The organism is Sphingobium sp. Ant17 (assembly GCF_000588875.1).
Taxonomy (GTDB): Bacteria; Pseudomonadota; Alphaproteobacteria; order Sphingomonadales; family Sphingomonadaceae; genus Sphingobium.
Map to the genome: position 1 here is coordinate 1 of NZ_JEMV01000017.1, position 56387 is coordinate 56387.

General features: G+C 64.4%; 53 protein-coding genes and 7 pseudogenes. 35 read left to right on the plus strand and 25 right to left on the minus strand.

Annotated features, from left to right (window positions below; all coding sequences use genetic code 11):
- From BF95_RS09545 to recN, 9 genes and pseudogenes are all read left to right on the plus strand, one after another.
- Positions 1 to 380 (plus strand): annotated as a pseudogene (locus BF95_RS09545) (P-type conjugative transfer protein TrbL); the annotation flags it as partial.
- A gap of 17 nt (positions 381 to 397) precedes the next feature.
- Positions 398 to 1102, plus strand: a complete 705-nt coding sequence (trbF, locus tag BF95_RS09550) for a conjugal transfer protein TrbF (RefSeq protein ID WP_004350797.1) — start codon at positions 398 to 400, stop codon at positions 1100 to 1102.
- Positions 1099 to 2103 carry a P-type conjugative transfer protein TrbG gene (trbG, locus tag BF95_RS09555; RefSeq protein WP_004350796.1) on the plus strand — a complete coding sequence of 335 codons (1005 nt, stop codon included), beginning with the start codon at positions 1099 to 1101 and terminating at the stop codon, positions 2101 to 2103. The genes trbF and trbG overlap by 4 nt, the downstream gene beginning before the upstream one ends.
- 2 nt (positions 2104 to 2105) lie before the next feature.
- Positions 2106 to 3383 carry a TrbI/VirB10 family protein gene (locus tag BF95_RS09560; RefSeq protein ID WP_004350795.1) on the plus strand — a complete coding sequence of 426 codons (1278 nt, stop codon included), beginning with the start codon at positions 2106 to 2108 and terminating at the stop codon, positions 3381 to 3383.
- Positions 3380 to 3625: a DUF2274 domain-containing protein gene (locus tag BF95_RS09565; protein ID WP_004350794.1), complete on the plus strand. Its 246-nt coding sequence runs from the start codon at positions 3380 to 3382 to the stop codon at positions 3623 to 3625. The genes BF95_RS09560 and BF95_RS09565 overlap by 4 nt, the downstream gene beginning before the upstream one ends.
- Before the next feature lie 93 nt (positions 3626 to 3718).
- Entirely contained in the window at positions 3719 to 3964 is a 246-nt protein-coding gene (locus BF95_RS27305) for a hypothetical protein (protein WP_152542633.1), read from the plus strand.
- A gap of 39 nt (positions 3965 to 4003) precedes the next feature.
- Complete coding sequence (locus BF95_RS09570) at positions 4004 to 5023, plus strand: sensor histidine kinase (protein WP_043151134.1); 1020 nt, start codon at positions 4004 to 4006, stop codon at positions 5021 to 5023.
- Positions 5024 to 5079: 56 nt separating this feature from the next.
- Positions 5080 to 5867, plus strand: a pseudogene (locus BF95_RS09575) (outer membrane protein assembly factor BamD).
- 141 nt (positions 5868 to 6008) lie between these two features.
- On the plus strand, positions 6009 to 7673 hold the full coding sequence (gene recN / locus BF95_RS09580) for a DNA repair protein RecN (protein WP_043151136.1): 1665 nt from the start codon (positions 6009 to 6011) through the stop codon (positions 7671 to 7673).
- A 7-nt stretch (positions 7674 to 7680) separates the two neighbouring features.
- On the opposite strand, the gene BF95_RS09585 is transcribed toward recN, so the two are convergent.
- The 4 genes from BF95_RS09585 to BF95_RS09595 form a co-directional block, all read right to left on the minus strand.
- Positions 7681 to 8361, minus strand: coding sequence for an esterase/lipase family protein (locus BF95_RS09585; protein ID WP_043151138.1), 681 nt, complete (start codon positions 8359 to 8361; stop codon positions 7681 to 7683).
- A gap of 106 nt (positions 8362 to 8467) precedes the next feature.
- Positions 8468 to 10786, minus strand: a complete 2319-nt coding sequence (gene clpA, locus BF95_RS09590; RefSeq protein WP_043151139.1) for an ATP-dependent Clp protease ATP-binding subunit ClpA — start codon at positions 10784 to 10786, stop codon at positions 8468 to 8470.
- Positions 10787 to 10793: 7 nt separating this feature from the next.
- Complete coding sequence (locus BF95_RS27860) at positions 10794 to 10946, minus strand: hypothetical protein (protein WP_161774263.1); 153 nt, start codon at positions 10944 to 10946, stop codon at positions 10794 to 10796.
- The gene (locus BF95_RS09595) at positions 10943 to 11140 is read right to left on the minus strand and encodes a DUF1192 domain-containing protein (protein WP_043151140.1); all 198 of its coding nucleotides are present in this window, start codon (positions 11138 to 11140) and stop codon (positions 10943 to 10945) included. Before BF95_RS09595 ends, BF95_RS27860 begins: the two co-directional genes overlap by 4 nt.
- A 101-nt stretch (positions 11141 to 11241) precedes the next feature.
- On the opposite strand from BF95_RS09595, the gene BF95_RS09600 reads away from it, so the two are divergent.
- The 8 genes from BF95_RS09600 to BF95_RS09630 all read left to right on the plus strand — a co-directional run bounded on the left by BF95_RS09600 (position 11242) and on the right by BF95_RS09630 (position 18585).
- The gene (locus BF95_RS09600) at positions 11242 to 12261 is read left to right on the plus strand and encodes an NAD(P)H-quinone oxidoreductase (RefSeq protein ID WP_043151141.1); all 1020 of its coding nucleotides are present in this window, start codon (positions 11242 to 11244) and stop codon (positions 12259 to 12261) included.
- Positions 12262 to 12272: 11 nt separating this feature from the next.
- Complete coding sequence (locus BF95_RS27310) at positions 12273 to 13007, plus strand: hypothetical protein (RefSeq protein WP_152542635.1); 735 nt, start codon at positions 12273 to 12275, stop codon at positions 13005 to 13007.
- 85 nt (positions 13008 to 13092) lie between these two features.
- Entirely contained in the window at positions 13093 to 13968 is an 876-nt protein-coding gene (locus BF95_RS09605) for a UDP-2,3-diacylglucosamine diphosphatase (RefSeq protein WP_043151143.1), read from the plus strand.
- Between the two features lie 12 nt (positions 13969 to 13980).
- Positions 13981 to 15009 carry a glycosyltransferase family 4 protein gene (locus tag BF95_RS09610; RefSeq protein ID WP_043151145.1) on the plus strand — a complete coding sequence of 343 codons (1029 nt, stop codon included), beginning with the start codon at positions 13981 to 13983 and terminating at the stop codon, positions 15007 to 15009.
- Positions 15010 to 15124: 115 nt separating this feature from the next.
- Positions 15125 to 15808, plus strand: a complete 684-nt coding sequence (locus BF95_RS09615; protein WP_043151147.1) for a DUF1013 domain-containing protein — start codon at positions 15125 to 15127, stop codon at positions 15806 to 15808.
- A 137-nt stretch (positions 15809 to 15945) separates the two neighbouring features.
- Positions 15946 to 17646: a long-chain-fatty-acid--CoA ligase gene (locus BF95_RS09620; RefSeq protein ID WP_043151149.1), complete on the plus strand. Its 1701-nt coding sequence runs from the start codon at positions 15946 to 15948 to the stop codon at positions 17644 to 17646.
- 41 nt (positions 17647 to 17687) lie between these two features.
- Positions 17688 to 18221 carry a peptide-methionine (S)-S-oxide reductase MsrA gene (msrA, locus tag BF95_RS09625; RefSeq protein ID WP_043151215.1) on the plus strand — a complete coding sequence of 178 codons (534 nt, stop codon included), beginning with the start codon at positions 17688 to 17690 and terminating at the stop codon, positions 18219 to 18221.
- A 97-nt stretch (positions 18222 to 18318) separates the two neighbouring features.
- Positions 18319 to 18585: a hypothetical protein gene (locus tag BF95_RS09630; protein ID WP_043151151.1), complete on the plus strand. Its 267-nt coding sequence runs from the start codon at positions 18319 to 18321 to the stop codon at positions 18583 to 18585.
- 20 nt (positions 18586 to 18605) lie between these two features.
- On the opposite strand, the gene BF95_RS09635 is transcribed toward BF95_RS09630, so the two are convergent.
- A complete protein-coding gene (locus BF95_RS09635; protein WP_043151218.1) occupies positions 18606 to 19562 on the minus strand; it encodes an L-threonylcarbamoyladenylate synthase in 957 nt (318 codons plus the stop codon).
- A 110-nt stretch (positions 19563 to 19672) separates the two neighbouring features.
- On the opposite strand from BF95_RS09635, the pseudogene BF95_RS09640 reads away from it, so the two are divergent.
- Positions 19673 to 20487, plus strand: a pseudogene (locus BF95_RS09640) (ATP-binding protein).
- Between the two features lie 5 nt (positions 20488 to 20492).
- On the opposite strand, the gene BF95_RS09645 reads toward BF95_RS09640, so the two are convergent.
- Together BF95_RS09645 and BF95_RS28235 are read right to left on the minus strand one after the other, a co-directional pair.
- The gene (locus tag BF95_RS09645) at positions 20493 to 21818 is read right to left on the minus strand and encodes a PQQ-dependent sugar dehydrogenase (RefSeq protein WP_043151152.1); all 1326 of its coding nucleotides are present in this window, start codon (positions 21816 to 21818) and stop codon (positions 20493 to 20495) included.
- Positions 21819 to 21869: 51 nt separating this feature from the next.
- Positions 21870 to 22043 (minus strand): hypothetical protein, encoded by a 174-nt coding sequence (locus BF95_RS28235; protein ID WP_200866931.1) that lies wholly within the window; start codon positions 22041 to 22043, stop codon positions 21870 to 21872.
- 229 nt (positions 22044 to 22272) lie between these two features.
- Here BF95_RS28235 and BF95_RS09650 point away from each other — a divergent pair, with 229 nt between their 5' ends.
- Positions 22273 to 22482 carry a hypothetical protein gene (locus BF95_RS09650; RefSeq protein ID WP_043151153.1) on the plus strand — a complete coding sequence of 70 codons (210 nt, stop codon included), beginning with the start codon at positions 22273 to 22275 and terminating at the stop codon, positions 22480 to 22482.
- A gap of 9 nt (positions 22483 to 22491) precedes the next feature.
- On the opposite strand, the gene argC is transcribed toward BF95_RS09650, so the two are convergent.
- From argC to BF95_RS09670, 4 genes and pseudogenes are all read right to left on the minus strand, one after another.
- Complete coding sequence (gene argC / locus BF95_RS09655) at positions 22492 to 23436, minus strand: N-acetyl-gamma-glutamyl-phosphate reductase (RefSeq protein WP_043151155.1); 945 nt, start codon at positions 23434 to 23436, stop codon at positions 22492 to 22494.
- Complete coding sequence (locus BF95_RS09660; RefSeq protein WP_043151156.1) at positions 23433 to 24341, minus strand: C40 family peptidase; 909 nt, start codon at positions 24339 to 24341, stop codon at positions 23433 to 23435. Before BF95_RS09660 ends, argC begins: the two co-directional genes overlap by 4 nt.
- The gene (locus tag BF95_RS09665; protein ID WP_043151157.1) at positions 24301 to 24708 is read right to left on the minus strand and encodes a MarR family transcriptional regulator; all 408 of its coding nucleotides are present in this window, start codon (positions 24706 to 24708) and stop codon (positions 24301 to 24303) included. Before BF95_RS09665 ends, BF95_RS09660 begins: the two co-directional genes overlap by 41 nt.
- Before the next feature lie 59 nt (positions 24709 to 24767).
- Positions 24768 to 26164: pseudogene (locus BF95_RS09670) on the minus strand (leucyl aminopeptidase family protein).
- A 144-nt stretch (positions 26165 to 26308) separates the two neighbouring features.
- Between BF95_RS09670 and BF95_RS09675 the strand changes: the two are divergent.
- Complete coding sequence (locus BF95_RS09675; protein WP_043151158.1) at positions 26309 to 26509, plus strand: hypothetical protein; 201 nt, start codon at positions 26309 to 26311, stop codon at positions 26507 to 26509.
- Positions 26485 to 27336 (plus strand): DUF4163 domain-containing protein, encoded by an 852-nt coding sequence (locus tag BF95_RS09680; protein WP_235209669.1) that lies wholly within the window; start codon positions 26485 to 26487, stop codon positions 27334 to 27336. Before BF95_RS09675 ends, BF95_RS09680 begins: the two co-directional genes overlap by 25 nt.
- 101 nt (positions 27337 to 27437) lie before the next feature.
- On the opposite strand, the pseudogene rimO reads toward BF95_RS09680, so the two are convergent.
- The 5 genes and pseudogenes from rimO to serS all read right to left on the minus strand — a co-directional run bounded on the left by rimO (position 27438) and on the right by serS (position 33125).
- Positions 27438 to 28819 (minus strand): annotated as a pseudogene (gene rimO / locus BF95_RS09685) (30S ribosomal protein S12 methylthiotransferase RimO).
- Between the two features lie 46 nt (positions 28820 to 28865).
- Positions 28866 to 29912 carry a potassium channel family protein gene (locus BF95_RS09690; protein WP_043151161.1) on the minus strand — a complete coding sequence of 349 codons (1047 nt, stop codon included), beginning with the start codon at positions 29910 to 29912 and terminating at the stop codon, positions 28866 to 28868.
- The gene (locus tag BF95_RS09695; RefSeq protein ID WP_043151162.1) at positions 29909 to 30952 is read right to left on the minus strand and encodes a M23 family metallopeptidase; all 1044 of its coding nucleotides are present in this window, start codon (positions 30950 to 30952) and stop codon (positions 29909 to 29911) included. The genes BF95_RS09690 and BF95_RS09695 overlap by 4 nt, the downstream gene beginning before the upstream one ends.
- 47 nt (positions 30953 to 30999) lie before the next feature.
- A pseudogene (surE, locus tag BF95_RS09700) lies at positions 31000 to 31754 on the minus strand (5'/3'-nucleotidase SurE).
- 93 nt (positions 31755 to 31847) lie between these two features.
- Positions 31848 to 33125 carry a serine--tRNA ligase gene (gene serS / locus BF95_RS09705; RefSeq protein WP_043151163.1) on the minus strand — a complete coding sequence of 426 codons (1278 nt, stop codon included), beginning with the start codon at positions 33123 to 33125 and terminating at the stop codon, positions 31848 to 31850.
- Between the two features lie 95 nt (positions 33126 to 33220).
- Here serS and BF95_RS09710 point away from each other — a divergent pair, with 95 nt between their 5' ends.
- The 4 genes from BF95_RS09710 (at position 33221) to BF95_RS09725 (ending at position 36094) form a co-directional block, all read left to right on the plus strand.
- Positions 33221 to 33661: a host attachment family protein gene (locus tag BF95_RS09710; RefSeq protein ID WP_043151165.1), complete on the plus strand. Its 441-nt coding sequence runs from the start codon at positions 33221 to 33223 to the stop codon at positions 33659 to 33661.
- Positions 33662 to 33729: 68 nt separating this feature from the next.
- Positions 33730 to 34644: a hypothetical protein gene (locus BF95_RS09715; RefSeq protein WP_235209670.1), complete on the plus strand. Its 915-nt coding sequence runs from the start codon at positions 33730 to 33732 to the stop codon at positions 34642 to 34644.
- Positions 34645 to 35197: 553 nt separating this feature from the next.
- Entirely contained in the window at positions 35198 to 35662 is a 465-nt protein-coding gene (dksA, locus tag BF95_RS09720; protein ID WP_043151166.1) for an RNA polymerase-binding protein DksA, read from the plus strand.
- Positions 35663 to 35728: 66 nt separating this feature from the next.
- Complete coding sequence (locus BF95_RS09725; protein WP_043151222.1) at positions 35729 to 36094, plus strand: PilZ domain-containing protein; 366 nt, start codon at positions 35729 to 35731, stop codon at positions 36092 to 36094.
- 160 nt (positions 36095 to 36254) lie between these two features.
- Here BF95_RS09725 and BF95_RS26300 read toward each other — a convergent pair whose 3' ends face one another.
- Positions 36255 to 36413: a YdcH family protein gene (locus BF95_RS26300; protein ID WP_069064823.1), complete on the minus strand. Its 159-nt coding sequence runs from the start codon at positions 36411 to 36413 to the stop codon at positions 36255 to 36257.
- 186 nt (positions 36414 to 36599) lie between these two features.
- Here BF95_RS26300 and BF95_RS09735 point away from each other — a divergent pair, with 186 nt between their 5' ends.
- From BF95_RS09735 to BF95_RS09770, 8 genes are all read left to right on the plus strand, one after another.
- On the plus strand, positions 36600 to 36779 hold the full coding sequence (locus tag BF95_RS09735; protein WP_043151224.1) for a YdcH family protein: 180 nt from the start codon (positions 36600 to 36602) through the stop codon (positions 36777 to 36779).
- A gap of 110 nt (positions 36780 to 36889) precedes the next feature.
- On the plus strand, positions 36890 to 37495 hold the full coding sequence (locus BF95_RS09740; protein ID WP_235209671.1) for a DUF1465 family protein: 606 nt from the start codon (positions 36890 to 36892) through the stop codon (positions 37493 to 37495).
- Positions 37492 to 39558: an autotransporter assembly complex protein TamA gene (locus BF95_RS09745; protein WP_081764117.1), complete on the plus strand. Its 2067-nt coding sequence runs from the start codon at positions 37492 to 37494 to the stop codon at positions 39556 to 39558. Before BF95_RS09740 ends, BF95_RS09745 begins: the two co-directional genes overlap by 4 nt.
- Complete coding sequence (locus tag BF95_RS09750) at positions 39558 to 43733, plus strand: translocation/assembly module TamB domain-containing protein (protein ID WP_043151172.1); 4176 nt, start codon at positions 39558 to 39560, stop codon at positions 43731 to 43733. The genes BF95_RS09745 and BF95_RS09750 overlap by 1 nt, the downstream gene beginning before the upstream one ends.
- 3 nt (positions 43734 to 43736) lie before the next feature.
- Positions 43737 to 45128 (plus strand): L-serine ammonia-lyase, encoded by a 1392-nt coding sequence (locus BF95_RS09755; protein WP_043151173.1) that lies wholly within the window; start codon positions 43737 to 43739, stop codon positions 45126 to 45128.
- 170 nt (positions 45129 to 45298) lie between these two features.
- Complete coding sequence (locus BF95_RS09760) at positions 45299 to 45952, plus strand: outer membrane protein (protein WP_043151175.1); 654 nt, start codon at positions 45299 to 45301, stop codon at positions 45950 to 45952.
- A gap of 148 nt (positions 45953 to 46100) precedes the next feature.
- Positions 46101 to 46517, plus strand: coding sequence for an acyl-CoA thioesterase (locus BF95_RS09765; RefSeq protein WP_037480927.1), 417 nt, complete (start codon positions 46101 to 46103; stop codon positions 46515 to 46517).
- A 394-nt stretch (positions 46518 to 46911) separates the two neighbouring features.
- Positions 46912 to 47400, plus strand: coding sequence for a hypothetical protein (locus BF95_RS09770; protein WP_043151177.1), 489 nt, complete (start codon positions 46912 to 46914; stop codon positions 47398 to 47400).
- A 166-nt stretch (positions 47401 to 47566) separates the two neighbouring features.
- Here the strand turns inward: BF95_RS09770 and pyrF are convergent.
- From pyrF to BF95_RS09805, 7 genes and pseudogenes are all read right to left on the minus strand, one after another.
- Positions 47567 to 48240 (minus strand): annotated as a pseudogene (gene pyrF, locus BF95_RS09775) (orotidine-5'-phosphate decarboxylase).
- Complete coding sequence (locus tag BF95_RS09780; protein ID WP_043151179.1) at positions 48237 to 48629, minus strand: lipopolysaccharide assembly protein LapA domain-containing protein; 393 nt, start codon at positions 48627 to 48629, stop codon at positions 48237 to 48239. Before BF95_RS09780 ends, pyrF begins: the two are co-directional and overlap by 4 nt.
- A gap of 33 nt (positions 48630 to 48662) precedes the next feature.
- Positions 48663 to 49535: an aldose 1-epimerase gene (locus BF95_RS09785; protein WP_043151181.1), complete on the minus strand. Its 873-nt coding sequence runs from the start codon at positions 49533 to 49535 to the stop codon at positions 48663 to 48665.
- A 17-nt stretch (positions 49536 to 49552) separates the two neighbouring features.
- Complete coding sequence (locus tag BF95_RS09790) at positions 49553 to 50965, minus strand: sugar porter family MFS transporter (RefSeq protein WP_043151182.1); 1413 nt, start codon at positions 50963 to 50965, stop codon at positions 49553 to 49555.
- 18 nt (positions 50966 to 50983) lie between these two features.
- Positions 50984 to 51856 carry an SMP-30/gluconolactonase/LRE family protein gene (locus BF95_RS09795; RefSeq protein WP_043151226.1) on the minus strand — a complete coding sequence of 291 codons (873 nt, stop codon included), beginning with the start codon at positions 51854 to 51856 and terminating at the stop codon, positions 50984 to 50986.
- 4 nt (positions 51857 to 51860) lie between these two features.
- Positions 51861 to 52619, minus strand: coding sequence for an SDR family NAD(P)-dependent oxidoreductase (locus BF95_RS09800; RefSeq protein ID WP_043151183.1), 759 nt, complete (start codon positions 52617 to 52619; stop codon positions 51861 to 51863).
- Positions 52616 to 53761 (minus strand): fumarylacetoacetate hydrolase family protein, encoded by a 1146-nt coding sequence (locus tag BF95_RS09805; RefSeq protein WP_043151227.1) that lies wholly within the window; start codon positions 53759 to 53761, stop codon positions 52616 to 52618. Before BF95_RS09805 ends, BF95_RS09800 begins: the two co-directional genes overlap by 4 nt.
- 223 nt (positions 53762 to 53984) lie before the next feature.
- Here BF95_RS09805 and BF95_RS09810 point away from each other — a divergent pair, with 223 nt between their 5' ends.
- Positions 53985 to 54173, plus strand: a complete 189-nt coding sequence (locus BF95_RS09810; RefSeq protein WP_152542637.1) for a hypothetical protein — start codon at positions 53985 to 53987, stop codon at positions 54171 to 54173.
- A 119-nt stretch (positions 54174 to 54292) separates the two neighbouring features.
- Here the strand turns inward: BF95_RS09810 and BF95_RS09815 are convergent, their stop codons facing one another.
- A complete protein-coding gene (locus tag BF95_RS09815; RefSeq protein ID WP_043151188.1) occupies positions 54293 to 54709 on the minus strand; it encodes an EF-hand domain-containing protein in 417 nt (138 codons plus the stop codon).
- A gap of 285 nt (positions 54710 to 54994) precedes the next feature.
- Here BF95_RS09815 and purB point away from each other — a divergent pair, with 285 nt between their 5' ends.
- A complete protein-coding gene (purB, locus tag BF95_RS09820) occupies positions 54995 to 56311 on the plus strand; it encodes an adenylosuccinate lyase (protein WP_043151228.1) in 1317 nt (438 codons plus the stop codon).
- Positions 56312 to 56387: the final 76 nt, after the last annotated feature.

A 56387-nucleotide genomic window follows, 5' to 3' on the forward strand; every position in this document is an offset into this window, starting at 1 on the left:
CTGCGGGCGGCGGAGCCAAAGGCGCGATGGCTGGACTGGGCAGTGTCGCCAAGGGCGGCGCACAGGCCGCTGGCCAGCGCGCCGGTGCAGGCATCAAAGCGGCGGCAGCCAAGGCGGCCGCGCCATTCAAAGCAGGCTGGCAAGGCTCCGGCACCGATGGTGGTTCAGGCGGTGGCGCTGCCAGTTCCGGGCAGGCCACCGCAGGCGATGCCGCTGGCGACACGGCCAACGCGCAGAAGCAGGAAAAACCGGGCTGGGCCAAGCGCCTGCAACGCCGCCAACGACTCACCCAGGCCACCACCACGGCCGCGCACACGCTGCGCGGTGGCGACGGCGGCGGTTCGGGCCAAGGCCCGAGTCTGCGAGATTCCGATAGCTGACTTTCAAGGAGAACGCCATGCGATTCAAACGACCGCAGGTGCGCTATGCCGATACGCCGCAGCCTGCCACCCCGTATCAAGCCGCTGCCCAGGTGTGGGACGAGCGCATCGGCTCGGCCCGCGTGCAGGCCAAGAACTGGCGATTGATGGCCTTCGGCTGCCTGGTGCTCGCGCTGCTGATGGCCGGTGGCCTGGTGTGGCGCTCGGCCCAATCCATCGTCACGCCCTATGTCATCGAAGTCGATCAGTCCGGCCAGGTGCGCACCGTGGGCGAAGCGGCCACGCCGTACCGGCCCACCGATGCGCAGACGGCACACCATATCGCGCGGTTCGTGACGCTGGTGCGCTCACTGTCCATCGACCCCATCGTCGTGCGCCAGAACTGGCTCGATGCCTACGACTACACCACCGACCGAGGCGCGGCGGTGCTTAACGACTATGCGCGGGTGAATGACCCGTTCGCCCGCATCGGCAAAGAGTCGGTAACGGTACAGATCACCAGCGTGGTTCGCGCCAGCGATGCGTCGTTCAACGTGCGCTGGATGGAACGCCGCTACGTCAATGGCGCGGCGGCCGGGCTGGAGCGATGGACGGCGGTGGTGTCCATCGTGCAGCAGACCCCGCGCACCGAAGAACGCCTGCGCCGCAACCCGCTGGGCATCTACGTCAATGGCCTGTCGTGGAGCCGTGAACTGGATTCTTCTGACGGAGCCAAGCCATGAATGCACGTTTCCGTAAAAACGCATTGCCGCTGATCCTGCTGGCATCGACTGTTCTGTTTGCGGGCTGCGCCACGCAGGGCAAACCGCCGCCGGTCATTTCGCTCGATGAGCCGGTGCAGGCGCAGCCATTGCCCGAGCCGCCCAAGCCCATCGAAGTCGTGGCTGTGCCCGAGCCGTTGGCATTGCCAGCGCAGTTGAAGCCGCTGCCGGACGTTGATGTGGCCCCGGCGGCACCAGAGCCTGCCGACGAGAAGGTGCGCGTCTCCCGCGCCAACGCGGAGGCGCGCATCGCACCGACCCGCGAGGGCTACGTCAATGCGATCCAGGTCTGGCCCTTCACCGACGGCGCGCTGTACCAGGTCTATGCGTCGGTGGGCCGCGTGACGGTGATCGCGCTCCAGCCCGGCGAAGAACTGGTGACGGTCGCTGCGGGCGATACCGTGCGCTGGATCGTGGGCGACACCTCCAGCGGCAGCGGGGCCGATCTGCGCGTCAATGTGCTGGTCAAACCTATCCGTTCCAGCTTGAAGACCAATCTGGTCATCACCACCAGCCGCAGGACGTACTTGCTGGAACTGACTTCGACCGACAAGGCATGGATGGCGTCGGTGTCCTGGGACTACCCTAAGGATCGGATGCTGGCCTTGCAGCGTCAGGCACATGCTGCCAGCGCTGCCGCGCCGGTCGATGCAGGCTTGTCGCTGGAGAACATCCGCTTTCGCTATGCAATCAGCGGCAGCAATCCGCCGTGGAAGCCGCTGCGTGCCTTCGATGATGGCGAGAAGGTTTATATCCAGTTCCCGGCAGGCATCGCCCAGGGCGAGCTGCCGCCGCTGTTCGTCATCGGCACTCAGGGCGACGGGCAACTGGTGAACTATCGCTTCCGCTCGCCGTACTACATCGTGGATCGCCTGTTCGGTGCGGCAGAACTGCGCCTGGGGGCCGACAAGGGCGATGTGGTGCGCATCGAGCGCACGGATGGCATCGCCGGGAGGAACTGAGCATGAGCCAGGACGACATTCCCGACCTTGCCACGCAGCAGGCGGACAAGGTGGCACCCGAGGCGGTGGCGCTGCGCGCTCAACCGCGCCCGGTCACGCGCCTGAACCGGCGCACGCTGGCGATCCTCGCCGGCGGCCTGTCGGTTGGCGTGATGGGCGCGCTGATCTGGTCACTGCAACCGCAGCAACGCGGCGCGGGCGAATCCACGGAGCTGTACAACGTGGATCGCGTCTCGCGCTCCGGAGGACTGGATGCGTTGCCAACGGATTATTCCAAGCTGCCAGCGCTGCCGCCCGACGTGCCGGAGCTGGGGCCTCCTTTACCCGGCGACCTGGGGCCAGCCATCGTCAATTCGCAGCAGCCGGTCGCCGCCACCTATGCCGCGTCGGGCTACGACCCCAACGATGCGCTGCGCAAGGAGGCAGAAGCGGCTGCGGCTTCATCGGTGTTCTTCCGCACTGGTTCCCCGCAAGCAGCGCCTGTGGCGCAGTCGCAGGTCGCTGCCGCACCAGGCTTCGCTGCCAATGCCGCTTTCGACCCGCTGGCCGCTGGCCCGGCCTCGACGGCGGCCCAGCCTGCTGATCCGACTGCCGTGCAGAACCGGCAAGACCAGAAAGAGACGTTCCTAAAAGGTGGTTCCACGGAAACCCGTAATTCCGGCAATCTGACCCTGCCGGCTTCGCAGTATCAGGTCATGGCCGGAACGGTGGTCGCTGGGGCGCTGGTGACGGGCATCAAGTCGGACTTGCCGGGCGACGTGATCGCCACGGTGACGGAGCCGATCTACGACACGGCCACCGGCAAGTTCCTGCTGATCCCACAGGGTTCGCGCATCCTGGGCAAGTACAACAGCCAAGTCAGCTACGGCCAGAGTCGCGTGCAGGTGGTGTGGAACCGCATCATCCTGCCGGACACGTCTTCGCTCACGCTCGACAACCTGATCGGCACCGACCCGGCAGGCTATGCCGGTCTGGAGGACGACGTGGACTGGCATTGGGATCGGATCTTTGCAGGTGCCGTGCTGACCACGCTGCTGGGTGTCGGTGCCGAACTGGCTGCACCTGAGAACCGCCAGGACGGCGATCGCGTCATCATCGCCGGGCGCGACAGCCTGCAGGACACCGTGAACCAGGTCGGCCAGGAAGTGACCCGGCGCAATCTCAACATCCAACCCACGCTGACCAGCCGCCCCGGCTTGCCGGTGCGCATCATCGTCAACCGCGATCTGGTGCTACGGCCTTATCAGCCGCTGTTCTTCAACAAGGGGACTTCTCGATGAGCACGACCAAGAAACTGCGGCTGGGGCCGCTACCCAAGACCGAAAGCGTCAAGCTGACCTTCGCTTGCCCGGCCAGCTTGAAAGCCGATCTCGACCGCTATGCCGCGCTGCATGCGCAGGCGTATGGCGAGGCGGTCGATGCCTCGATGCTGATCCCGCACATGCTGGAGGCGTTCATGGCGGGGGATCGGGGATTCAGGAAAGGAAACGGCAGCAAGGCCGTGCCACCGAAGCCAAGCTGAAGATGCACTGGAACCAGACTGACCATCCCTCGAACGCGCAGCCCAACGCTGCGCGTTCTTCGTTCTGGATAGGCTGCGAGGGAATCGGCTAAGATGACTGAACAAGCCTGCCAGCCATTGGCAATCTCCATCGCTGCAACGCGACTCGACTCTCTTTCTCCAGGCTCTTATGTGGCTCCCAGCCCACAATGCCGCATCCTCTGCGAACGGCATGAAACAGAGCTAACCTATTGCCCCGTATATGGTTTCAAGCTTCGCGTGATTTCAACACAATGCTTGACGCCAGCCATTTTTTATGTCGGCACCCGCCAACTGATTTCGATCAATGCACCGGCATGAAGTTCTGCTAGTGTAACGATATGGATATCGGAAAATGGCATGCAGCGTAGCAACGCGCGGTTCGTCGAACGGCTACCGCTCGTTCTTAACCGACCGGTCTATGCTTATGCATTGACGCTGTCTTTCTGTGGACTGGCGCTGCTGTTGCGCTTCGCGTCCGAACCGCTGTTGCCCGTTGGCTATCCGTTCGTGACATTCTTTCCCGCCGTCATCCTCGCCTCTTTCCTGTTCGGGGTCCGGCCGGGGTTTTTCGCCGCCATCCTTTGCGCCGCCGCATCCTGGTATTTCTTCATCGCCCCCCGCAACAGTTTCGTCCTCAATCCGGGCGTGGCGGCAGCGATGATCTTTTACACAGGCGTCGTGGTTGTCGATATCGTGCTGATCCATTTCATGCAGCGCGCCAATTTCCATTTGGCGATCGAGCGCGAACGCAGCGCCGCGCTGGCGGACAATCGCGAATTGCTGTTCCACGAATTGCAGCATCGCGTGTCCAACAATCTGCAGGTCGTGGCCGCGATGCTCGCGCTTCAGCGCCGCCACGTCGATCATGATATCGCGCGCCGCGCACTGGATGACGCGTCCGAACGTCTGGCGCTGATCGGCCGCATCAGCCGCGCGCTCTATGATCCGTCGGGCGCGGGGCAGGGGGTGCGTGCCTTCCTCACGACGCTGACCGCCGACGTGATCGAAGCGAGCGGTCGCACCGACATCGCCGCCAGCGTCGACGCGCCGGAGGGATTGCAACTCGACCCCGCCATCACCGTGCCGCTGGCGCTGGTGGTCGCCGAAGCGGTCAGCAACGCCATCGAACATGGTTTGCCCGACCGCGCGGGCCAGATCATCGTGGTGCTGGACCAGGGCGCAGGTGGCCTGTGCCTACGGGTGTCCGATGACGGCGGCGGCGTCTCGCCCGATTTCACCCTGGATCAGAGCAAATCCCTTGGCCTGCGCATCGCCAACACGCTGGCGGCGCAGATGGGCGGGTGTTTCACCCTGTCGCCCGGCCCGCAAGGTGGCGCCATGGCGCAACTTATCCTCCCACCACGGGCAGCCTGTTGATCGTAAGGCAATTCTGCCGCTTGGCGGCAGCGATCCGCTCGGCTATGACCCGCTCCATGCTGACGAAAACCCTGACGCGCATCGGCGCGGCCACCACCCCGGTCCTGCTCGCTGCCGTTCTGCTTACGGGCTGCTCGACATCGAAGAACAAGGCCGACACGCAATATGTCGCCCGCGACGTATCGACGCTGTACAATAGCGGCAAGGACCGGCTCGATCGCGGCCAGTATAAGCTCGCCGCCGCGTTGTTCGATGAGGTCGAGCGCCAGCATCCCTATTCCCCCTGGGCGCGCCGGGCGCAGCTCATGTCGCGTTCAGCTATTATATGAACACCGATTATGCCGAATCCATCTCCGCTTCGCAGCGCTTCCTGGCGATCCACACCGGCAATAAAGACGCCCCTTACGCTTATTATCTGATCGCGCTTTGCTATTATGAGCAGATTGCCGACGTCACCCGCGACCAGAAGATCACGCAGCAGGCGTTGGCGTCGCTCGGCGAACTGATCCGCCGCTATCCCGACACCCGCTACGCCGCCGATGCGCGGTTGAAGGTCGATCTGGTGAACGACCATCTGGCGGGCAAGGAAATGGAAGTCGGCCGCTTCTATCAGCGCCGTGGCCAATGGATCGCCGCCACGCTGCGCTTCCGCACCGTGGTCGACAAATATCAGACCACCACGCACACGCCCGAAGCGCTGGAGCGGCTGGTCGAATCCTATCTCTCGCTGGGCGTCCCCGCCGAAGCGCAAAAGGCCGCCGCCGTGCTGGGTGCCAACTATCCCGGTTCCGAATGGTATGAACGGTCCTACAAGCTGATGCGGGAACATGGCGGCAAGGCGTAAGAATTAAGCCCCTCCCTTCCAAGGGAGGGTTGGGGTGGGTCGCGACCCGCAGGGGCGCGTCGAACCTCGCCGTTGCAGGCGCCGCTGGCGCGGCGCACCCACCCCTGACCCCTCCCTTGAAAGGAGGGGGGAGTAATCGCGCTGCTAACCGCCCTATCCATTCGCAATGTCGTGCTGATCGAAGCGCTGGACCTGGAGTTCGGCGCTGGCCTGTCCGTGCTGACCGGCGAAACCGGTGCGGGCAAATCGATCCTGCTCGATTCGCTGGGGCTGGCGCTGGGCGCGCGCGCCGATAGCGGCCTTGTCCGCAATGGCGAAGCGCAGGCCAGCGTCATCGCGACCTTCGATCCGCCGACCGGCGACCATCGCGCCGCCGCGCTGCTGGTCGACAATGGCGTGGAGATGGAACCGGGCGAACCGCTCATCATCCGCCGCATGGTCAAGGCCGATGGCGGCAGCCGCGCTTTCGTCAACGACCAGCCCTGCTCGGCGGCGTTGCTGCGCGAACTGGGCGGATCGCTGGTCGAAATTCACGGCCAGCATGATGATCGCGGCTTGCTCAACGCGCGCGGCCATCGCGCCTTGCTCGACGCCTATGGCCGCTGCGATACCGGCGCGGTCGGCACGGCGCACAGCGCTTGGCGCAAGGCCGCTGCGGCGCTTGCCGAGGCCCGTGCCACGGTCGACACCGCCGCGCGCGACCGCGACTATCTGACCCATGCCGTCGAAGAATTGCGCAACTTCGCCCCCGAACCCGGCGAGGAGGCGACGCTCGCCGAAGAACGCGCGACGATGCAGAAGGGCGCGCGCCTGACCGACGATCTGTCCACCATCAGCGATTGCCTGACCGGCTCCGACGGCGGCCTCGCGCAATTGCGCCAAGCCGCCCGGCGGCTCGACCGGATCGCGGGCGAGGAACCGCTGCTGACCGCCGTACTCGAAGCGCTCGACCGCGCCGTGGTGGAAGCGGGCGAGGCGGAGGATCGCTTAGCCGAAGCCGCCGAAGCGCTCAGCTTCGATCCGGCCCGGCTCGACAGCATCGAAACCCGCCTGTTCGACCTGCGCGGCCTCGCCCGCAAGCATCAGGTGCAGCCCGATGACCTGGCCGGCCTATGCGAAGAAATGGCGGCAAGGCTGGCCGCGATCGAAGGCGGCGAAGAGCATATCGCGGCGCTGGAAGCGGAAGTCGCGACCAAGGCCGCTGCCTATCGGGCGTCAGCGCAGGCACTGTCGGGCGAGCGCCAACTGGCTGCCGGTCGCCTTGATGCAGCGGTGGCAGGCGAACTTGCGCCGTTGAAACTTGACGCCGCCCGCTTCCGCACCGTGGTCGCGCCACTGGACGAAGGGCAATGGACCGCGCAGGGCATGGACCGGGTCGAGTTCGAGATTTCGACCAACCCCGGCGCGCCCTTCGCCCCGCTGACCAAGATCGCCTCGGGTGGCGAACTCTCCCGTTTCATCCTCGCGCTCAAGGTCGCTCTGGCGGAGCAGGGCGGGGCGGATACGCTGATCTTCGACGAAATCGACCGGGGCGTCGGCGGCGCGGTGGCATCGGCGATCGGCGAACGGCTCGCGCGTCTGGCGCACAGCAACCAGATCCTGGTCGTCACCCACAGCCCGCAGGTCGCGGCGCGCGGGGCGGATCATATGCTGATCGCCAAATCCAGCGACGGCACCGTCACCCGCACCGGTGTCCACGCGCTGGACGACCAGGAACGCCGCGAAGAAATCGCCCGGATGCTCTCCGGCGCAGAAATCACCGCCGAAGCCCGCGCCCAGGCGGATAGGCTGCTCGAAACGCTGTAGGAGCAGATTAAAGCCGCGCGCCCCGATGGAAATGGCCGTCACGCAGGAAATGCACGACTTGATCAACCACCGGACGGGTGTAGATCATCGCCGTATGCGCGACGGGCAAGATCAAGTGATCAGCCTGTCCAGCCAGATGGGTGGCGGCGACGCTGACCTTGCCATCATTGGCTGCGCGGAACACAAGGCCGGGAAGCCAGGCCTGCATCGGCCTGTCACCGGCAATGATACCCAAAGGATAATCGACCGTGCCAAAGGCCTGTTCGACGGCGGCCTGCCGCCGGGTGCGCAGCGCCTCTCCTGCGCGGTGGAGGATCGGACCATGAAGGCGCAGGCGATAGAGGAGATCGGCCATTTCGCTGCCGCCATTGGGTGTCCCTAACATCACGACGCGACCAAGATTGGGCGGGCGATGGCGCGCCAGATAAGCGCGTAGGACAAGGCCGCCCATCGAGTGGCCGACGCAATGGATCGGGCCAGCTTGCGCCTTGGCGAAGGGCGCAATCCTCGCATGGATATGCTCAACGATGCGATCGATCGGCCAACGCCACGAGGGATAGCCGATATTGCACACGACAAAACCAGCGCCACGGAGACGACGTGCCAGCAGTGCAGTCTGGACCGGATGGCCACCAAAGCCGTGCAGCAATATGATCGCTTCAGGCGGGGACGCGGCAGGCTGATTCATAGGAGGCCGATCATGATGGTGAAACCCGGCTATTGCCGGTGGCGGACGGCGTAAGAAAAAGGGCGACCCTCGCAGGCCGCCCTTTCCGTCGCACAGCTAAGCGCCGTTATTTCGTGCCTTCGGCCGCCTTGGCCTTGCCACCCTTCTTGCCCTTTTTGGGGGCCGCCGGGGTGATCTCGAAGGCAAGCACCTCGTCCTTCATATGGACATGCACTTCGCCGCCATGGACGAGCTTGCCGAACAACAGTTCCTCGGCCAGCGGCTGCTTGATCTTTTCCTGCATCAGGCGACCCATCGGGCGGGCACCATAGAGCTTGTCATAGCCCTTCTTGGTGAGCCAGGCCTTGGCCTCTTCATCCAGCGTGATGTGGACGTCGCGGTCGGCCAGTTGCAGTTCGAGTTGCAGCACGAACTTGTCGATGACGCGGGCGACCACTTCGGGCGGAAGATAGCCGAAGGGCACGATCGCATCGAGGCGGTTGCGGAATTCAGGCGTGAAGAGCTTCTTCACCGCATCCTCCTGCACATCCTCACGCGTCAGTTCGCCAAAGCCGATGCTTTCCTTCGCCATGTCCGACGCACCGGCATTGGTGGTCATGATGAGGATGGTGTTGCGGAAATCGACGGTCTTGCCGTGATGATCGGTCAGGCGGCCATTATCCATCACCTGCAACAGGATGTTGAACAGGTCGGGATGCGCCTTTTCGATTTCGTCGAGCAGCAGGACGCTATGCGGCTGCTGGTCCACGGCATCGGTCAGCAAACCACCCTGATCATAGCCGACATAGCCCGGAGGCGCACCGATCAGACGGCTGACCGAATGGCGTTCCATATATTCCGACATGTCGAACCGCTGCAGCGGGATGCCGAGCAGCGTGGCGAGTTGCCGCGCCACCTCCGTCTTGCCGACGCCGGTGGGGCCGGAGAAGAGATAGTTGCCGATCGGCTTGTCGGGATCGCGCAGGCCCGCCCGCGACAGCTTGATCGCCGACGACAGCGTCTCGATCGCCTTGTCCTGGCCGAAGACCACACGCTTCAAATCGGTGGTCAGGCTTTCCAGCACGCTCTTGTCGTCGGACGACACGGTCTTGGGCGGGATGCGCGCCATGGTCGCGATGACCTGTTCGATCTCCTTGGGCGTGATCGTCTTCTTGCGCTTGGACGGCACCACCAGCATCTGCATCGCGCCGACTTCGTCGATCACGTCGATCGCCTTGTCCGGCAACTTGCGGTCGTTGATGTAGCGCGCCGACAATTCCACCGCCGCCTTGATCGCATCGGGGGTATATTTGACGTGATGATGATCCTCGAACGCGGAGCGCAGGCCCGCCAGGATCTTGATCGTATCCTCGATCGTCGGTTCGTTGACGTCGATCTTCTGGAAGCGCCGGAGCAGCGCCCGGTCCTTCTCGAAATGGTTGCGGAATTCCTTGTAGGTGGTCGACCCGATGCAGCGGATCGTCCCGCCCGACAGCGCAGGCTTCAACAGGTTGCTCGCATCCATCGCGCCGCCGCTCGTCGCGCCGGCACCGATGACGGTGTGGATTTCATCGATGAACAGCACCGCATGCGGCATTTTTTCCAGCTCGGTCACGACCGCCTTCAGCCGCTCCTCGAAATCGCCGCGATAGCGGGTGCCCGCCAGCAGCGCGCCCATGTCGAGCGAATAGATGACCGCTTCCTTCAGCACGTCGGGCACCTCGCCCTCGATGATCTTGCGGGCCAGCCCTTCGGCGATCGCGGTCTTGCCGACGCCGGGATCGCCGACATACAGCGGGTTGTTCTTCGAACGGCGGCACAGGATCTGGATCGTCCGGTCCACCTCCGACCCGCGACCGATCAACGGATCGACCTTCCCGCGTTCCGCTTTTTCATTGAGGTTGACGGTGAACTGATCGAGGGCGCTGTCCTTCTTCCCCTTGCCGTCCTGCACCTTCTTTTCCTCCTCAGCTGCCCCCTTGGTCTCCTGACGCTCGGGCGCGGGCGTGCCCTTGCCGACGCCATGGCTGATGAAGCTCACGGCATCGAGGCGGCTCATATCCTGCTGTTGCAGGAAATAGACGGCATAGCTTTCGCGTTCGGAAAAGAGCGCGACAAGGACATTGGCCCCGGTCACTTCATCCTTGCCGGAGGATTGCACATGGAGGATGGCGCGCTGGACCACGCGCTGGAAGCCGCTGGTGGGGGAGGGGTCGCTTGCCCCCTCGACCTTGAGGCTGTCGAGTTCGGTGTCGAGATATTGGGTGACCGCGTCGCCCAGCTCGCCGACTTCCACGCCGCACGCCTGCATCACCTTTGACGCATGTTCGTCATCAATCAGTGCCAGGAGCAGATGCTCCAACGTGGCATATTCATGCTTGCGCTCCGACGCATGGGTCAGTGCGTTGTGCAGCGTGGTTTCCAAAGCGGGCGCGAAAGAAGGCATGTTTACTCTACTCCTGACCCCGATAAGGGGTGATGGTGAACCCTATGTCGGCATTGCTCGACGGCGGATCAAGGCACAGCGCCCGATCGCCGGAATTGCCAGACTGCCCATGCCCGAATTTGCCCTTGATCGGGGCGCTTGGGGCTGGACGGGGGGTCATCGTCTGAATAGCGCCTCGGCACTTGCCTTATGGTTAACGGCGCTTTGCATTTTCGACCGGGTGCGCGCGATTTCCGTTTCGAGGGCGGCTATGCGGGCTTCCAGTTCGGCCACGGACAAGGGCGCCAGATCCTGTTGGATAAGCCGGGCCAGAAGATCATCGCCCTTGCGGGGGAGGTCGTCGTCCATGTCCATGCAGGCCAATGTTGACCCTGTTGGCCACTGTGTCAATAAGGGCCTATGCGGGATTGCGCGATTTTGGCGCATCGCAGCATAGTCGGGTTTTGGGGGAATGCATGGCGGACGTTGAGACATTGCCCAAGGGCACATTGCCCAGGGAGATGATGGCGATCGGCATAGCCGCGCCGGGTGGTCCCGATGCCCTGGTGGCCCAGCGCCGCCCCATGCCCGTGCCTGGCGATGAGGATGTGTTGATCCAGGTTGCGGCGGCAGGCGTCAACCGCCCCGACGTGCTGCAACGGCAGGGCAAATATCCACCGCCACCGGGCGCGTCGGACATTCCGGGGCTCGAAGTGTCCGGCACGATCGTCGCTGCCGGGCGCGGGTCGGACCTGCTGGTCGGGCAACGCGTCTGCGCGCTGTTGACGGGCGGCGGCTATGCCGAATATGCGGTCGCGCCGGCGGGCCAATGCCTGCCGGTTCCGGCGGACTATGACATGGTGGAGGCGGCGGCGCTGCCCGAAACGCTCTTTACCGTCTGGACCAACCTGTTCGAGCGCGCCTATGCCGTCGGCGGCGACACGGTGCTGGTCCATGGCGGCACCAGCGGGATCGGCACGATGGCGATCCGCCTGTGCAACCTGTTCGACGTCAAGATCATCGTGACCTGCGGATCGGACGAGAAATGCGCTCAGGCCAAGGGCTGGGGCGCGGATCATGCGATCAACTACCGCACTCAGGATTATGTCGAAGAGGTCAAGCGCATCACCGGCGGGCAGGGGTGCCAGGCGGTGCTGGACATGGTCGGCGGCGACTATGTGCCGCGCAACCTCGAATGCCTGGCCGAAGATGGGCGCCATGTCTCGATCGCCGTGCTGGGCGGCGCGAAGGCGAGCATCTTCATCCCCTCGATCATGCAAAAGCGCCTGACCCTCACCGGCTCGACGCTGCGGGCGCGATCGGTGGGCTTCAAAAGCCTCGTCGCCGACGAACTGGTCCGCAACGTCTGGCCCTTCGTCGACGAAGGCAAGCTGCGTCCGGCCATGGACCAACGCTTCGCCCTGGCGGACGCCGCCAAAGCCCATGCGCGGATGGATGCAGGCGACCATTTCGGAAAGATCGTGCTGGTGGTGTGAGGGGCTGAACGATGCAAAACCGTTATGCCGCAGACATCGGTGACTTCGTAAAACTTTCAATATTGAGGCATTTGGCCCCTAGTTGTCGCTTGGGTGTGTTGTGGTGGCTCTATCCCGATGAAGCGCACAATGCTGACGGCAAGCATGTGACATATCTGGATAGGCCGCATTTATGGCGATCTCTCGACCCAATCCTTTTTGATCATTTACGGTCAATCGTGGAAAGCGGAAATCGGAACGTTGAATCGCTGGAGCAATCGGGCCTATTTGAAGACGCCGTTTATTTTAACGATGTCATTCCAATAGAGGGCAGCACCTCTGATCGCCGTGCTTCTCGATCGGCTTGGTTCGATAAAGCCCTTAACGCAGTGCGTGATTGCGATTTGCTTTTTCTCGATCCTGACAATGGATTGGAAACTGCGAACTACAGCGCTGGTGCAAGAAAAGCAGGCAAAAGTGTTGCACTTAGCGAGTTGAAGTCACTGCAACGTGAAGGCCGTACTATCATCGTTTATCATCATCATACGCGCATGGCTGGCGGCAACATCTTAGAGCTGGCTCACTGGGGCACTCGTCTCGCAGAGTTAGGTTTTCGCGTGGATGCTCTGAGGGCAGCAGTCGGAACGGCGCGTGCTTTCTTCCTATTGAATGCGACGTCCGAAATGCGAAGTCATGCGGCAGATTTCGCTCGGCGTTGGGGTAGCAAAGTTACCTGGCATCCCGCGCTGGATACCCGCAAACCGTAGCATTTCCGTCATATTCGGTGCGGACTTGTAACAATGGCGCGCTAAGGACTCGGTCCCAAGGATACACGTCTTTGGGGATCGTATCATGAACGCCATTACGCGCTTGCCCTTTCTGGGTGAGATGGAACAGGGTTCCGACACCCCGTTCCACATCCCGGAGCGGGAAGGGCAGCGTCGCCGCTTTCGCACCATCTGGATTTCCGACATTCACTTGGGCACGCGCGGCTGCAACGCCAAGATGCTGATCGATTTCCTCGACAGCGTCGACAGCGACACCATCTATCTGGTCGGCGACATCATCGATGGCTGGCGGCTGAAGCGCCGCTTCTACTGGCCCCAGACCCACAATGACGTGGTGTGGCGGCTGATGAAGCGCGCCAAGCGCGGCACGCGGGTGGTGTACATCCCCGGCAATCACGACGAAATGTTCCGCCAGTTCACCGGCATGAACTTTGGCGGCGTGGAAATCCGGCGCAAGGCGATCCACACGACCGCCGACGGACGCAAGCTGCTGGTGCTGCATGGCGACGAGTTCGACACGATCATGCTGGCGCATCGCTGGCTCGCCTTCGTCGGCGACGCGGCCTATACGACATTGATGCGCCTCAATGTCGTCGTGAACGCGGTGCGCCAGCGTATGGGCCTGCCCTATTGGTCGCTCAGCAAAATGGCCAAGCACAAGGTCAAGAATGCCGTGTCCTTCATCTCCCGCTTCGAAGAAGTGGTGGCGCATGAAGCTGGGACGCGCGACGTCGACGGGGTGGTGTGCGGCCATATCCACAATGCCGAAATGCGCGAAATCGACGGCATTGAATATTATAATGACGGCGACTGGGTGGAAGGCTGTACCGCGCTGGTCGAACATGATGACGGGCGGATGCAGGTGCTGCATTGGGCCGATGAGATCGCCGCCCGCACCGCCGCCGAACCCGCGAAACAATCGTCGCGGATGGCGGCATAAGGGACCAGCGCCATGCGGATAGCGATCGTCACCGATGCCTGGTCGCCGCAGGTCAATGGCGTCGTCCGCACGCTTCAGACGATCCAGAACCAGTTGGAACGGATGGGGCATGAGATCAAGGTGATCTCGCCCGATCTCTACGGGTCCATTCCCTGTCCCACCTATCCCGAAATCCGGCTGGCGCTGGTCCGCCCGGCCGTGGTGGGGCAGGCGATCGCCACCTTCCGGCCCGACGCGGTCCATCTGGCGACCGAAGGGCCGCTCTGTGTCGCGGCGCGGCGTTGGTGCCTGCGCAGCGGCGTACCGTTCACCACCGCCTATCACACCCATTTTCCCGATTATGTCGCCCAGCGCACCGGCCTGCCGGCGGCCTGGTTCTGGCGCTATATCCGGTGGTTTCATGGCCCGGCCCAGGCAGTGCTGGTCTCGACTAAGTCGGTGCGCGATCAACTGCGCACCCATGGTGTCGCCAATGTGCGTCCTTGGGGTCGGGGCGTGGACCTGACCGCCTTCACGCCCGACGCGCCGCCGCCCGCCGCGTTCGCGGACCTGGCCCGTCCGATCCAGCTCTATGTCGGCCGGGTCGCGGTGGAAAAGAATATCGAGGCCTTTCTGGCGACCGATCACCCCGGCACGAAGGTCGTCGTCGGCGACGGTCCCACCCGCGCGGCCCTGGAACGCGCCTATCCGCAGGCGCGTTTCCTCGGCACCCTGTTCGGCGCAGACCTCGCCGGGGCCTATGCGGGGGCCGATGTGTTCGTCTTTCCCAGCCGCACCGACACTTTCGGGCTGGTGATGATCGAGGCGATGGCCTGCGGCACCCCGGTCGCGGGCTATCCCGTCACCGGGCCGATCGACATCATCACCCCCGAAACCGGCGCGCTGTCGGAGGATCTGGACACCGCCATCGCGCAGGCCCTGTTGTGCGATCGCGCCGCCTGCGCCGCCTATGGCCGCAGTTTCAGCTGGGAACGCAGCGCGCAGGAATTCCTGTCCGGCCTGCACGCCATCGACCCGATGCTGATCGACAGCGCCGCCTGACGCTTTTCCTTGCCGAACGGGGCGGGATGGACTATCTGCCAACGGTCGCGGCCGCCCTGCTTGGGCGGCCCTTATCGTTTTTACGTGCCGGAGAAGCCCCGTGTCCCAGCCTCTTATGCCCCACGCGACCGCCAGTTGGCTGATCGACAATAGCGCTCTGAGCTTCGACCAGATCGCCGAATTTTGCGGGCTGCACATCCTCGAAGTGCAGGCGATCGCCGATGACACGGCCAGCATCAAATATACCGGCCGTGATCCCGTTCGCGCCCATGAAATCACGATGGACGAAATCCACAAGGGCGAGCAGAACCCCGACTATCGCTTGAAGATGCTCAAGGGGCCTGAGCCGGTGCGCCGGACCAAGGGGCCACGCTACACCCCGGTCAGCAAGCGCCAGGACAAGCCCGATGGCATTGCCTGGATCCTGCGCAACCACCCCGAAATCTCGGACGGCGCGATCGGCAAGCTGATCGGCACGACGCGCACCACCATCGCCGCGATCCGCGATCGCACCCATTGGAACATCTCCAACATCACGCCCAAGGATCCAGTGACGCTGGGCCTGTGTTCGCAGCGCGAACTCGATGCTCTGGTGGCCAAGGCCGCCAAGAAGCTGGGCATCGAAGCACCGACCGATTCGCGCCTGGATGGCGACCGCGAAGCCCTGATCGAGGAGCTGCGGCGTGAGCGGCAGGACGCCTTGCAGCGCGCCGAAGACGCGCTCAAGAGCGAGACGGACCTGATTTCGAGCGTTGCGACGATCATCGATCCGTTCAGCAACAACAAGGGCGAGGTGTGATGCCGTAGCGTCACGCGGCGACCCTCGCAGGTCGTTGCAATGCAGCATGTTTCAGGGCCGCGCCGGGCTTTCGGCGCGGCCCTTTTTGCTGTGCTTGACGCTTGCGTAAAGCGGCCGATGGCCATACACTTTGGGGCATGGAGAATATAGAAAAGCTCTGGAGAGAGAATTACCGCCACCCCGCTTTGTGGGACCAGACCTTCCCGCCATTATCGATGGGAGAGATGATCACCACCAGCGCGCTGGCCCACCCCGATGCGGTCATGATCGATTTCATGGCGCGCAAATTCACCTATGGTGAGATATTCGGCCAGATCAAACGCATCGCCTGCGGCCTGCAGGCGATGGGGGTGAAGAAGGGCGATCGGGTCGGCCTCTATCTGCCCAACACCCCCCATTATGTCGCGGCCTATTATGGCGCGCTGATGGCCGGGGCCATCGTCGTCAACTTCTCCCCGCTCTACACCGCCGCAGAACTGGAACATCAGGTCGAAGATAGCGGCACCAAGATCCTCTTCACCTTGTCGGCCAAGGCATTGCTGCCGACCGCGCTCAACGTGCTGGACCATAGCAGCTTGGAAAAGCTGGTGGTCGGTTCGGTCGCCGAAATGCTCTCGCCGGTCAAATCGCTGCTGTTCCGCTGGTTCAAGGCGGCGGAAACCGCCGCGCTGCCCGACGATCCGCGCGTGCTGCGCTACGACCGGCTGATCGCCAATCCGGGGACCTGCGTGGTCGCGGATATCGATCCTGTGCAGGATGTCGCGCTGCTGCAATATACCGGCGGCACCACCGGCACGCCCAAGGGCGCGATGCTGACTCATCAGAATCTGACCGCCAATGCGCGACAGGCGCAGGTGATCGATCCGCATGCCAACGAGCCGGATCGCATCATCGCGGTGCTGCCCTTCTTCCACGTGTTCGCCAATACCTGTACACTGAACCGTACAGTGCTGAACGGCGGCGAAATGGTGATGCTGCCGCGCTTCGACGCGGCGCAGGTGCTGGCTGCCGTACAAAGGGTCAAGGCGACCTCGCTGCCCGGCGTGCCGACCATGTTCCAGGCGCTGCTCGATCATCCGGCAATCCGCAACATCGACTTTTCCTCTCTGCGCGCCTGCATTTCGGGCGGCGCGCCGCTGCCGCTGGAAGTGCGGCAACGGTTCGAGGAGGCAACCGGGGCCAAGCTGATCGAAGGCTATGGCCTGACCGAAACCAGCCCGATCGTCTGCACCAACCCCTATGAGGGGCTGAACAAGACCGGCACGGTCGGCCAGCCGGTGCCCGGCACGCGAGTCAAGATCGTGGATCGCGAAGACCCGACCAAACCGCCGCCGCCGGGCGAGCCGGGCGAATTGCTATTCGCCGGACCACAGGTGATGAAGGGCTATTGGAACCGCCCCGATGCCGACGCCGAAGTGTTCATGGGCGACTTCATCCGCACCGGCGATGTCGGCGAGATTGACGAAGATGGCTATGTCCGCATCGTTGACCGGTTAAAGGACATGATCTCGGTCGGCGGGTTCAAGGTCTTCCCCAGCCAGGTGGAATCGGTCCTCTACCACCATCCCGCGGTCAAGGAGGCGCTGGTGATCGGCGTGCCAGACCATTATCGCGGCGAACAGCCCAAGGCCTTCGTCACCCTCAATGACGGGTTCGATATCGATGATGACGGGCTCAAGGCTTGGCTCAACCCGCAATTGGGCAAGCATGAACGGGTAAAGGCGGTCGAGGTGCGGTTGACCCTGCCCAAGACGCTGGTGGGCAAATTGTCGCGCAAGGAACTGGTCGCCGAAGAACGGGCGCGGGCGGCGGAACTGGCGACTGGAAGCCTGGCCTGACCCTTCCTATCTATGCATCGAACATGGATAGGAATGATGATATGACGCAGGAAATTGCAACGCTGGCCGGTGGATGCTTCTGGTGTACCGAGGCGGTGTATCAGAACCTCAAGGGCGTCAGCAGCGTCGAGAGTGGCTATATCGGCGGCGCGCCCGCTTATCCGACCTACGAACAGGTTTGTTCGGGCTCGACGGGTCATGCCGAAGCGATCCGCATCAGCTTCGACCCCTCTGTCATCAGCTATGCCGACCTGCTGGACATCTTCTTTGCGACGCATAATCCGACGACGCTGAACCGGCAGGGCAATGATGTCGGCACCCAATATCGCTCCGCCATCTTCCCCCATTCGCCGGAGCAGACGGAACAGGCGCGCGCCGCGATCGAACGGGCGCAGGGAGACCAGACCGACCCGATCGTCACCACGATCGAAGAGGATGGCCCCTGGTATCCGGCGGAGGATTATCACCAGAAATATTGGGAGCGGGTCGGTGAGAGCAATCCCTATTGCGTGGCGGTGATCCCGCCCAAGCTCGCCAAATTGCGCAAGGGCTTTGCCGCGCGCATCGACGCCTGATCGGCCCGCGACGGTTCATCGCCCTTTGCTTCGTCCCTGGCTTGGCGCTACTGTCCGCCACGCCATATCGGCGGTGAACCAAATCGGGGGCTGAAAGATGACGAAGCTAATAGGGATCGCCGCACCGCTGATGCTGGTCATGCTTCCTGGCTGTGTGGCGAAGGCCGCTCTGGATGTCGTGACCCTGCCCGTGCGCGCTGGCGCGCAAGCCGCGGACTGGGCAACCACGAGCCAGGACGAGTCGGATCGCAACTACGGCCGCAAGATGCGCGAACAGGAAGCGCGCGAGGGCAAGGCGCGCAAGAAGGCCGACAAGGAACGGCGCAAGCAATGCCGCGAGGCAGGATACGATAATTGCGGCTAACAGGCTGATCTTGCGGTGGCTCAAGCCGCCGCGCGTTTCAACCTGTCGTTGATCGCCGCGCCGATGCCCTCCATCGGGATGGGCGCGACCGCGATCTTCCCCGCCGCAGCAGCGTCGGCGATGTGCAGCGCCGCGAACAGGCTCGCGGCGGCCTCCCGCACATTGGCGTCGGGGCTCAGGTTGATGTGGCAGGGCATCAGGCCGAAGCCGATCAGATATTCATCCTTTTCGGCCCGCATCGCATTGAGCCGCACCGGCTTGGACGGCGCATAATGGCTCTCCAGCTGGCCGGGCGCTTCGATCTTGTGCGCGCCATCGCCGATGACAACGGGAAGCCCGCTTGCCTCTTCCAGCATCTTGGCCGTCACCGGGCCGGGCCGCAGCAGACGCACCTGGTCGATATCCGGCGCGGCGATGGTCGATTCCACGCCTTCGCTGGTCGGCCCTTCGTCCAATATCATCCGCACCTTGCCATTCAGGCTGGCCAGCACATGTTCGGCGCGCGTTGGGCTGATCGATCCGCTGCGATTGGCCGAGGGCGCCGCGAGCGGCCGCCCGCTTTCGCGGATCAGCGCGCGCATCGCGGGATGCGCGGGCAGGCGCAGCGCGACGGTGGGCAGGCCCGCCATCACCAGCGGCGACAGCCCGCTATCCGCGCGTACCGGCAACACCAAAGTCAAAGGCCCAGGCCAGAAGCGATCGGCAAGGCGCATGGCGACCGGGGAGAAGTCCGCCAGCCGCTCGGCCATCACACGGTCGGAAACATGGACGATCAAGGGGTTGAAGCTAGGTCGGCCCTTGGCGCTGTAGATCGCCGCGACGGCATTGCTGTCGGTGGCATCGGCGGCCAGGCCATAGACCGTCTCGGTGGGGACCGCCACGGGTTCCCCCGCACGGATCAATAGCGCCGCCTCGCGCAGCGCCTCGGCGCCATAGCGGCAGGATTTGGTCGAATAGGCTGGATTGGCGATGGTCACGGTCCCCGCGATATAGACCCATGACACTCCGGGTAAAAGTCCATTGCGACAGGAGAATGACATTGGCGTGCGCGCTTGCCGTGCCGACGATCGCTGATTAAGCCCGCGACATGAATGATGCTCTCCTGACCCGCATTGCCGACGCGCTCGACCGGCTTGCGCCGCCCGCCAGGCGTCCGCTGATCTCTCCGCATATCCGGCCTATATGTGGGACGGCCATGCCATCCAGGCGGTTGAGGCCTTCGCCCCGGTCGATTATGCCCTGCTGACCGGCATCGACGCGCAAAAAAGCGCCTTGCTGGAAAATAGCCGCCGCCTGGCGGCTGGCCATGCCGCGCATGACGCCCTGCTCTGGGGCGCACGGGGCACGGGCAAGTCGGCCGTGGTGGCGTCGGTCGTGGGCGAACTGCAAAAAGAAGGGCAGGGCATCGCCCTGCTGCAATGCGCGACCGATGCGCTGGCCACGCTTCCTGCGCTCTTTTCACGGCTGCGTGAGACCGACCGGCCCTTCATCCTGTTCCTCGATGATCTCGGCTTCGACGAGGGCGTGGGTGATGCCCGGACCCTGCGTTCGCTTCTTCAAGGCGGCACGGCGGCGCGGCCTGCCCATGTCCGCCTCTATGTCACCTCCAACCGCCGCCACATCGTCCCCCGGCACCTGTCGGAACAGGATGACCCGATCAATCCGCGCGACGTGGTGGACGACCGGATGGCGCTGTCCGACCGTTTCGGGCTCAGCCTTGGCTTCCACGCGCTCGACCAGGATGCCTATGTCGCGATCGTGCGCGGTTATGCGGCCAAGCTGGGCGTGGCCTTCGACCCGCTGGAAGCGATCCAATGGTCGACCCAGCGCGGCAGCCGGTCAGGCCGCGTCGCCTGGCAATATGTGGTCGAACTGGCGGGGCGGCACGGGCTGACGGTCTGAAGGCGTCAGTTCGCCTTCACCACTCGCCACACCACGCCGCCGACATCGTCGCTGACCAGCAGCGCGCCCTTGGCGTCCGCAGTCACATCGACCGGGCGGCCGCGCGCATTGCCATCGGCGTCGAGAAAGCCCGTCAACACATCGACCGGCTTGGCCTTGCCGGCCTCGCCATCGGCAAAGCCCACGAACACGACCTTATAGCCTGCCGCCGGCTTGCGGTTCCAACTGCCGTGCAGGCCAACGAACGCGCCATCGGTGTAGGGCGCGCCCAGCGTTACCGTGTCGGCGAAGGTCAGCCCCAGCGGCGCAACATGATTGCCCAGCGCATAATCGGGACGCTTGGTATATTCGCGCAGCTCCGGCCGCTGCGGCTGGACCCGGCGATCCTCATAACCGCCCCAATAATTCCACGGCCAGCCATAAAAGCCGCCAAATTCCACCCGCGTCAGATAGTCGGGGACGAGATCGGCGCCCAGCATGTCGCGCTCATTGACCACGCCCCACAGCGCGCCGCTGGTGGGCTCGAAGGCGAGGCCCACGGGATTGCGCAGGCCCGACGCGAAGATGCGATAGCTGCCATCCTTGGGATTGACCTCCAGCACGGACGCGCGGTTGGTCTCGGTCTCCATCCCGTTTTCGCCGATATTGCTGTTGGACCCGACACCGACATACAGCAGCCCATCGGGGCCAGCCGCCAGGCTGCGGGTCCAATGCATATTGGGGGCCTGGGCGGGCAGGTTCAGGATCTTGCGCCCCGCCACGCTGATTTTCAGGTCGCCCGGCTTATAGGGAAAGGCCATCAGCGCGTCGGTGTTGGCGACGTAGAGCGTGTCGCCGACCAGCGCCATGCCATAGGGCGAATTGAGACCGCTGAGAAACGGCGTCTTCGTTTCGGCGCGGCCATCGCCATCGGCATCGCGCAGCAGGGTGATGCGATTGGCCGATGGATCGCCCGCGCCAGCCTTCGCCATCAGATAGTTCATCACGCGCTGGACGATCCCGTCCTTGGGCCGGGGCGGGCTGTTGGTTTCCGCCACCAATATGTCGCCATTGGGCAGGCGCAGCATGGCGCGGGGATGGGCGAGACCATCGGCAAAGCGCGCCACGCTTAGACCCTGTGCCGCAACTGGCTGTTCCCCGCCGGTCCATGGCTTGACCTCGGCGATATTGATCGTCGGGATCATCTCGCTGCGTGGCCTGGTGATGGTCGGTTCGCGCCCCGTATCCGCGCCAGGCGGCAATTGCGACGTGTCCCCCTGCGCGAGATACAGGAACGCGCCGCCGGTGACGGCCACGGCGATGAGGGGGAGGGCGATCAGATGCTTGTTCATGCCATCCCATTTATGTCGCCGCGCCGCGCCGGGCAAGGCGGACGGGCGGGCTTATTTGTCGCGTTCACGCAGCCATAGCAGCACGGCGATCAGGATACCGAGCGCCAGCCCAGACAGCAGGCCGATGCTGGGCTGTCCCATCAATCCGCCCGTGATCGCGCCGCCCAGGATCAGGAAGGCGATGATGGCGCCCGCGCCGGTGGGGTCTTTCTTGCGGTTCGTCATGGATTGCCCTTGCCACGGCGCAGCGGCCAATGCCAGCGGCTTTGATCGACGATCGTAAGGGCGTCGTTTCGGGACAGGCGGTGCCATTGCAGGACGCACTGTCCCGCAATGGGACTTGGCTAACGCCCCGTTCACGATGTTGGCCCGCCATCAGAGCCAAAGCGAGGAAATGGCACGGCAATTGAAAGACTTGCCCCAATATCCTATTACAATAATATCGGGGGTCCCAATGCAGCTACCATATCTTTCGGGTCGAAAGAGCTATGAGGATGCGACCGAGCTGATGGCGATATTCGGTGCCGATGCGGGCTATGAAGCCGCCGCCCGTGCCGACCGCAGCCTCGACCTTGGCAATCATATCCATTTTTGCCACTGGCGTCAGATCGAGCGGTTGATCGTCCTGCTGGCCCATGACCGGCCGCTCGGCACCATTCATTGACCGGCGGCCTTAGAGCCGCAAGCCCGCCGTTTCGGGCAGGCCCGCTAGAATGTTGAGATTTTGCACCGCCGCCCCGGCCGCGCCCTTGCCCAGATTGTCGAGCGCCGCCACCAGCCGCGCCTGACCGCTGTCGGCATGGCCGAACACGAACAGCGCCAACCGGTCGGTCGCGCCGACATGTTCCAGTTCGACCTGTCCCATCGCGGCGCTTTCGCTCAAGGGCGCGACGCTGACCAGCGGCGACCCGGCATAGGCGTCCGCCAGAGCCGCATGCACGTCCTCCAGCGACGGCGCACCCGGCATGGCGCGTAGTTGCAGCGGCACTTCCACCACCATGCCGCGATAGCCGTTGGCGACGGCCGGTGCGAACAGGGGGGGATGGACCAGCCCGGAATAGCGGGTCATTTCGGGCACATGTTTGTGACCAAGGCCAAGCCCATAGGCGCGGAACGCCGTCGGTGCGCCCTCTGCCCCTTCATATTCGGCGATCATCGCCTTGCCGCCGCCCGAATAGCCCGATGCGCCCGACACGGTCACTGGCCAGTCGGCAGGCACCAGTCCCGCAAGCGTCAGCGGCCGAATGAGCGCCAGAAAGCCGGTCGGCCAGCAGCCGGGGTTGGCCACGAAGCGCGAAGCCGCGAGCTTTTCGCGATGGCCCGGCTCCAGTTCGGGGAAACCATAGGTCCACCCATCCGCCACGCGATGCGCCGTCGATGCGTCGATCACCCGCGTATGATCATTGTCGATCAAGGCTACGGCCTCGCGCGCCGCATCGTCGGGCAGGCACAGGATCACGATATCGGCCGCGTTCAGCGCATCGCGCCGCGCCGCCGCATCCTTGCGGTCCTTCTCATCCAGCGTGATGAGCGACAATTCGGGGCGGCCCGCCAGCCGGTCGCCGATTTCGATGCCGGTCGTGCCGACGCCGCCGTCGATAAAGATAGTATGGCTCATGCGCCGATCCTCCGCCGTGCGATGATGGGTTGGGCATGGTCGTCGGCCAGACGCGCGACGACATCGGCCAGCGGCTCCTTGACCACCGCCATCCAATGCGCGTTGGCGTGCAGCAACGTCTTGCCATCGGTCATGATGCCGACATGGCCCGGAAAGAAAATCAGGTCGCCTCGGCGCAGCGCCGCGTCGCTCTCGATCGGCAGGCCGATGCCTTCGCATTGCAGGTCGGTGTCGCGCGGCACCGCCATGCCGCACTGGCCAAGCGCGACCTGCACCAGGCCCGAACAGTCGATCCCGCGATGCCCGCGCCCGCCCCACACATAGGGCTGGCCCAGGTAGCGTTCGGCGATCGCAACCCAATCGGTGGCCGGGTCGCTGATCGGTGCGGCGTGGCGGACGTGGATATAGCCTTCGGCGCAGCTGAGAAACGCGCCCTCGACCTCCCCGGTAAACAGCGCGCCCATGGGCCAATAGTCCAACACTTGCGACTTGATATCGGGCTTGCGAAACAGGGGCGCTGTCTGCGCCACGATGCGGTGGCTCGCCGTTTCGGCGACGTCCAGCGCCTCGCGGCGGATATAGCCGACATAGCCGTCATGGCCGCAAAAGCCCCAGGCCCAGTCCGTCATCACGTCAAGCGCATGGAAGGTTTCGCCACGCAAAAGTTCGGTGACGGCTTCGGCACCGGGGGAGGGAGCCGACAGGATCGGCGTGCCAGGCATGACGCAAGTCAAGGGGACCGCGCGCGCATAATGGGCGGAAAACAAAATGCCCGCCAGCGCCAGGTCGGCCAGGTCGCCCCGGGCGGCATGAATACGGCGGTCAAGCGCGACCGAACGGCCGTCCAGCTTGAACCGGCTTCTTTCAGGCGGTGCGTTCCGCTTTGCTGTTGTCGTGCCTATCATCGCGCGCGGTTCCTGCGATGAAATGATGAAAGGCGTCAAGGAATTCCGCCCCTTTGGGGGTCCGGGTGATGAAAATATTGCGCCGATCGGCCACATCGCGCTCGCGACGGAGATAACCCAGCGCCGATAATTTGTTCAGTGCGCGGGTAATGACGGGCTTGGACACGTGCAGCGCTTCCGCAAGACCGCGCACCGTATGCGGCCCGGCCCCGATATAGACGGTCATCATCAACGCCATCTGACGGTTGGTGAGGTCGGGTTTCCCCGACCGGACATAATCCACCAGCGTCCGCATCCAGTGGCGAAGCGGCTGAACCCCGGGGCGTTCAATGGCGGCAACCTGATCTTGTGCTGTGAGGACGTTCATGCGGGCTTAACGCATGATGCCCAATCCGGTTGCGTAACGTCCAGGCGGAATGTGACGCTTTACGTATCCGGCCAGTAACGCTGCTGCAGCAGGCGGAACACCGCGCGCATCCCCAGCGCTTCGCCGCCTTTCGGGCGGCCGGGCTTGGCCGATGGCCGCCAGGCGAAGGTATCGAGATGCAGCCATGGCGTATCGTCGGGCACGAAACGCTGCAGGAACAAAGCAGCGGTGATCGCGCCGGCAAATCCGCCTTCGCCCGCATTGTTGATGTCGGCGATGTCGGACTTGAGCATATCGGCATAGCCTCCCACAAAGGCAGCCGCCAGGTCGGATCGTCCACATCCGTCCCGGCCTGGGCCAGATCGGTCGCCAGTCCGTCGTCATTGGCGAACAGGGCAGGCAGGTCCGGCCCGACCGCGACTCGCGCCGCGCCGGTCAGCGTCGCGAAATCGACGATCAGTTCCGGCTTCTCCTCCGCCGCGCGGGCCAGCGCGTCGCCCAGCACCAGCCGCCCTTCGGCATCGGTATTGCCGATCTCGACCGTCAGCCCCTTGCGGCTGCGCAATATGTCGCCGGGGCGGAAGGCGTTGCCGCTGATCGCATTTTCTGCCGCCGGGATCAGCAGGTGCAGCCGCACCGGCAGCCGCGCCGCCATGATAAGCTGCGCCAGCGCCAGCGCATGCGCCGCGCCGCCCATATCCTTCTTCATCAGGCGCATGCCCGACGACGGCTTGATGTCCAGCCCACCGCTGTCGAAGCTGATGCCCTTGCCGACGATGGCGATGCGCGGCGCAGCCGGATCGCCCCAGTTGAGTTCGATGAGGCGCGGGGCGAAGTGCCGGTCGGCGGCCCGCCCGACCGCGTGGATCATCGGATAGCCCTGCGCCAGAGCATCGCCGCGCGTGACCACGACCGTCGCGCCAAAGGGTTTGGCGACGGTTTCGGTTGCCGCTTCCAGTTCGGCCGGCCCCATATCGGCGGCGGGCGTGTTCACCAGATCCCGCACCAGCGCGACCGCCCGCGCCAGATCGATCGCCGGCGCGATCCGCGCGACGTCGCTGGTCAGCAACTGGCGCGACCCCACCACATTATCCTCGCGGCGGTAGCGGTCGAACCGATGCTGCGCCAGCAGCCAGCCTAGCATCGCCGCACCGGGCGATCCCTCGGCCAGGCGATAGCGCCCTTCGGGCAGCGTCTCGGCCAGGCGCGCCAGGCACCAGGGGCCAAGCGCCCCCTTATCCGCTACCCCGGCAACGACCATCCAGTCGCCCTCGCGCTCGGCTGGCAGGATCGCCGTCTCATGCGGCTTGGCCCGGAATTTCTGTGCCGCCAGCAGCGCGCGGGTCTGGTCCGGGCGGGTCGCGAGCCAAGCGTCCAGCGCCTTGGCCTCGACCAGGTGGATGATATGGGCAGGCTGGCCAGTGTCGGCTTTGATGCAATCGGCAAAATCGGTCATGGCAGGCATGTAAGGGAAAGGCGCGCGTCAAGGGAAGGCGAAACATTCATCGCCCGCCCCGCACGTCCGGCCCTTTCTTCCTTTGCACTATCGCGCGCGTGGGCCTAGCCTTTGGCGCATAACCATAGCCAAAGGAGAGTGACGATGCTTCATGCAGACGACCGCGGCCTTCAGGCCCTTCGCGCGCGCGCCTATACGCTCGCGGAAACCGGGAAATTCGACACCATTCGCGCCGTCGAACAGGCGCTGATCGCGGAAGGCTGGCCGAACGCCGCGCAGGCGCTCGATAGCGAATATGCGCGCAAGGCGGTCGGCGAACGATGCCGCATGGCGCAGGCGCATTGATGCGGCAGGCCTATGCGATAGGCGGCCTGGCCGCTGCGCTGCTGGTCGCAGCCTGTGCCCCGTCATCCGACACGGTCGAGGGCAATGCGGCCGAAAATGAAGCCGCCGCCCGCTATGCCGATCGCATGGCGGGCACACCGCCGCCCGCGCCGCCCTCCAAGCCCTTTGCGGTCAAGGAAACGGCGGGCGGCCTCGAATTCGCCTACGCTTATCCGGCGGAGGCCGCCGCCGTCCCCGCGTTGGTCGACAAGTTCGCGCGTGAGATGGCCGCGACCAAGGCCGATGCGCTGAAAATGGCGAAGGAAGACAGCGCCAGCGCGAAACAGTCCGGCTATCCCTTCCGCCCGCACAGCCTGGAAACAAGTTGGAGCGTTACGGCCGACACGCCCCGCTTCCTCGCGCTCCAGTCGCAAACCTATGTCTATACAGGCGGCGCGCATGGCATGAGCGCCTATGACGTGGTGCTATGGGACAAGGCGCGCAGCCGCGAAACCAGCGTCAAGGCGCTGATGACGGCACCCGCTGCCTTCTCCACCGCGATCCGCGACCGTTTCTGCGCCATACTCGACCAGCAACGCGCCGAAAAACGGGGCGAACCTGTCGTGCGCGGTGACGATGACTTCACCCAATGTATCGACCCGATGGAACAGGTGCTGGTGCCGACATCGAAGGATGGGAAACTGATCGACGGTCTGACCGTGGTCGTCGGCCCCTATAGCGCCGGACCCTATGCCGAGGGCAGCTATGAAGTCGCGCTGCCGGTGGACGCGGCGATGCGCGATGCGATCAAACCCGACTATCGCGATGCGTTCGTGGCGGTAGAGTAAACCCCGTCATCCCAGCGAAAGCTGGGATCTCCCTATCTTTTTTCTAGCACCATAAAAGAAGCGGGATCCCGGCTTTCGCCGGGATGACGGGCATTCCTGAACTAAACCGGCACGCCATAAAGATCATGCTCATCGGCATCCTCGATCAGCACGCCGAAAATATCGCCCGCCTTCCGCCCTTCGCCGACATCGCGCAAAAACACATTGCCGTCGATTTCCGGCGCATCGGCCTGTGACCGCGCGGTGGCACCGATGCTGCCATCCTCCTCGTCCGGCTCGCCGACTTCGTCAATTATCACCGGCAGCACGCGCCCGACCTTCGCCGCCAGCTTGGCGGCGCTGATCGCGGCGGTCTTTGCATGATCCGCTGATAGCGTTCTTCCTTGACCGCTTCGGGCACCGCGCCGGGCAGGGCGTTGGCCGCAGCCCCTTCGACCGGTTCGAAGCGGAACGCGCCGACACGGTCCAGCTGCGCCTCATCAAGCCAGTCGAGCAGATATTGGAAATCCGCCTCCGTCTCGCCGGGGAAGCCCACGACGAAGCTCGACCGGATCGTGATGTCGGGGCAGATCGCGCGCCATTTATGGATGCGATCCAGCACCTTGGCTTCATTGGCGGGGCGCTTCATCGCTTTCAGCACCGACGGCGATGCATGCTGGAACGGGATATCGAGATAAGGCGTCAGCAGCCCTTGCGCCATCAGCGGAATGACCTGATCGACATGGGGATAGGGATAGACATAGTGCAGCCGCACCCAGGGGGCGTTGCCGTCCGCGTCCCGCAACTGGCCGAGTTCGCGCGCCATGTCGGTCATGTGTGCGCGCACCTCGCGGCCCTTCCACTGGCGCGGCTCATGCCTTGTATCGACGCCATAGGCCGACGTATCCTGGCTGATGACCAGCAATTCCTTCGTCCCCGCCGACACCAGCTTTTCCGCCTCGCGCAGCACCGCGTCGATGCGCCGCGATACCAGATCGCCCCGGATCGAGGGGATGATGCAGAAGGAGCAGCGATGGTTGCAGCCTTCGGAAATCTTCAAATAGCTGTAATGGCGCGGCGTCAGTTTGAGGCCACCTTCGGGGACCAGGTCGACAAAGGCGTTGGGGATCGGCGGCGATGCATCATGCACCGCATTGACCACCTGCTCATATTGATGCGCGCCGGTGACGGCCAGCACTTGCGGGAATTTCGCGCGGATCAAGTCCGCTTCGTCGCCCATGCATCCCGTGACGATGACGCGGCCATTTTCGGCCATCGCCTCGCCGATCGCCTCCAGCGATTCTTCCTTCGCCGAATCGAGAAAGCCGCAGGTGTTGACCAGCACGACGTCGGCCCCGGCATAATCGGCGGACATCTGATAGCCGTCCGACCGCAGCTTGGTGAGGATGCGTTCGGAGTCCACCAGGTTTTTGGGACAGCCGAGCGAAACCATGCCGATCTTCGGCGCGTCAGGAAATTTGGTTGCCATGATGGTCGCGCACATAGGGATTTGTGCGCGCAATGTCACGCGCCGCCGTCAGCGTGCCGGGTTACGACCGGTCCTGGCCATCGCCCTCGGCGATTTCGATAATGGTATCGCCGGTCTGAAGCGCCTGCGCGCCTGCTTCCCAAAAGCCGATCGGCCGCTCGTCGCGATAGACACGCACGCCAAGGCCGGTGGTGACGGCGGAGAGCGGCTTGCCGATTTCATCGGGCAGAACCAACCGCTCGTTCAGCCGCACGCGCCCGCCCGATGCCGCCAGATCGGCCATATAATCGGCAATATGCTTCCCGCTGGTGCTGCCCGCCATCAACAGTCCGGCAAAGCTGACCGGGTTGATGACAGTGGTCGCGCCGGCTTGCCGCGCGGGCAATTCATTATCTTCGTTGCGCACCACGATGCTGATCGGAATGCGCGGGGCCAGATGCCGCGCGGTCAGCGTGATGAGGATCGAGGTATCGTCGCGCCCGGCCGACACGATCATGCTGCGCGCCCGGTGGATCGCCACATCCTTCAACACGCTGTCGCGGGTCGAATCGCCGCACAACACATTGCAGCCTTTCGACTCGGCCAGTTCCAGCGCCTTGTCGCTGCCATCGATCACCACGATCTCGCGCGGGTTGGTGCCGCGCGCCAGCAATTCGCGCACCGCTTCCTGGCCACTGGTGCCAAAACCGGTAACGACGATATGATTGTGCAGATCGGCCTGAATACGTGCCATGCGCCACCTGTAGAGGATATTGCGGAGGAAGAGATTATAGGCCGTGCCCAGAAAGATGAGCCAGACGAACAGTCGGATCGGTGTAACGAACAAGGCTTCGAACAGCCGCGCTTCGGGCGTGACCGGGACGATGTCGCCATAGCCCACGGTCGTCACGGTGACAGTCGTGAAATACAGCACGTCGATGAAGCTGATATGATCGTCGAGATTGTCCTTCAACCCATCGCGGCCGATCCAGTGCAGCCCCAGCACCAGCGTGATGAGCCCGAACACCAGCCCGACGCGCCAGGTGATGTCGACCCACATCGGCATCGACGAACGCCGACGCAGGAACCCCTCGGTGCTGGGGGAGGTGGCGCGTGGCTTGACGTTCATAGCGGCGGCAACTGGGTGACGGGGTTGACCGGCACCCGGTCCTTGCGCAGTTCGAAATGCAGCTTGGGCTGGCTGGCATAGCCGGTGTCGCCGGTCAGGCCGATGACCTGGCCCCGCGTCACCTTCTGCCCGCGCACCACATCGACGCGGCTGGCATGGCCATAGGCACTGACCCAGCTGCTGCCATGGTTGATCAGCACCAGCCCGCCGAACACCGCCACCTTGTCCCCGGCATAGGCGATCACGCCATCGGCGCTCGCCTTGATCGGGGTGCCTTCGGACACGCCGATGTCGATGCCATTATTCTTGGCGCCACTGGCACCAGGGCCGAAGCGCGAGACGATGCTGCCCTTGACCGGCCAGGCGAAATTGCCGGTCAGGCGGCTCGGCTGGGCGATCGGCACATTGCTCGGCAGCGGCCGGGGCGCGGCGGACGCCACCGCCACCGGCGCATTCTCCGCCGCCGCAGGCTGGCCGCCGGTCAGCACATCATCGATGTCGATGCGAAAGGCGGCGGCGCGCTGTTCCAGGTCGGGCGCGCGCACCGGCGTATTGCCGGGCAGCAGCAGACGGCGTCCGCGCCGCAGCGTATAGGGTTCCTCCAGCCGGTTCACCGTCACGATCTCACTCCAGGGCACGCCATAGGCGGCGGCGATCGCGATCCCGGTCTCGCCCTCGGCCACCTGATGATAGCGGCCGCCGGGGATGGACAAGGCTTGCCCGGCGCGCAGCAGGAAGGGTGGGGCAAGGCCATTGGCCAGCGCGATCATGTCCGATCCTACGCCGGTGCGGTTGCCGATGCCCAGCAGCGTATCGCCCGGCTGCACGACATAGCGCGATGCCGCGACCGTCTGCGCATCGGCCACCACTTGCTGCGCGGTCCATACCGGTTCCTGTTCGACCAATTCCACGGTCGACGCATCGGCGTCCAAACGCGGCGGCGGCGTGTCGCCGCGCGTGCGGGCGCTCTCGGTCGGGATGCACCCGCTGAGCAGCAGCGTGCCAAGAACAAGGCCAAGCGGGAGGTGCGGACGCAACATCAGCGCCTGTCTATCGCATTGCCGCCGACTTGCCACCCCCTGTCTGGTCAGGCGGGGAACGCTGCTGCCGTTACCGCCATGGCGCTGTCCTGCGTCAGGTCATAGTGCAACGGCGTGACCGTGATATAGCCCTCCGCTATCGCCGCCAGGTCGCTGCCTTCGGGCACCGCATCGCTGCTGCCCAGCGAGAACCAGTAGTAGCGATAGCCGCGCGGGTCGGTGCCCTCGACGATCTTGGTGCGATCGACATCATGAAAGCCCTGCCGCACCACGCGAATGCCCTTGACCGCGTCGGGGTCAAATTGACGTTGAACAACATGCGCGGCGTCACGGGCAGCGCGATCAGCGGGCGCAGCACCTTCTCGCCCCAGGCTTCCGCCGCGGCGAAGGGCACATCGTCGCCCATCCCCGATCGGGCATAGACCTGGCTCAGCGCGATGGACCTTATGCCCGAAATCGTCCCCTCCATCGCGGCGGCGACCGTGCCCGAATAGGTCACGTCCTCGGCCAGATTGGCCCCGCGATTGACGCCCGACAGGATCAGGTCCGGCTTGGCGTCCTTCATCAGATGCCCCACCGCCATCATCACCGCATCGGTCGGGGTGCCGGTGACGCTATAATGCTGTTCGCCATGTTTGCGGATGCGCAGCGGCCGGGTCAGCGTCAGGCTATGCCCCGCACCCGACTGCTCCTCGCTCGGCGCGACGATCCAGATATCGTCGGACAATGTCCGCGCGATCGCCTCCAACACCTTGAGGCCCGGGGCATGCACGCCATCATCATTGGTCAACAGGATACGCATAGCCAAAAAACTCCGTTCGCCCTGAGCCTGTCGAAGGGCATTCCTTCTTGAAGAAAAGAACGGGGCTTCGACAGGTTCAGCCCGAACGGAATCTTATTTCGGGGTAAGCACCGTCACCCCACCCATATATGGCAACAGCACCTCCGGCACGATCACGCTGCCATCGGCCTGCTGATAATTTTCCAGCACCGCCACCAGCGTCCGCCCGACCGCCAGTCCCGATCCGTTCAGCGTATGCAGGAAGCGCGTCTGCTTCTCGCCTTCGGGCTTGTAGCGCGCGTTCATCCGCCGCGCCTGAAAGTCGCCGCAGTTGGAGACGGAGCTGATCTCGCGATAGGTCGCCTGGCTCGGCAGCCAGACTTCCAGATCCCATGTCTTGCGCGCGCCAAAGCCCATGTCGCCGGTGCAGAGCAGCATCTTGCGATAGGGCAGGGCAAGCGCCTGGAGGATGCCCTCCGCCGCCGCGCACATGCGGTCATGCTCGGCCTCGGACTCTTCGGGCGCACAGATGGTGACCAGTTCGACCTTCTCGAACTGATGCTGGCGAATGAACCCGCGCGTATCGCGCCCGGCCGACCCGGCTTCGGACCGGAAACAGGGGGTCAGCGCGGTCAGCCGCACCGGCAGCTCGGCCAGCGGCACGATCTGGTCGGCCACCAGATTGGTGAGCGACACTTCGGCGGTGGGGATCAGCCAGCGGCCATCCGTCGTGCGGAACAGGTCTTCGGCAAATTTCGGCAATTGCCCGGTGCCGAACAGCGCCTCGTCGCGCACCAGCAATGGCGGGTTGGTTTCTTCATAGCCGTTCACGCCGGTCTGCGTGTCCAGCATAAACTGCGCCAACGCCCGATGCAGCCGCGCCATCTGGCCCCGCAACGCGGTAAAGCGCGCGCCCGACAGCTTCGCGCCGCCCTCAAAATCCAGCCCCAGCGCCGGGCCGAAATCGGCATGGTCCTGCGGCGCGAACTCGAACGCGCGCGGCGTGCCCCAGCGGCTCACCTCGACATTGGCCGCCTCGTCCGCGCCCTCGGGCACATCATCGGCAGGCAGGTTGGGGATCGCCGCCAGCATCGCCGTCAGCGCGTCGCCCAACTCGCGCTCCTGCGCTTCCAGCGCAGGCGTACCGTCCTTGAGCGCCGCCACTTCGGCTTTCAGCGCCTCGGCTTTGTCCTTGTCGCCAGCCGCCATCGCCTGGCCGATCAGCTTGCTCGCCTCGTTGCGGTGGGCCTGACCGACCTGCAACTGGGTCTTGATTGCCCGGCTCTGCTCGTCCAGCGCCAATATATCGGCGGACAGGGGCGCCAGCCCGCGCCGGGCCAGGCCAGCGTCGAAAGCAGCGGGATTTTCGCGGATGAAACGGATGTCGTGCATGGGCCAGCCCTATGCCGCCCTGCGACCAGCCACGCAACCCTGTGCGCCGTCATCCGTTAGGCACATATCCCTTAAAAAGAGAGAAGGAAGAGGCGATGCAAATAGACCATGATGCGCTCGTGCTGGTAGCCGACGGCCGCAAGATGTTGTTTTTCCGAAACAAGGGCGACGCCGCGATCTTGAACCTTGAAACCGAGCAGGTCGAAAAGCAGGATAATCCGGCGGACCGCGATCAGGGGACGGACACGCCCGGCCGCGCTTTCAATTCGGTCGGTGGCCATCGCAGCGCCATGTCGGAAACCAATTTCCACGATCTGGAGGAAGACCGGTTCGCCGCACAGGTCGCCGACATCCTCAAGCATCGCGCCTTTGCCAACGATTTTGAAAAGCTGATCATCGTTGCGCCCCCCGGCACGCTGGGCGAAATGCGCAAACATTATCACAAGGAAGTGCAGGACCGTCTGGCCGGCGAAATCGCCAAGGATCTGGTCAACCACCCGATCGCCGACATCGAAAAGATCATCGCGGACAATTGATCCGACGCTGATCCGACCCCAACGAAAAAGGGCGGCTCCCGATATCGGAAGCCGCCCTTTTTGATATATTGAAAAGCCTCGCTCAGGCCGCCTTTTGCGCCTTGCGATCGGCAAAGCGGCGACGCGCGACCAGCGCCACGGCGGCCGCACCGAATAGCAGGACCATCGGCGGCGCGGGCACATCGGTGCCGCCCGTGCTGCTCGAACCGCCGCTCGATGACGAACTGCTCGACGACGCGCTGCTGGACGATGTCGAGGAGGACGAACTGCCGGTGCTGCCGAAGCTGGACGACCCACCCGAGGACGAAGAGCTGCCCGACGAGGAGCTGCTCGAAGAGCCGCTGCTGCCGCCGGTCGAACTGGGATCACCCGGCTTGTCGGGCTTGCCGCCGCTCGAACTGGACGAGGAACTGGAGGACGAGGAAGAGGATGAGCTGGAACTGGACGAGGACGAGCTGCTGCTGACGCCCGACGAGGTCGAGACATTCCCGCTGGATGTCGAGACATTGCCGCTCGACGTGGACACGTTGCCGCTGGATGTCGACACGCCGCCGGTCGACGTCGATACGCCACCCGTCGAGGTCGATACCCCACCCGTCGAGGTCGACACACCACCGGTGGAGGTCGAGGTGGATACCCCGCCTGTGGACGTCGACACGCCGCCAGTGGTCGAACTGGTCGAACTGCTGATGCCGCCGGTCGAACTGCTGGTCGAGGAGATCACGACCGATCCCCCGCCGCTGCCGCCGCCACCACCGCCGAAAAAGCCGCCAACGAACCCGCCGCCGCCAAATCCGCCGCTGCCGCCCATCACGACCGGCACGGCGCCGCCGCCGCCCGACATCATCGGCATTTGCGCCGGTGCCATCGGAATGGGGGCGGGCAGGGGAATGGGGGCCTGCTGGCTGGTAACGGTCACCGTCTGGGGCGCGCACGTCATGGCGGTCTTCACCACCTTGCGCTTCACCGTCCGCACGGCGTAGCGTTTCTTGGGCGCGGCCTTGGTGCTCTTGGAGCTATGCACCACTGCGGGACGTGCGCTCTCGGCCACATGGACGGCACCGCCGCCAATGATCGCGCCGCCGCACGTGCAGGCGCATAATTTAGCCAATGCCATCCGTACCGACATAGGTTCAATCTTCTTTTATGTTACCTTGCCCACCTGTGACCGGCAAATCCAGAAAACAGGCTGGCGGGTATTCCCTATCTGCAACAACGCAAAATAAAGCGTTAACTGCAACGCCGTTAACCCTCAATAGCAGTTGCGGGAAGGGCGGTAATTCATTCTTTTGCGAAGCGATATGGTTAACGTCCCACTATGGAACGGCGGCTGGCGGCTAAGTAAAGACGGGGCGCTGCCCGCAAACCGCCCGCCAGGGTGCTGCCGCCCCTCCGCAAGAAATCCGCCCGATCGCGCGCAAGTCGCCAGAATGGCCGCTTGTGTCGCTGCCAGCCGATGGCTATGAGCGCCATCAATGCAGTGTAAAGGGCGACCGGTGGGTTCAAACGCCGGGGCCACGCGAGTCGGAGAGCCACATGGCATCGGTCCTAAATTCCGATAAAGACGGTGAAAAACCGCCCAAATCGAATGTAACGCTTCCCGCCGACTATCGTCCTTCCCCCGACGAAGAGTTTATGAATCCGGTGCAGGTGGAATATTTCCGCCAGCGGCTGTGGTCGTGGAAGAAGCAGATTTTAACCGAGTCCGAAGGCACGCTCGCGGTTCTTCAGAACGAACCGCTGCGCGAACCGGACCTCAACGATCGCGCATCGAGCGAGACCGACTGGTCGATCGAATTGCGCACCCGCGACCGCCAGCGCAAGCTGATTTCCAAGATTGACGCGGCGCTGCGCCGCATCGATGATGGCGAATATGGCTATTGCGAAGTGACCGGCGAACCGATTTCGCTCGGGCGTCTGGAAGCGCGGCCGATCGCGACGATGACGGTCGAAGCGCAGGAACGGCATGAGCGCCAGGAAAAGATTTCGCGTGATGATTAACGGTTTTTCCATTCCTCGCGCCTAGTCTTTCTGCATTCTACTGACATTTTACGCGCAGGTTGGATGATGGACGACGAACGGAACATGGCTGATCGGGGACCGGCGCGCACCGCGCCGCGCGATAGCCTGTTCCTGCTCACCAGCTTCGCCACGCCCGAAGGCGCACCGCTGGGCAAGGCCCGCGTCCGCAACCTGTCGGCCACTGGGCTGATGGCCGATTGCGAACGCGCCGTGCCCGCCGGGGCCAGGATCGAATTCGACCTGCGCGGTGTTGGCAAGGTGAGCGGCGTCGTTGCCTGGTCGCGGGGCGAAAAAATCGGCATCGCGTTCGACACACCGATCGATCCGCAACTGGCGCGCAAGCCGGTGTCGACCAGCAACCAACAGGGCTTGCCCGATTATCTTCGGACCTACCCCTCGCTCCGCCGCTGAAAGCGCGCGGCCGACTTTCCTATTGGTCTTAAATCTGATGCGACAAGCCTTCGGCTCTTAAAGCACGCGGAACGACTCATCCACTTGTCGCGCCAGGACAAGGCCGGATCGACGGTCTGTGCCGCCGGATGCCGACCTCCTCCCTGGTGCAAGATGCGGCTCAATGCTTGGCCGACATCTCCTCTTTCAGCCGCAATTTCTGCTTTTTGAGCGAAGCCACCAGCGTGGCGTCGGGCATGGGCCGACTTGTTTCGGCCTTGATTCGGGCATCAAGACCGGCATGCTTTGCCGAAAGAGCGGAAATATGGCTGTTCTCCATGACATTCTCCTTACGAGGGTGATGGACGTAGAAGTAAATCATGATTCGCCCGCCTTGTCTCGCGTCGATTGGGGCTTTGCGACGGTCGCCCGAAAATTTGCGATGGCCCGTATGGCGTCCCGTCGCTATCAGTTGGCCATCTGCCATGGATGAACGTAAAGGAGCGCTGTGAGCCGGGAAGACATCATGCGCCGACTGGAGCTGTTGCGGGTCGAGCATCGCGATCTCGACACGGCTATCGCTGCGCTGGTCGATAGCGGCGGCGGCGACCAGATGCAGATCGCCCGGCTGAAAAAGCGCAAATTGCGGCTGCGCGACGAAATCGCTCAGTTGGAAGACGAACTGGTGCCCGACATCATCGCCTGACCGACCAATTTTGGGTCATCTGCGCCAAATCGATCACAAATGGGACACTATGCCGACCCAGGCATGATGTCGGACCTGACAAGATGGTAAATTCATGCCATTGTCCACGCATGCCCAGTGCAATCTCTCTTGATCGCGGCCTGCATCGGGGTCTGGTGGACGGCCTCTATCTCGAAGCCATGCTGATGGCTGACGAGGCACGAACCTATTTCGATGGTGACGGCGTCAAGGAAGACGGGTTGGACGATCCGCTTCGCCGGGTCGCCTTCGCTTGCGAATCGCTCAAGGTCACGACGCGGCTGATGCACGTCATCGCCTGGCTGCTCAGCCAGCGCGCATGGCAGCGGGGCGAGATTGGCGATGTCGATCTGTCGGATGAGAAATATCGGCTGGGCCACGCCAGTCAGAGCGATCCCTTGCTCATCGCCGGCTTCCCCTTCGCCGCACGCGCGCTGATCGACGCCAGCCATGAACTTTATGACCGGGTGGCCCGATTGCAGGATCGGCTGGATCGGATGACCATCTCCCTCGCCATGCCGGTGGCAAACCCGCGCGCGCCTTGCAGGATCGGCTCCACACCGCCTTTTGAAGCATCGGCATCGCGCCCACCCGGCCGCTGCCCGGCGCAATTCGCAGCAAATCGCGACGAGCCCCCGATTTATCGCCGCTATGGGACTGGCGCTGATGCCCGCATCTGGTCTAGACCCGCGCGATGACCCATGGTTTGCGGACCCGACGCCGCCTTGCCGGCCGCCCGCAAGCCGCCCGGCTCCTTCTTGCGCCACTGCTGCTCGCCGCCCCGTGCGCCGCGTGGGCGCAGGACGTGTCGCCACCGCCTACCGCCTCTGAGGGCGCGACGGTCGATGTCGACACCCAACTCGACGCCATGCCCGACATCGGCCTTGACTGGCCCGACCTTGGCCAGGCCGATAGCGTGACGCCACTGCCCGCAGACCCCGCCGATGTGCAGACGGCCGCGCCCGAAACGCCCGGCACGATCATCGCCCCCGACGCGGAACCGGTCGAAGCCGTCGCGGCCTTTACCGAAATCGGCGAGGAGCGGCGCTATACCGTGGCGCTGGATGGCATCGACGCCATCACCGACGCCCAGTTCAAGCTGCGCTTCGATGAACTGTCGGTCCTGCGGCAGGGGGAGAATAAGGCCGCCAACCTCGCCCAGATCAACCGCCGCATCAAGGAGGACAGCGATCTGCTGGATCGGCTGCTGCGTGCCAAGGGCTATTATGCCGCGCGCATCCGCGGCGCTGTTTCCGCCCCGCCCGCGGGCAGCGACCGGCTCGCCGTGCGGTTCGCCATCACGCCCGGCACGCAATATCTGCTCGCCTCGGTGGATGTGGCCGGCCTGACGGAGACCGGCACCCGCGAACCGACGTTGCGCGCGGCTTTCCCGCCCAAGGTCGGCGATCCGGTCGATGCCGACAAGATCCTCGAAGCGCGCGACGCGCTCGCCACCGCCCTGTCCGAAAGCGGTTATCCCTTCGCCAGGGTGGACGAACCCGAAGTGCGGATCGACCATGAGGAACGGCAGGGCGATCTCGACCTCATCGTCACGCCCGGCGGCTACCGCACCTTCGGCGCGATCCGCCTGAGCAATGCGGAGCTGTTCAGCGCGCGCCATGTCCAGAATATCGCCCGCTTTGATCCCGGCGACCCCTATATGGCCTCCGATGTCGAGGATCTGCGCCGCGCCATCGTCGCGACCGGCCTTGTGTCATCGGTGACGTTGACGCCGACCGATGCGGGCGATGGTGACCATGTCGATCTCGCGCTCGATGTCCGGCCAGCGCCGCTGCGCACCATCGCGGGGGAACTGGGCTATGGCACGGGCGAGGGCTATCGCGCCGAGGTCAGCTGGCAGCATCGCAACTTCTTCCCGCCCGAAGGCGCGGTCACGGTGCGCGGCGTCATCGGTACGCAGGAACAGACCGCCTCCTTCACCTATCGCCGCAATAATTTCCGCCGCCGCGACAATGTGCTGACCGGCCTGTTGTCGGTCAGCAATATCCGGCGCGACGCCTATGACGCCCGCACCGTCACGTTGGCGGGCGCGCTGGAACGGACGACCAACATCCTGTTCCAGAAAAATTGGGTGTGGCGGGTCGGCGCGGAATTGATCGCGTCGGACGAAGCGGATGCCTTTTCCGGCGGCGCGCGCCGCACCTTCCTGATCGGCGCAGTGCCGCTCAGCCTCACCTATGACGGCAGCGACGACCTGCTCAACCCGACCAGGGGCTTTCGCCTCGGCGGGCGGCTCAGCCCCGAACTCTCCTTCCAGAACGAGACCTTCGGCTATGCCAAGGTGCAGCTCGACGGCAGCCTCTATCAGCCGATGGGCGACAAGCTGGTGGTCGCCGCCCGCGCCCGCTTCGGCAGCATCCTTGGTTCGACGGTCGAACAGATCGCGCCGTCGCGCCGCTTCTACGCGGGCGGCGGCGCATCGGTGCGCGGCTATGGCTATCAGGCGATCGGCCCGCGCTTTGGCGAGGATGACAACCCCGTGGGCGGCAAGAGCCTGGCGGAATTTTCGCTGGAGGCGCGGGTGCGCTTCGGGAATTTCGGCGTCGTGCCGTTCATCGACGCGGGCAATATCTCAACGAGCTTCCTGCCGCGCTTCCGCGACCTGCGCATCGGCACCGGGCTTGGTTTGCGCTATTACAGCAATTTTGGCCCGATCCGCGTCGATGTCGGCACGCCCATCAACCCGCAATCGGGTGATCCCAAGATCGCCGTCTATGTCTCGCTGGGCCAGGCCTTCTGATGACCGACGAAACCCCCGCCGCCCCGACGATCCGTCGCCGCGCCTGGGACGGGCGCTGGCAACGCTGGGTCGCGGGTTTGCTGGCGGCGGCGCTGCTGATCGTGGCCGGGTCGGTCGCCTGGCTCGACACCGGGGCTGGGCATCGCTTCCTCGTGTCCCGCATCGCCACCATCAAATCCCGGTCGGGCCTGCAGATCAGCGTCGACCGGATCGATGGCAGCATCTATCGCAAGGCGGTCCTGCATAATCTCGTTCTGTCGGACCCCAATGGCCGCTTTTTCGACGCGCCCAGGGTCGAACTGGAATGGTGGCCCTTGGCCTGGCTGTCCAACCGGCTCGACATCGACCGGCTGGTGATCCCGCGCGCGACGCTGCACAAATTGCCCAAACTCAATCCGACCCAGCGGCAGGGACCGATCTTGCCCGCATTCGATATTCGTCTGATGCAATTTTCGGTCGGGCAGCTTGCGATCGCGCCGGGCGTCACCGGCCGTGCCCAGACCGCGACCATCGCGGGCGACGCCGATATTCGCGGCGGCCGCGCGGTCATCGATCTCGCGGCGCGTACCCTCGATGGCCGCGACGCGCTCAGCATCGCGCTCGACAGCCGCCCGGACGATGATCGCTTCCGCCTCGACGTCACCGTCAACGCGCCCCAGGGCGGCGTGCTCGCAACGATGGCGGGCCTCACGCAGGACGGCACGTTGCGCATCGGCGGCAAGGGCAGTTGGACCCAGTGGGACGGTCGCCTGGCCGCCACGCTGGATGCTGCGCCCGCCGCCGACTTCGTTCTTGCGGCGCGTAGCGGGGCCTATTCGGCGCGCGGCACGGTCGAGGGGTCGGCCATCGCCGGGGGCAGCTTGATCCAGCGCCTGTCATCCCCCCGCCTGACCGTGCGCGCCAATGGCACCTTGGTCGATCGGGTGATCGACGGCACGGCATCGCTGCGCTCCGCCGCGATCGACCTCAGCGCTGACGGTGCGATCGACCTGCGCAACAATGCGCTCGACAATATGCGGCTCGACCTCACACTCGCCCGGCCCGAAGCGTTGCTGAAGACCATGCGCGGGCGCGATGTCGTCGCCAAGATCCGCCTCGATGGCCCGCTGTCGCAGCTTGGCTATGAATATCTGCTCACCGCGCGCGAACTGACGTTCGACAAGGCCCGCATCAGCGATGTGCGCGCTGAGGGGAAGGGCCGCACCGCTGGGTCCGGCCCGACTTTGATCCCTTTGCGCCTGCGCGCGGGCCGCCTGGACGGGCAGGGCGATCTGGTGGAGGGCATCGTGCGCAATTTCGCGCTCGATGGCGTGTTGCAGCTCAACGGGCAGCAGATCGTCAGCAACCCGATGGACCTGCGTTCCGACAAGCTGCGCGGCAAGCTGACCGTCCTCGCTGATCTCAAGACCGGCCGCTATGATATGGGCCTGGATGGCCAGATTGTGGGCCTCGCGATCCGGGGCTTCGGGGTGGTCGATGTCACCTCCAAACTGCGCGCCATGCCGCGCGCCGATGGCGGCTTTGGCCTCAGCGGCAGCGCGGCGGCGCGGGTGCGGCGGCTCGACAATGATTTCCTGCGCACATTGGGCGGCGGTCTGCCCACAGCGCGCAGCGACCTGGCATTGCGGCCCGACGGCACGCTGGCGCTCACCAACATGCGCCTGGCCGCGCCGCTGCTGACGCTCGCGGGCAATGGGGTGCGCTTTCGCGACGGCACCCTCCATCTGGAGGGCAAGGGGCAGCATGATCAATATGGTCCGCTCACCCTGACGCTCGACGGCAATATCGAACGGCCGACGATCGACCTGATGCTCGCCCGGCCCATGGATGCGCTTGGCCTGCGTGATGTCCACGCGCACCTCATCCCCGACGCCAATGGCTATAGCTACACGGCGGAAGGCGGATCGACGCTCGGCCCATTCACCGGGCGCGGCGTCATCCTGCTGCCCCAGGGCGGGCAGGCGGTCGTGCGGGTCGCCAATCTCGCCGTGTCGGGCGTCACCGCCAGCGGCGACATTCGCCCGGTCACCGGCGGTCTCGATGGCCAGCTGGCGGTCAGCGGTCCCGTCACCGGCTATGTCGGCTTCAAGCCAGTGGACGACATCCAGCAAGTCCAGCTCAAGCTGACCGCGAACGGCGCCAGTTTCGACGGGCCGACGATCATCACGGTGCGGCGCGGCACGCTCGATGCGACCATCCTGCTCGATCCGTCGGGCACCACGCTCAAGGCGACGGCCCAGGCGCGCGGGCTGCGCGTCGGCGGCGTGCTGGTCGGCCGTTTCGCCGCCAATGCCGATCTGGTCGATGGGCGTGGCACCATCCGGGGCAGCCTGTCGGGCCAGCGCGGCCGCCTGTTCGAACTGCAGGGGGAGGCGCAGGTCGATGCCGATCGTATCCGCATCACCGCTGGCGGCACGATCGACAAACGCCCGATCCGCCTGACCCGCGCGGCGCTGCTGACCCGCACCGACGATGGCTGGCGCCTGTCCCCTGCGACGATCAGCTATGCGGGCGGATCGCTGCAACTGGGCGGGGAACTGGGGGCGACGTCCAACCATGTCGAGGCGCGCATGGACAAGCTGCCGTTGGGGCTGCTCGACATCGCCTATGACAATCTGGGGCTGGGCGGTATCGCCACCGGCTCGCTCAGCTATGCGCAACCACGCGGCGGCCTGCCCACCGGCACGGCGGAACTGCGCGTGCGTGGCCTGTCGCGCTCCGGCCTGTCGCTCAGTTCGCGTCCGGTTGACGTCGGCGTCAATGCGACGCTGGGGGCCGACCGGCTCGCCACCCGCATGGTGTTCGTCGCCGATGGCAAGACGATCGGCCGGGGCCAGGCCTTGCTCAGCCCGCTCGGCCGCACCGGCGGCCTTGTCGAACGGCTGAACGCCGCGCCGCTGTTCGCGCAGCTTCGCTATGCCGGCGCGGCCGACACGCTGTGGCGGCTGACCGGGGTGGAGATTGTCGACATGGGTGGGCCGGTCAATGTGTCGGCGGACATGCGTGGCACGCTCGGCGATCCCCGCATCACCGGCACTTTCGCTACCGATAACAGCACGATCAACAGCCCGGTCACCGGCATGCGGCTGGCCAATGTCAAGGCGCGCGGGCGCTTCTCCGGCGCGCAACTCGTCATTTCCAGCTTCACCGGCGCGTCGCAAAATGGCGGCTCGGTCACCGGTACCGGCCGCTTCACCTTCAACGGCATAGCGGGCGTCGGCATGGACCTGGCGATGCAGGCGGACAATGCCGCGCTGCTGGAACGCGACGATATCGCCGCGACCGTCACCGGTCCCATCACCCTGCGATCCGACGGCACGGGCGGGACGATCGGCGGCGATGTCATCCTCAACAAAAGCCGCTTCACGCTGGGCCGTGCCGCCGCCGTCGCTGCCATCCCCGAATTGCGCGTCGTTGAAATCAACCGGCGCGGGGAAGAGATCGACACGCCGCGCACCAACGTCCCCTGGGCGCTGGCGATCAAGGCGCGCGCGCGCAACCGCCTGACCGTCACCGGCCTTGGCCTCGACAGCGAATGGCGCGCCGATCTCGACCTTGGCGGCACCGTCACCAATCCCGCCATCGCCGGGCGCGCCGAATTGGTGCGCGGGAATTATGAATTTGCCGGCCGCCGTTTTGAACTGCGCGAAGGCCGCATCCAGTTCGATGGCAAGACGCCCATCAACCCGACACTCGACATTGATGCCGTCGCCGATGTCAGCGACCTGACCGCCACCATCCATGTCGGCGGCACCGGCCTCAAGCCCGACATCAGCTTCAACAGCATTCCCGCGCTGCCGCAGGACGAACTGCTTTCGCGCATCCTGTTCGGCACATCGATCACCAACCTGTCCGCGCCCGAAGCGCTGCAACTCGCCTCGGCGGTCGGCTCGCTGCAGGGCGGTGGCGGGCTCGACCCGATCAACGCCGTGCGCAAGGCGGCGGGGCTGGACCGGCTGCGCATCATCGCCGCCGATCCGACCCAGGGGCAGGGGACGTCGATCGCGGCGGGCAAATATCTCACCCGCAAAACCTATGTCGAGTTGATCACCGACGGGCAGGGCTATTCCGCCACCCGTATCGAATATCAGGTCACGCGCTGGCTCTCGCTATTGGGGGCCATCTCGACGCTCGGCCGCCAGAGCGCCAACGTCCGCGTGTCGCGGGATTACTAAGCCATGACCAAGTCCCGCATCGACGCCGCCGCTGCGATCAGCGTGATGGACCTGTTCACCATCGGCATCGGTCCATCCAGCTCGCACACCGTCGGCCCGATGCGCGCCGCGCTCTTGTTCATGGACTCTCTCCCCGCGCAGCCAGTACGGGTGTCGTGCGATCTCTATGGCTCGCTCGCGCTGACCGGCCGGGGCCATGCCACCGACACGGCGATCCTGCTCGGCCTGTCGGGCTATAGCCCCGAAGGCACCGACCCCGACACCATCCCCGCCATCCTCGCCGCTATCCGCACCGATGGCCGCATCCGCGCGGGCAGCGCCCACGACCAATGGATCGCGTTCGAGGAAGCGCGCGACCTCATCTTCCACATGGGCGACTTTCTCGAAGCGCATAGCAATGGCATGCGCTTCACCGCCTGGCTCGACGGCCACAGCGAACCGCTGGTGCGCGACTATTATTCGATCGGCGGCGGCGCGGTGCTGCCCGGCGATCGCGTCACCGACGACGCCGCGCTCGGCCATAATGTCGTCCAGCCCTATCCCTTCTCGTCGGGCGCGGAGATTCTGGCGCAGGGCGAGGCGACCGGCCTCTCCATCGCCACCCTCGTCCTGCGCAACGAAGGCGCGTGGCGCACCCAGGCGGAAACCGACGCCTTCCTCGACAGCGTGATCGACGCCATGAGCGCCTCGATCGACCGCGGCCTCCAGCAGGAGGGGCTACTCCCCGGCGGCCTCAAGGTCCGCCGCCGCGCCCGCGCCATTCATCAGCGGCTGCGCCTGCAACAGGATGCGCTTGGCCCGGCACAGATTTTCGAATGGGTCAGCCTGTTCGCGCTGGCGGTGAATGAGGAAAATGCCGCCGGTGGCCGCGTCGTCACCGCGCCCACCAATGGCGCGGCGGGTGTCATCCCGGCGGTGCTGCATTATTATCGCCGCTTCGTCCCCGGCGCGGATCGTGATGGCGAGCGCCGCTTCCTGCTCACCGCCGCCGCCATCGGCTTCCTCTACAAGAAGCGCGCCTCCATCTCCGCCGCCGAAATGGGGTGCCAGGGCGAAGTCGGCGTCGCCTGCTCCATGGCCGCCGCTGGCCTTGCCGCCGTCTTGGGCGGCACCAACGGCCAGGTCGAAAATGCCGCCGAAATCGGCATGGAACATAATCTCGGCCTCACCTGCGATCCGATCGGCGGCCTCGTCCAGATCCCCTGCATCGAACGCAACACCATGGGCGCGGTCAAGGCGATCAACGCCGCCTATCTCGCGCTGCAGGGCGATGGCCATCATATCGTCAGCCTCGATGCCGTCATCGAAACGATGCGCCAGACCGGCGAAGATATGGCCAGCCGCTACAAGGAAACCTCGCTTGGCGGGTTGGCCGTCAACGTCGTGGAGTGCTGAAGCGGTTCCCTTCCACTCGTCGCTTTGCGCCGTCAAATCTGCGATGAAACGACAGTATTTGTGTCATATCTGCAACATAAGTCCTTGTTTATCTTAGGTTCATGAAACTTACGGCTCTTCGCGGCTTTCAGCGTCTCTCCCCTACAGGGGATGACAATGGAGTTTAGAATATGCGTAAGTTGATGGTCGCAACCCTTCTCGGCAGCGCCGCAGTCGCCGCCCCCGCCATGGCCCAGAATGTCGGCCCGACCTTTACCGGTCCCCGCGTCGAAGCGATCCTGGGCTATGATCATGTCGGTGCCGGCAGCGATGTGGACAATAACAATGACAGCGACGACCAGTCGATCGACGGTCTGCTTTACGGCATCGGCGCAGGCTATGACGTGAACCTCGGCAGCGCCGTCGTCGGCGTCGAAGGCGAATGGACCGATTCGACCGCCAAGTCCGATCGTCGCGATCCCACCGACCAGTTCGGTTTCGGCCGCGTCAGCCAGGGCCGTGACCTCTATGTCGGCGCGCGCGCGGGTATCCTCGCCAATCCCTCGACGCTCGTTTACGTGAAGGGCGGCTATACCAACAGCAAGCTCAACGTGCTGGCGGGCAACACCAACGAAACCACCGACACCGCGTTCAAGTTGGACGGCTGGCGCATTGGTGGCGGCGTGGAACGCGCGATCAACACCAACACCTTCGCAAAGGTGGAATATCGCTATTCCAAATATAGCGACGCCAATATCGAGTTCGCCAATGGCGCGACCACCGAAGATTTCGGCATCGACACCGACCGGCATCAGGTCGTCGCCAGCGTCGGCTGGCGCTTCTAATCTGCTGGTAATCTGCGGGGAGGGGCCGGTCCACCGACCGGCCCCTCCTATTTTGGGGCTTATCGACTTTCCATTTTCCGCGCGAACAGGCGCGCAATCAGCCAAAAGCCCCTATCGGAATGGCCGCGACAATGATATTGACATCATTGTGAGTAACGCGATTCCCCATCAATATCCCATCGGCATCGATGCCGCCGACATCGACTTCATGGGTCATGTCAACAATGCCAGCTACCTCAAATGGGTGCAGGAAGCGGTGCTGGACCATTGGCGCGCCCTGGCCCCGTCGGAGGCTGTTGCCGGGCACCTGTGGGTCGCGCTCAAGCATGAAATCACCTATCGCAAGCCCACCTTCCTCGACGACGACGTGATCGCCACCGTCCTGCTGGAAAAGGTGCAGGGCGCGCGCGCCTTCTACGAAACCATCATCCGTCGCGGTGAAGAGGTGCTGGCCGAAGTCAAATCCAGCTGGTGCTGCATAGACGCCAGCAGCCTGCGCCCCGCGCGACTGACCCGCGACGTCATCGACCACTTCTTCGCCCCCGACGAAAAAGCCACGCAATAGGCGCGGGTGTCGGGGGAAAGCGAAACGGCGGCGATCCACTCCCCTCCGTCATTCCCCACACTCCCCCCCGTCATTCCCGCGAAAGCGGGAACCCATCTCCCAACATCGCCCCTACGCGACGCAGCGATGATGTTCCCTATACGACGATGAGGATGGGTAAACGACGGCCCCCAACAAAGACCGTCACCCCGGACCCTTCGACAGGCTCAGGACGGGCTTGATCCGGGGTCCATGAGCCTCAACCTCTCAATAGCACCATACCGTCGAGCCAATAGATGCCGGGTCAAGCCCGGCATGACGGCAAGGGGTGGATACTCGACAGCCGATTAGCGTCGCACTTGTGGCAAGCCAGACATTGATTGACGGATTTATTTAGAACAAGCAGGTTCTCCCCATGATAGACACCGCGCTCGGTTCTGCTCCTCTGCTTGATTTTCTTCCTCGGGCGACGTTGCCCGACGAAACGCTGCTCGAATTGACGGGCGACAAGTCGAAACTGCGGGCCTTATCGCGCGAGTCTTCAGGGCTTGAAGATAGGGTGGCAGTCGCGTGGGAACAGCCACTCAAAACACTATCCTGCGGACAATGTCGTATGCTCGTCGGACAGCGTCTTGGATTACGGTGGCTTGCCGCGCCTATAGCTGAATTCGTGGCACTTTATCCTTCCGCTGAATGCGACCTTTATCCGGGCGATCTAGCGGTGAATGCTCTAATCGCCGGAAAAGACATTCTTGAGTATGCGCCTAATGAGGCAGCTGCAATGTTCGCTGCGGACTTTTCATGGCTCGACAATGAGATCGCAGATGCCCCCTCAGACGACCTGCTCCGCCGAGCAAGGGATAGACTTATCGAAGGTCGCAAGAGCGTCCGCCTTTCTGGCTGACCTTACAACGAATGAACAGCCGAGAATGGCCGCTTTAGTCATCCTCCCCTGGCAGGGGAGGTGGCAGGGCGAAGCCCTGACGGAGGGGTGTCCCGCTCTCGATAGGGTGACACCCCTCCACCACTTAGCGGTCCCCTTCAACAGAGCCACGTGCCTCTGTTGAACCCTACAGTGTCGCTTCGATCGCGCGCGCCGCCATATCGGGGTCTTCGGCCAGGCTGATCGGCCGCCCCACCACCAATATGGACGCGCCGCGATCCAACGCCTGACGCGGGGTCACGGCGCGTTTCTGGTCGCCCATCGCGCCGCCAGCGGGCCGCACGCCCGGCACCACGAAAAAGCGTCGCGCCACGCGGCCTTGGCCATCGCGACTTCCTCGCCCGAACAGACGATGCCGTCCAGCCCGGCGCTCTGCGCCAGATCGGCGAGCCGCCGCACCTGATCCTCGGCCTTCCCGCCGACACCGATATCGAGCAGGTCGCCATCGTCCAGGCTGGTCAGCACGGTCACCGCCACCACCTTGGTATTGACGCCCGCCGCCGCCTTGGCGTCCTCCAGCATCGCACGGCCCCCCGCCGCATGGACGGTCAGGATCGCCGGTTCCAGCAGGTGCAGCGCCTGCACCGCCTTGGCGACCGTATTGGGAATGTCGTGCAGCTTGAGGTCGAGGAAGATCGGCAGGTCGAACTTCATCATTTCCAGCACGCCATGATGGCCATGGGCGCAGAAAAATTCGAGGCCCAGTTTCAGCCCGCCGACATGATGGCGCACCTGCCCGGCCAGATGCTGCGCTTTGGCGAGATCGGGCGTGTCGATGGCGACATAGATGGGGCTGCTCATGCTGGTCCTGCGGGGGAAAGAGGAGAGGGCGGGGGAGCGACCGGGTCCGCCGCTTGGGCCACGGGTGGCGTCGAGGACATGGGCGAGTGCGCGAGGGGCGTCGGTGCGACGGTGACGGCCGAAGCTGGGGGGGCAGGCGGGGTGGTGACCGCGGCCAGCGCCCGTTCGGTGCTGTCCAACCGTCGCCGCAAGCGCCAGCGGGTCGCGCGCGCCATGATCCAGAAGGGCAGCGCCCCCAGCAAAAACGCGCCGATCAGCAGGACCGGCAGTTTGGTTTCCATCACCAAATCGCCCCACAGGCGCACCGTCACGGGGACATAGTTCGCCATGCAGAAGAAGGCGAGGGCGACGGCGATGACGACCCAGAAGGCAGTCCGCAAAAATTGCATCGGCTTTACCTCATGCTGCTGTTGCGATGCAGCTTAGGCGATCCTGGCGGATTTCGGAAGCGCCTGATCGCTTTTGTCGATTTCGATCCGCATCGAAAGGCTGTGCGTCGCGCCCGGCGCCACTATCGCCAAGCCATCGGCCCGGTTCAGGGCGTCGGGCATATGGCTGACCGGCTCCAGGCAAAAGGCGTCGATATCGGGCGGCCGATAGACATGCAGCCAATCCGCGCCCGTCGCCGTCAGCGTCAGGCGCAACCCATCGCCGCGCACGACGGTCGCCATACCGTCCCAGCCGCCATAGACATTGTCGATCAGGCTCTCGCCCCGCACCGACGCCAATTGCGACCAGTCGCCGAGGCTATCGGCAGGCACCGACCGCTCCGGCAGCATGTCGGGGGTGGACAGCCACAGGCTGTGCGCCGCGAACTGCAGGCGCGTATCGGCATCGGCGGGAAAATAGGGGTGGAAGCCCAGCCCGACCGGCGCATCGTCCGCGGCATCGTTGGTCAGCGCCAGCGTCAGGGCAATCGCATCCGCGCTGAGCGCAATATGCTGCCGCGCCGTGAACGCCCATGGCCAGCGCGCATCGGCCGCATGCACCAACGTCAACTGCGCGGCATCTTCGGCCTGGTCCGTCACCGCCCATTCGCTCTGCCAGCCATGGCCGTGCAGGCTGTGCGGATGATCGCCGAAGTTAAGAGGCAGCTGATAGCCCTGCCCGTCAAAGCGGAACCGGCCATCCGCGATGCGATTGGCATAGGGCACCAGCGGAAAGCTCGCCATCATCAGCGGCTCCCGGCTCTCCTCCGGCGCGCGCCGCAGAACATCGACGCCATCGAGCGCCAGCCAGCGCAGCGCCCCACCGACAGCGGGCGAGAGCGCTGCCTCCAGCCCTCCCGCCCGCAACAGGATCGTCTCGGTGCTCAGCCGACCATATCCTCTAGCTCGCGACCCTTGGTCTCATGCACCATCTTGCGCACGAAGAAGAAGGAGATCGCCGCGAACAGGGCATAGCCCATATAGGTCCACACCAACCCCGGCGAGACGGCCAGCGAGGGGAAGCTGACCGAAATCGCCGCATTGGCGATCCACTGGGCAAAGCCCGCAATGGCTAGGCCCGATCCGCGAATCTGGTTCGGGAACATCTCGCCCAGCATCACCCACATGATCGGACCCCAGCTGAGGTTGAAGAAGATCACATAAAGGTTCGCCGCGATCAGCGCCATCAACCCGTTATGGCCGGGCAGGGACACCGCGCCATCCGCGCCGGTGACGGCGGTGGAGAAGGCATAGGCCACGACAGACAGCGTCACCGCCATGCCCGCAGAGCCGATCAGCAGCAACGGCTTGCGGCCGATCCTGTCCACCAGCGCGATCGCGCCAAGGCACGCGGCAATCGACAACACGCCCGACAGGATGTTGATCTGCAGCGCATTATCTTCGGAGAACCCAACCGCTTCCCACAAAGTCGCGCCATAATAGAAGACGACGTTGATGCCGACCAGCTGCTGGAACACTGCCAGGCCAATGCCCGTCCACACGATCGGGCGAATCTTGCCGCTGGTCTTTTCGATGAGGTCGGACAATTTGGGCCGGTGATGATCGGCGGCCAGGCTGGCGCGGATTTCGGCGACCTTGCGCGCCGCTTCCAGCGGGCCGAACAGCCGCGTCAGCACCACCTCCGCATCCGCATCCCGGCCGCGCGCGACCAGATAGCGGGGGCTTTCAGGAATGAAGAGCAAAGCGACGAGATAGATGGCGGCCGGAATCGCCTGCAACCAGAACATCCAGCGCCATGCCGGGAAGTCGAGCCACAAGGGCGCGGTCGATCCGCCCGCATAGCGGGCCAGCACGAAATTGGCGATGAACGCGCCGGTCAGGCCGGAGATGATCATGACCTGCTGAATGCTCGACAGCCGCCCGCGCACCGCCGCTGGCGTGACTTCGGAAATATAGACCGGCGAAATGACGCTCGCCGCGCCGACGCCCAGCCCGCCGATGATGCGCGCGAAGATGAAGAGGACCGAGGAACTTGCCGCACCGGCCAGCAGGGCGCTGACCAGGAACAGCACCGCCGCCAGCATCATGACGCCGCGCCGCCCGATCAGGTCGGCCATGCGCCCGGCCATGAACGCGCCGACGGACGACCCGACCAGGATCGCGCCGACATTGACGCCGATGCCCAGCTTGCCAAGGTCGAAAGCGCTTTCCAGCCCCTTTTGGGTGCCGTTGATGACACCCGAATCATAGCCGAACATGAATCCGCCGATCGTCGCCACCGCGACGATCGCTGCGATAAAGGCCATGTTGACCTTCTCGGCGCTCCCCTCATTCATCCGTCATTCTCCCAAATCTTATATCGTTGCGACATGGCCCGGCAGTCCTGCGACGCCGGGGTCGAAGGCGAACAGATCACCCGCAAGCGGCTGCTCTGTCAACGCTGTCATGTCCAGTCCCTTGCGCGCGGTCGTCGCATAAGCGACCGACAGGTCATCCCCGCCGAACGCGATCTTGGTGATGTTGGCCACCGGAAAGCGGATTTCCCGCATCAGCGTCCCCGCCGGATCATAGCGCCGCACGGCCCAGCCGCCGAACAACCCGGTCCACACACAGCCTTCGGCATCGACCGTCGGCCCATCGGGATAGCCCGCGCCATCTTCGATCGTCGTGAACAGGCTGGTCTCGCCGATCGCCCCGTCGGCGCTCAGCGCGGTGCGCCAGATTGTCCGGCCCAGCGTATCGGTGTGATACAGCGTCCGCCCATCGGGCGAGAGGGCAGGGCCGTTGGTGATCGACACCGGCGGCAATCCCGCATTGGCGCAAACGCCCTTGTGCAGGCGATAGAAGTGACCGCTGTCAGCCGCCTCGGCATCGTCCATCGACCCCAGCCACAGCGCGCCGTCGGGCGCGACCGTCGCATCGTTCAATCGGTTGCCGGGCATATGCGCTTCGGGGGCGTGCAACAGCGTGAAGCTGGCGCTGGCCGGGTCGAACCGGTGTATCCCCGATTGCAAACCGACCGCGAACAGGCCGTCATCGGTCGGCACGATCCATCCGACCTGGCCCGGCGCTGTCCAGCTGCGCGCCACGGTCAGCGCCGGGTCGAACCGGTGGATGCAATGGCCCTTGATATCCACGAACCACAAGGCGGCGTCGCGCGCGACCCAGACCGGGCCTTCGCCCAGCGTCGCGCCGACGCTCAGCACGCTCTGGGGAGTCGCGTCCATCGTCTCAGCGCCAGCCGGCATCGATGAAATAATCATGGCCGGTGCAATAGCGCGCATCGTCCGACGCCAGGAACATCGCCAGAGCGGCGACATCGACCGGCATGATCCGCCCGTCCAGGCATTGCGCCGCCACGATCTCCGCTTCGCCTTCGGGCGTGTACCATTTGAGCTGGCGCGGCGTTTTCACATTGCCGGGAATGATGGTGTTGACGCGGATATTGTCGCGGCCAAGGTCGCGGGCCAGGCTGCGGGTCAGCCCTTCGATCGCCGCCTTGGCGGTCTGGTACAATACCAGGTCGGGCAAGGCGAGGTGCCAGCTGATCGACCCGAAATTCAGGATCACGCCGCCGCCCGCCCGCTTCATCGCCGGAACGGCGGCTTGCGCTGCGAAGAACAAATGGCGCAGGTTCACCGCCATCCGCTCGTCCCAATAGGTCGGGGTGACGTCCTCGATGCTATGGCGGTCGTCATTGGCGGCATTGTTGATCAATATGTCGATCCCGCCCAGGTCCGCTTCGACCTGCGCCATCATCGCCTGCACGGCATCAATGTCGCACAGATCGATCGCATGAAAGATCGGCGTGAAGGCCGCATCGCTGAGGCGCGCTACCAGCGCTTCGCTCTCGGCCACCGCAATGTCGCAAAAAGCGACATGCGCGCCCTGCGCGACAAAGCCTTCGACCAGCCCCTCGCCGATCCCGCTGCCGCCGCCACTGATGAACACCCGCTTGCCTGCGAGGCTTGGGTAGATGGCAGCGGTCATGCGATGGCTTTCTCTTTGGCGCTCTGCAGCAGGCCACGTTCGGCCAGGTTGGTCATCAATGCGGTCAGGCCATAGGTCCAGGGGGCCGCATCCTTCGATGTCACGACTTCGTTCACCAGCTTGCCAAGGCGCGGGGTGGAAATGGCGACGATATCGCCGACCTTATGGGTAAAGCCCCGGCCCGGCTCGTCCCGGTCCTGCACCGGCGCGAACAAAGTGCCCAGGAACAGCACGAAACCGTCGGGATATTGATGTTCGGACATGGTCTGGCGCATCAGGTCCAGCGGATCGCGGCTGATCTGGTTCATGCTGCTGCTGCCTTCCAGGCGATAGCCTTCCGGCCCGTCGATGGTCAGCGCGACTTCGGCATTGCGGACATCGTCGATGGTGAAGCCATCGTCGAACAGGCGGATGAGCGGGCCGAGCGCGCAGGACGCATTATTGTCCTTCGCCTTGCCCAGCAACAGGGCCGATCGCCCTTCGAAATCGCGCAGATTGACGTCATTGCCCAGCGTCGCGCCAACGGCGTTGCCGGACGCGTTGCCGAGCAGCACGATTTCCGGCTCGGGATTGTTCCAGGTGGAATCGGACCGGATGCCGATCTGCGCGCCTGCACCCACGGTCGCCAGTACCGGTGCCTTGGTGAAGACCTCCGCATCCGGGCCGATCGCGACCTCCAGATATTGCGACCACAGATCGTCCTCGATCAGCGCGGTCTTGAGCGCGGCGGCTTCGGGCGATCCCGGCACCACGGCGCGGATCGATCCGCCGACCCGTTCTTCCAGCCGTCCGCGAATGGCGGCAGCTGCGCTGGCATCACCGCGCGCCCGTTCTTCGATCACGCGCTCGATCGCCGACAGGGCAAAGGTCACGCCCGCCGCCTTGACGCATTGCAGATCGACGGGGCTGAGCAGGGGTAAGGTCAGCGCGTCGAGCGGTCCCAGGACGTCGCCGTCGCGGGCATCGACCGGCAGCATCTCGACCAACTGGGCCACGGTCGGCGCGACCTGGCTCATGTCGTACACCACGCCTTGATCGACCAGGATGGGGCTGGGACCGGCGGCGGTCAGCACGCGACCAAGAAAGCGGCCCTCGCGCCAGTCGGCGGGCAGGGCGTCGAGCAAGGCAAAGTCCCCCGGCATCATCTACTCCTAAACAACAACTCTTGATTGATAGCGCTACCAACATAATTGCGGAGGCGAAGTCAAGGGGGCTCGTGGCGATTCTTCGGCCACCCTTGTCACCAGAGCGGGCAGTATCGGCCCTTATGCGGAAAATGCGTGGCGGGCGGCGGGTCAGCCATCTGCCATCTTCCCCTTGGTCCTGGACTTTGCCATAAACCGTCGGACTATGGATAACTCAGACATGAGCGCACCCCATGATGGTGCAGACAATCGTCCGCCGGCCGCGCCAGCGGACGATGGGCCAACGACTCTCGATATGGCGAGCGCCGCCCGCCGGTCGATGAGCAAAACGGCCTGGACCGGCGCTGCCGTCGGGATCGGCTCGGCCGCGATCGTGGCCGCATTGCTCTACACCCGAAAGCGCTCCTGACCGGCACACAAAAAAAAATGGCGGCATGGCCTTCGCTCCATGCCGCCGTCGGTGCGACCCGACAGATATAGTCTCCCTTCCTTCGTGACAGGTCGGGAAATTCTAGACGCTCGTCAGCTTCAGCCTGCGCCACCACTTAAATAGGTGACGAGTTCAGGCTTGCTGATCATCATATTCTTGTCGACATCGGCCGTCGTAAAGGCCCCATTCGCCCAGGCGGTCACTTGTTCGGCCGGCAATGTCTGCCCGGTCGCCTTGGTTTCCTGCGCCTTCAACGCCACCATCCAGCGCGAAAATTCGGTCTGGTTGAGTGCGCCATCGCTGTCGGTGTCATAGGCCGGAAATTCGGTGTCCACGATCGTCGCGACGGCCGCGCCGGGGCTCGCTGGCGTTGCGGGCTGGGGCGTCGTCGTTTCGGGCTGTACCGGCGTCATGGGCGCGGTCTGCGGCGTGGCCGCGTCCGGCGTCATCGTCTGTTGCGCCATGGCGGGCGCGGCAACGGCCAAGGCCGTGGTGAACAAAAATGTGCGGATCATGACGATCTCCTATGTGCGATCCGTTTCTGCAGCCTGTGTTTGACTTCATCACTGCATGAATAGTGCTGTATCAATAGACGAACCAAGCCCGTTGTTCCTGAATATCCATTCATGTTGCCCCATTCATCTTGGAAATGGCCTCGCTTCACCTTGTTCGCGCCGGATCGGCGCTCCGCCATGCGCCGATGACGGTCGGCCGCCCGCTCTCGCCGCCCGATTTGCCCCGCGCTGCCGACGCTGCTAGGCGGCGCGGCATCCAATCTCCTCCAGTTGCAGGATTCGCTCATGGTCCCTCGCTATTCCCGCCCCGCAATGACCGCCCTTTGGGAGCCGGAAGCCCGCTTCAAAATCTGGTTCGAGATTGAGGCGCATGCGACGGAGAAGCTGGGCGAACTGGGCGTCGTGCCGCCCTCGGCCGCCAAGGCCCTGTGGGACTGGTGGGCGACCAACCCCGTCATCGATGTCGCCGCGATCGACGCGATCGAGGCCGTGACCAAGCATGACGTCATCGCCTTCCTCACCTGGGTTGCCGAACAAGTGGGCGACGAAGCCCGCTTCATGCATCAGGGGATGACGTCGAGCGACGTGCTCGACACCTGCCTCGCGGTCCAGCTCGCCCGCGCGTCGGATCTGCTGATCGAGGATATCGACCAGCTGCTCGCCGTCATCAAGCGCCGCGCTTTCGAACATAAGCTGACCCCGACCATCGGCCGCAGCCATGGCATCCATGCCGAACCCGTGACCTTCGGCCTCAAAATGGCCGAAGCCTATGCCGAATTTTCCCGCTGCAAGGCGCGGCTGATCGCCGCCCGCGCCGAAGTCGCCACCTGCGCTATTTCCGGCGCTGTCGGTACTTTCGCCAATATCGATCCCGCCGTCGAAGAACATGTCGCGGAAAAGCTGGGCCTCGCGATCGAACCTGTCTCGACCCAGGTCATCCCGCGCGACCGCCACGCCATGTTCTTCGCGACGCTCGGCGTCATCGCTTCGTCCATCGAACGGCTCGCCGTCGAAGTCCGCCATCTGCAGCGGACCGAAGTGCTGGAGGCGGAGGAATATTTCTCGCCCGGCCAGAAGGGTTCGTCGGCCATGCCGCACAAGCGCAACCCGGTGCTGACCGAAAATCTGACCGGCCTTGCCCGCGTCGTGCGCGCCGCCGTCGTGCCCGCGCTCGAAAATGTCGCCCTCTGGCACGAACGCGATATCAGCCATTCGTCGGTCGAGCGGTTCTTCGGCCCCGATGCGACCATCACGCTCGACTTCGCGCTGGGTCGCCTGACCGGGGTGATCGACAAGCTGCTCGTCTATCCCGAACGGATGATGAAGAATCTCGACAAGATGGGCGGCCTCGTCCATTCGCAGCGTGTGCTGCTCGCGCTCACGCAAGCCGGTGTCAGCCGCGAGGACAGCTATCGCTATGTCCAGCGCAACGCGATGAAAGTGTGGGAATCGGACGGTCAGCTCTCACTGCTGGAACTGCTCAAGGCCGACACCGACGTCACCGCCGCGCTGCCGCCCGAACAGATCGAGGAAAAATTCAACCTCGATTATCATTTCAAGCAAGTCGACACGATCTTCCACCGCGTCTTTGGCGAGGCTTGATAGCAAGCTGCCCATAAAACTCCTCCCCCTTAAGGGGGAGGTTGGGGTGGGGGTGTACTGCCGCCAGCATTGACGC

Excerpts from the sequence above, each read along its gene's own strand:
- BF95_RS09595 (WP_043151140.1), bottom strand. The coding sequence starts at position 11,140 with ATGGACATGGACGACGACCTCCCCCGCAAGGGCGATGATCTTCTGGCC.
- BF95_RS09585 (WP_043151138.1), bottom strand. The coding sequence starts at position 8,361 with ATGAATCAGCCTGCCGCGTCCCCGCCTGAAGCGATCATATTGCTGCAC.
- BF95_RS09695 (WP_043151162.1), bottom strand. The coding sequence starts at position 30,952 with ATGTTGCGTCCGCACCTCCCGCTTGGCCTTGTTCTTGGCACGCTGCTG.
- BF95_RS09615 (WP_043151147.1), top strand. The coding sequence starts at position 15,125 with ATGCCCCACGCGACCGCCAGTTGGCTGATCGACAATAGCGCTCTGAGC.
- BF95_RS09770 (WP_043151177.1), top strand. The coding sequence starts at position 46,912 with ATGATAGACACCGCGCTCGGTTCTGCTCCTCTGCTTGATTTTCTTCCT.
- trbF (WP_004350797.1), top strand. The coding sequence starts at position 398 with ATGCGATTCAAACGACCGCAGGTGCGCTATGCCGATACGCCGCAGCCT.
- BF95_RS09600 (WP_043151141.1), top strand. The coding sequence starts at position 11,242 with ATGGCGGACGTTGAGACATTGCCCAAGGGCACATTGCCCAGGGAGATG.
- BF95_RS09800 (WP_043151183.1), bottom strand. The coding sequence starts at position 52,619 with ATGACCGCTGCCATCTACCCAAGCCTCGCAGGCAAGCGGGTGTTCATC.
- BF95_RS09745 (WP_081764117.1), top strand. The coding sequence starts at position 37,492 with ATGACCCATGGTTTGCGGACCCGACGCCGCCTTGCCGGCCGCCCGCAA.
- serS (WP_043151163.1), bottom strand. The coding sequence starts at position 33,125 with ATGCACGACATCCGTTTCATCCGCGAAAATCCCGCTGCTTTCGACGCT.
- BF95_RS27860 (WP_161774263.1), bottom strand. The coding sequence starts at position 10,946 with ATGACCCCCCGTCCAGCCCCAAGCGCCCCGATCAAGGGCAAATTCGGG.
- msrA (WP_043151215.1), top strand. The coding sequence starts at position 17,688 with ATGACGCAGGAAATTGCAACGCTGGCCGGTGGATGCTTCTGGTGTACC.
- BF95_RS27310 (WP_152542635.1), top strand. The coding sequence starts at position 12,273 with ATGCAAAACCGTTATGCCGCAGACATCGGTGACTTCGTAAAACTTTCA.
- BF95_RS26300 (WP_069064823.1), bottom strand. The coding sequence starts at position 36,413 with ATGGAGAACAGCCATATTTCCGCTCTTTCGGCAAAGCATGCCGGTCTT.
- BF95_RS09815 (WP_043151188.1), bottom strand. The coding sequence starts at position 54,709 with ATGATCCGCACATTTTTGTTCACCACGGCCTTGGCCGTTGCCGCGCCC.
- BF95_RS09805 (WP_043151227.1), bottom strand. The coding sequence starts at position 53,761 with ATGCCGGGGGACTTTGCCTTGCTCGACGCCCTGCCCGCCGACTGGCGC.
- argC (WP_043151155.1), bottom strand. The coding sequence starts at position 23,436 with ATGAGCCATACTATCTTTATCGACGGCGGCGTCGGCACGACCGGCATC.
- BF95_RS09725 (WP_043151222.1), top strand. The coding sequence starts at position 35,729 with ATGGACGACGAACGGAACATGGCTGATCGGGGACCGGCGCGCACCGCG.
- BF95_RS09735 (WP_043151224.1), top strand. The coding sequence starts at position 36,600 with ATGCGCCGACTGGAGCTGTTGCGGGTCGAGCATCGCGATCTCGACACG.
- BF95_RS09675 (WP_043151158.1), top strand. The coding sequence starts at position 26,309 with ATGCTTCATGCAGACGACCGCGGCCTTCAGGCCCTTCGCGCGCGCGCC.
- BF95_RS09560 (WP_004350795.1), top strand. The coding sequence starts at position 2,106 with ATGAGCCAGGACGACATTCCCGACCTTGCCACGCAGCAGGCGGACAAG.
- dksA (WP_043151166.1), top strand. The coding sequence starts at position 35,198 with ATGGCATCGGTCCTAAATTCCGATAAAGACGGTGAAAAACCGCCCAAA.
- purB (WP_043151228.1), top strand. The coding sequence starts at position 54,995 with ATGGTCCCTCGCTATTCCCGCCCCGCAATGACCGCCCTTTGGGAGCCG.
- BF95_RS09660 (WP_043151156.1), bottom strand. The coding sequence starts at position 24,341 with ATGATAGGCACGACAACAGCAAAGCGGAACGCACCGCCTGAAAGAAGC.
- BF95_RS28235 (WP_200866931.1), bottom strand. The coding sequence starts at position 22,043 with ATGACGAACCGCAAGAAAGACCCCACCGGCGCGGGCGCCATCATCGCC.
- BF95_RS09810 (WP_152542637.1), top strand. The coding sequence starts at position 53,985 with ATGAGCGCACCCCATGATGGTGCAGACAATCGTCCGCCGGCCGCGCCA.
- BF95_RS09565 (WP_004350794.1), top strand. The coding sequence starts at position 3,380 with ATGAGCACGACCAAGAAACTGCGGCTGGGGCCGCTACCCAAGACCGAA.
- BF95_RS09680 (WP_235209669.1), top strand. The coding sequence starts at position 26,485 with ATGCCGCATGGCGCAGGCGCATTGATGCGGCAGGCCTATGCGATAGGC.
- BF95_RS27305 (WP_152542633.1), top strand. The coding sequence starts at position 3,719 with ATGACTGAACAAGCCTGCCAGCCATTGGCAATCTCCATCGCTGCAACG.
- BF95_RS09570 (WP_043151134.1), top strand. The coding sequence starts at position 4,004 with ATGCAGCGTAGCAACGCGCGGTTCGTCGAACGGCTACCGCTCGTTCTT.
- BF95_RS09740 (WP_235209671.1), top strand. The coding sequence starts at position 36,890 with ATGCCCAGTGCAATCTCTCTTGATCGCGGCCTGCATCGGGGTCTGGTG.
- BF95_RS09755 (WP_043151173.1), top strand. The coding sequence starts at position 43,737 with ATGACCAAGTCCCGCATCGACGCCGCCGCTGCGATCAGCGTGATGGAC.
- BF95_RS09665 (WP_043151157.1), bottom strand. The coding sequence starts at position 24,708 with ATGAACGTCCTCACAGCACAAGATCAGGTTGCCGCCATTGAACGCCCC.
- BF95_RS09645 (WP_043151152.1), bottom strand. The coding sequence starts at position 21,818 with ATGAACAAGCATCTGATCGCCCTCCCCCTCATCGCCGTGGCCGTCACC.
- BF95_RS09605 (WP_043151143.1), top strand. The coding sequence starts at position 13,093 with ATGAACGCCATTACGCGCTTGCCCTTTCTGGGTGAGATGGAACAGGGT.
- BF95_RS09650 (WP_043151153.1), top strand. The coding sequence starts at position 22,273 with ATGCAGCTACCATATCTTTCGGGTCGAAAGAGCTATGAGGATGCGACC.
- BF95_RS09620 (WP_043151149.1), top strand. The coding sequence starts at position 15,946 with ATGGAGAATATAGAAAAGCTCTGGAGAGAGAATTACCGCCACCCCGCT.
- BF95_RS09690 (WP_043151161.1), bottom strand. The coding sequence starts at position 29,912 with ATGAACGTCAAGCCACGCGCCACCTCCCCCAGCACCGAGGGGTTCCTG.
- BF95_RS09780 (WP_043151179.1), bottom strand. The coding sequence starts at position 48,629 with ATGCAATTTTTGCGGACTGCCTTCTGGGTCGTCATCGCCGTCGCCCTC.
- BF95_RS09610 (WP_043151145.1), top strand. The coding sequence starts at position 13,981 with ATGCGGATAGCGATCGTCACCGATGCCTGGTCGCCGCAGGTCAATGGC.
- trbG (WP_004350796.1), top strand. The coding sequence starts at position 1,099 with ATGAATGCACGTTTCCGTAAAAACGCATTGCCGCTGATCCTGCTGGCA.
- BF95_RS09750 (WP_043151172.1), top strand. The coding sequence starts at position 39,558 with ATGACCGACGAAACCCCCGCCGCCCCGACGATCCGTCGCCGCGCCTGG.
- BF95_RS09760 (WP_043151175.1), top strand. The coding sequence starts at position 45,299 with ATGCGTAAGTTGATGGTCGCAACCCTTCTCGGCAGCGCCGCAGTCGCC.
- BF95_RS09710 (WP_043151165.1), top strand. The coding sequence starts at position 33,221 with ATGCAAATAGACCATGATGCGCTCGTGCTGGTAGCCGACGGCCGCAAG.
- BF95_RS09795 (WP_043151226.1), bottom strand. The coding sequence starts at position 51,856 with ATGGACGCGACTCCCCAGAGCGTGCTGAGCGTCGGCGCGACGCTGGGC.
- clpA (WP_043151139.1), bottom strand. The coding sequence starts at position 10,786 with ATGCCTTCTTTCGCGCCCGCTTTGGAAACCACGCTGCACAACGCACTG.
- BF95_RS09630 (WP_043151151.1), top strand. The coding sequence starts at position 18,319 with ATGACGAAGCTAATAGGGATCGCCGCACCGCTGATGCTGGTCATGCTT.
- BF95_RS09790 (WP_043151182.1), bottom strand. The coding sequence starts at position 50,965 with ATGAATGAGGGGAGCGCCGAGAAGGTCAACATGGCCTTTATCGCAGCG.